Source organism: Micromonospora sp. NPDC050784 (genome assembly GCF_044456765.1).
In the GTDB taxonomy this organism is placed as follows: domain Bacteria; phylum Actinomycetota; class Actinomycetes; order Mycobacteriales; family Micromonosporaceae; genus Micromonospora; species Micromonospora foliorum.
In genome coordinates this window covers 114555-171299 of sequence record NZ_JBITGG010000015.1, presented here as the reverse complement: position 1 = coordinate 171299, position 56745 = coordinate 114555, and the positions used below count along the sequence as shown (strand labels likewise).

Genomic DNA, 56745 nt, shown 5'->3' with positions numbered 1-56745 from the left:
CCGAGACGTGCACGTCGAATGACAGGACTTGTTGGCAGCGGCATCCCGGCCTCCCCACCGAGGGAGACTACGCAGGACGATCACCCAGTGCAATACCTCGCTCGCGCACCGCAATCAGGGCATTCGGCCCCGCCGACCGGCCGGGCCGGCCCGCACGTACCGTTTCCGCAGGTCAGCAGCGGTTACTGCCGGCGAATTCCGATCTCGGCGGCCCGTTGGTCCTGGTCGGTGCGGCGGGCTCAGGGCCGGTAGGTGCCGAAGGACCAGACGTTGCCGGCCAGATCGCGGGCGGCGTAGTCACGGGAGCCGTAGTCGGTGTCGAACGGCTCGCGGGTGATCTCGGCGCCGGCCGCGCGCGCCCGGGCGCAGTGCGCGTCGACGTCCGGCACGGCCACGTAGACCGACCAGTCGTCGGCGGCCGGCCGGGACGGGGCGTCGGCCCGGCCACCCAGCATGATCATGCCGGTGTCGAGGACCAGTTCGGCGTGCGCCACCGTGCCGTCCGGCGCCTCGTGCACGGCATGCACCTGGAAACCGAAGGCGGCGCCGAGCCAGTCGATCGCGGCGCGGGGATCGGGATAACGGAAGATCGGATAGATGGTTCGCATGACCCGATTCTGCGGCCGGCGGCGCCGATCCGGATTGGACGAATGTGACCTCCGCTGCCCCGGGTAGCAGTAAACGGGGGCGGTCGCCGGCGCGGCCGCGGTCAGCCGGCCGTCGTCACCGGGCGGTGAGCAGCGCGGCCGGCGTCGCCCCCGCGAACTGGTGGAAGTCCCGAATCAGGTGGGACTGGTCGTAGTAGCCGCAGCCCGCCGCCACCGCGGCCCAGTCGACGGCCCGCCCGGTCGCGCCGACCTGGGTCGACGCCGCGTGAGCCTGCTGGAAACGCAGCAGCCGGGCGGCCATCTTGGGCGGCAGCCCGACGTCCTGCCGGAACCGGGACGCGAGGTGCCGCCGGCTCCAGCCCAACTCGTCGGCGAGCATCCCGACGCTTCCCCGCCCCGCGCTGGCGACGAGCCACCGCCACGCCCAGTCGAGCCGCGGATCCACCGGCGGGGACGCCGCCAGCCGGGCGGTGAGCACCCTGTCGAGCAGGGCGAACCGCTCCGGCCAGCCGGGGGCCTCGGCGAGCTGGCCGCGCAGCCGATCGAGCCAACGGCCCGGGAGCTGCCCGACGTCGACGGCCCGATTGGTCAGCTCGCTCAACGGCAGGCCGAGGAGACGGCGGGCGGTCAGCGGGGCGAGCAGCAACTCGACGCCCTCCCCCACACCCACCGTGCGCGTGGTGCACCAACTGTCGAAGGTGCCGGCCACGAACGAGTCGACAGCGGTGACACCGCGCTCCGCGCTGCGCGGGTCGGTCACGTCCAGCGGAGCGCCCCAACCCAGGATCAGCACCACGAAGACGCCCGCCGACTCCCGGCGGACCAGTGGCACGTCCGCCCGTTCCCGGTAGCCCACGTACCGGTCGACGAACGGACGCAGGCTGGCGTCGGGCAGCCCGAGGACCATCTCGCCGATCGGCGCCACCTCCGTCAACGGTGCCCGCCCTTCGCGTGCCCCGGCCGGCCGGGGCCGAGCGGAGCGCTGGGCGTGGCCGACCGGGTGGCCGTCACTTCACGCCGGCGGCGTCCATGCCGCGCAGTTCCTTCTTCAGGTCGGAGACCTCGTCGCGGATCCGGGCCGCAAGCTCGAACTGCAGCTCGCGTGCCGCGGCCAACATCTGGTCGTTGAGCTCCTGGATGAGCTGGGCGAGGTCGGCGCGGGCCATCCCCTCCCGCGAGGTGGTGGCGGCGGCGGACCGGCTCCGGCTGCGGGTCTCCTTGACCGGCGCCTTGCCCCGGGAAAGCTGACGCACCGCGCCCCCGACCCGGGAGTTCTCGGTGTCCTCCGCCTCGCGGTAGATGTCGTCCAGGATGTCGTGGATCTTCTTGCGCAGCGGCTCCGGGCTGATGCCGTGCGCCTCGTTGTGCGCGATCTGCTTCGCCCGACGCCGATCGGTCTCGTCGATCGCCGCCGCCATCGATGGGGTGATCTTGTCGGCGTACATGTGCACCTGACCGGAGACGTTACGGGCGGCCCGCCCGATGGTCTGGATCAGCGACCGGCCGCTACGAAGGAAGCCCTCCTTGTCGGCGTCGAGAATCGCCACCAGCGACACCTCGGGCAGGTCCAGACCCTCGCGGAGCAGGTTGATGCCGACGAGCACGTCGTAGTCGCCCTTGCGCAGCTCGCGCAGCAACTCCACCCGGCGCAACGTGTCGACCTCCGAGTGCAGGTAGCGCACCCGGATGCCGTTCTCCAGGAGGTAGTCGGACAGGTCCTCGGCCATCTTCTTGGTCAGCGTGGTGACCAGCACCCGCTCGTCCCGGTCGGTGCGCAGCTTGATCTCGTGCATCAGGTCGTCGATCTGGCCCTTGGTCGGCTTGATCACGACCTCCGGGTCGACCAGACCGGTGGGTCGGATCACCTGCTCGACGAACTCGCCCTGGGCCTGCTCCATCTCCCAGGTGCCGGGGGTCGCGGAGAGGAAGACCATCTGGCCGACCCGCTCCAGGAACTCGTCGAAGCGCAGCGGCCGGTTGTCGGCCGCGCTGGGCAGCCGGAAGCCGTGGTCGATGAGCATCCGCTTGCGCGACGCGTCGCCCTCGTACATGCCGCCGATCTGCGGGATGGTCACGTGCGACTCGTCGACCACCGTGAGGAAGTCGTCGGGGAAGTAGTCGAGCAGAGCGTGCGGCGGGCTGCCGGGCAGCCGCCCGTCCATGTGCATCGAGTAGTTCTCGATGCCGGAGCAGAAGCCCACCTGCCGCATCATCTCGATGTCGTAGGTGGTGCGCATCCGCAGCCGCTGCGCCTCCAGCAGCTTGCCCTGCCGCTCCAGCTCGGCGAGCCGCTCGGCCAGCTCCACCTCGATGTCGCGGATCGCCCGCTCCATCCGCTCCGGACCCGCGGCGTAGTGGGTGGCCGGGAAGATCACCAGCTGGTCGACCTCGCGGACCACGTCGCCGGTCAACGGGTTGAGGTAGTAGAGCTTCTCCACCTCGTCACCGAACAGCTCGATGCGGACCGCCAGCTCCTCGTACGCCGGGATGATCTCCAGGGTGTCACCGCGGACCCGGAAGGTGCCCCGCTGGAACGCCATGTCGTTGCGGGTGTACTGGATGTCGACCAGCCTGCGCAGCAACTGGTCGCGGTCGATCTCGTGCCCGACCTGCACCTTCACCGCCCGGTTGAGGTACTCCTCCGGGGTGCCCAGACCGTAGATCGCCGAGACGGTCGCCACCACGACCACGTCGCGGCGGGTGAGCAGCGACATCGTCGCCGAGTGCCGCAGCCGCTCCACCTCCTCGTTGATCGAGGAATCCTTCTCGATGTAGGTGTCGGTCTGCGGGATGTAGGCCTCGGGCTGGTAGTAGTCGTAGTACGACACGAAGTATTCGACCGCGTTGTGCGGCAGCAGCTCGCTGAACTCCTTGGCCAACTGCGCACAGAGCGTCTTGTTCGGGGCGAGCACCAGGGTGGGGCGTTGCAGCCGCTCGATCAGCCACGCCGTGGTGGCGCTCTTGCCGGTGCCGGTCGCGCCGAGCAGCACGGTATTGCGGTCGCCACGCCGAACCCGGCGCTCAAGATCGTCAATGGCCGCCGGTTGGTCGCCGGCCGGCTGGAAGTCACTGACGACCTGGAAGCGGCTGTCCAGCCGGGGAATGTCGAGCGCCATGCCATCAACGGTACGCCGGAGGTCCGACAGGAACGGCCGTCACGCCAGGTACGTGATCAGCTTCAATATTCCCATTGTGTGGCCCATGTCACCGGGACTACCCTCTTCATGTAGGCCGCTCGCGGCGGCCGACCGGGCCGGTGGCCAGGCCAACATCAGGCCGGTCACCCCCGGCACTGCGGTCGCAGCACCCGGCTCGTCCGGCGTGCGCACCCGTGTGGTCGCGCTCGAGGCGCAGACCGGCCGCCGCGAGCGCCCCTGCTCGTCACCCCGGTGCCTCCCCGCCCGTTTCACCTCCGTGGACACCTCTCCGACCCCGGCGCCCGACACCGCCCGCACCGACTCACCCCGGCCGGACGACCCGAGCACCGGCAGCGGGCCCACCAGCGGTGGCAGCGGGCCCACCAGCGGTGGCAGCGGCCCGACCAGCGGCAGCGGGCGGCACCGCACCGGCTCGGCCGGCGGTGCATCGGCGGCCGGCCGCACCAACGACACCAATAACACGTCCAAGGCCCGCCGGACCAACGACTCCGGAGGCAGGTCCACGACCAGCCGAACCAACGACACCGGGAACAGGTCCACAGCCGGCCGGTCCGCCGGCGGCGCGCGCCGGGCCACCGCCGGCCGCAAGACCACCGACCCGCAGCGAGCCGCCGCGCGAAGCCTCGCGGAGAACCGCGACACCACCCGCCACGACGACACCCCGGACACCGCCGACACCACCGGAGCCGAGGACACCAGCGGAGCCGCCGACACCGCCGGCCCGACCTCGGCGGGCCGTCGTCGGCGTACGGTGCTGCTGTTGCTCGGTCTGACGGCGGTGACGTCCGCGACGGCCCTGGTGCTCGGGCTGTTGAGCTGGGCACCCGACCCGCCCGAGCCGGCCCGGCCGCTGACCGTGTCGGAGGGCGAGCGGCTGGCCGCCGTGCGGGTCACCAACCTGCGGGACCTGCGCGCCGGCGTACGGGTCACGGCCGGCACCGGCGCCACCCGCATCGAACTGGTGGGCTGGGTGGACTGGTCCCGGTCGCTGCTCTACCTCGACGTGGGCGGGCCGGGCGCGGGTGCCGAACGCGGGCTGTTGCAGAGGAGCGGACCGGTGCTGGTGATCCGGCCCGACCCGGCTGCGGTACCCACTCCCGCCGCACCACCACTGATGCCCCCGGCGGACCGGTGGCGGCTGCACCGACTGGCACCCGGGGCGCACCTGGCACCGGTGCTCGACCTGCTCCTCGACCTCGCCGCCGACCGCCCGGACCCCACCACCCGGACGGCACCGCCTATTGAGGCGCGTTGGATCGCCCGGGAGACCGTGCCGGCCGGCCCACTGGACGTCATCCAGGCACCACTGCCCACCGGCGCACCGGCCGCCGCCGGCACGGCGACCGGCGCCCCCGGCGCCGCGACGCCCGCCCCGGACGGACCGACCCGGTACTGGCTCGACCAGGACGCCCGGCTGCACAAGCTGGTGACCCGGCTGCCCGGCGCCGACCCGGTCACGATGATCTTCAACCGGGCGGACCGGCCGACCCTACGGCCGGTGGACGCGCTCGGCGGCCGGCCCGGTCTGCCCCGCGCGCTGACCGACGCCGAGCAACGTCGGCTCGACCGGCTGCCGGCCCGGCTCCGCGCCCAGGGTGGTGCCACGGCAACGCTGACCGCACCGACGGGCACGGACACGAACCTGCGGGGCGCCGGCTGGTTGAGCTGGACCGCGCGTACCGCGTACCTCGCGGTCGCCGACCTGGGCGTACCCGATCGTCGGACCCTGCTGCGACGCGACGCCGCCGGTCTGGCCCGGGCGGACCTGCCGGCGGTGGAGGCCGGCGGCGGCACGGCGGAGGTGCCGGCCCGGCCGCCGCTGCCGCCTCCGGCCGGGGCCTGGCGGGTCTCCCGACCCGGCCGGGACGACCTGAGCGTGCTGGTCGACGCCGCGGTGACCGCCGGGTCGGTCGGGCACCGCGGCGCGGCCGTGCGGGTACGCGAGGACGTCACCGCCGGACGGACCGTGGACGTCATCGAGTCGGGTCCGGCCGGCGCGCGGCTGCGCTACTGGATCGACCGGGACGGGTCGCTGCGCCGGATCGAGTTGCAGACCGACGCCGGCACGTGGGCGCAACTGGATCTCCACCCCGCTGTGGTGCCCCGACTGGCTGCGAACCCTCGGCCCGCCGCCCCTCGACCTTCAGCCCCTCGGTCCTCGGCCCCTCGGCCCGGCGCCCATTGAGCGGTTCCCTCAGGGCCGCCAGCCGGTCTGCGCGGCCCACTGCTCGGCCCGCAGGTACTCCTCGTCGAACCACGGGTTCCGGGCCGTGCCGGAATCGCCGGCCTCCGGTGCCGCGTCGACCAGGTCCCGCTTGAGCAGCAGGTACGCGGCCCGCTGATCCGGGTCGGCACGCAGGTGGTCGCGCATCAGCAGCGCGTACCGCCAACCCGGCGAATCCGCCATCCGCACGTGCAGACGAACCGGGCGGGCCGGATCCGCACTGCCGTGCAGCCGCTTCTCCCACCGGCCTCTCCCGGCCGGGCGCGGGTCGTCCCACCACTGCCCCGGCACCCGCGGGAACCCGGCGCCCGCCAGCCGATCGGCCAACGGCCCGTCGGCGTCGGCGAGGCTGGAGACCGCCACCTGCACGTCGATGACGTTCTGGGCGGCCAGGCCAGGCACCGCCGTCGAACCGATGTGATCGATCCGTAGGGCGTCCGAGCCGAGCGCGTGCTGGATCCGGGCGGCCAGCCGCGCGTACTGCTCGGGCCAACTCGTGTCGGCCTCGGCTAGCTCGGCCGCGTCCGGTGGGACCACCCGCCGCTGGCGCAGATTGTCCTCGTAGGGCACCAGCCGCCGCTTCCAGAGCACGTCGACGGCGTCGTGCAGCGCCGTCAGACTCCCGTCGTTGGTCAGCACCACGTCGGCCGCCGCCCGGCGGCGGGCATCGTCGGCCTGGGCGGCGATCCGCCGCTCGGCCTCCGCGCGACCCATCCCCCGGTCGCGCGCCAGCCGCTCCAGTCGGGTCGACACGGCCGTCTGCACCACGACCACCAGGTGGTACGTCGGCGCGAGACCCACCTCGACCAGCAGCGGTACGTCGTTGACGACGATCGCGTCGGGTGCCGCCGCGGCGGCCAGCTCCGCGGTGCGGGCCCGGACCCGGGGGTGGGTGATCGCCTCCAGCCGACGCCGGGCGGTCTCGTCGGCGAACACCACCGCTCCCAGCGCGGCACGGTCCAGTGCACCGTCGGCGTCCAGCACCGCGTCGGAGAAGGTGGCGACGATCTCGGCCAGCCCGTCCGTACCCGGCGCCACCACCTCCCGGGCCACCCGATCGGCGTCGATGAGCACCGCGCCCCGCTCAACGAGCCGCGCGGCCACCGCGCTCTTGCCCGACCCGATCCCGCCGGTCAACCCCACCCTCAGCACCCGAACAGTCAACCGGATCAACAAGCCCGCCGCCAAACCCACCCACGGCCCGGCGACCTCCCAACCCACCCCAGCCCGGGCCCGGACCGGGCGAGTTGCGGCGGGGTGGGCGTGCCCCAGGCGGATTGCCCCAGGCGGACCACTCCGGGCGGATTATCCCGGGCGGATTACCCCGGGCGCGGTCCGCCCGCCGGCTGGTGCGGACCGCCAAGATCGCGCTCGATCCATGATGTAGGGGCCTCGCGGACGCCGCATACCACTACATCCTGGATCGAGCACGATCTTGCGGGTGCGGGTGCGGGTGCGGGTGCGGGTGCGGGTGGGCGCGGGCGGGCGGGTGCCGGTGGGTACGGCGAGGGCCCCGCCCCCAGCGATCCGGAGATCGCGGGGACGGGGCCCGTCGTCGTTCAGCGGGTCACTTACCGCCGGCGAGCTTCTCCCGCAGTGCGGCGAGCGCCTCGTCGGTGGCCAGGGTGCCGGCCGGCTCCTCGGCCTGCCGGCTCGGGGCCGGGCTGGACGAAGAGGTGGTGCCACCGCCACCGCCACCGGCAGCGGCCGGGACGGCCGGAGTCGGGTTGGCGGCAGCCTCGGCGTCGGCGGCCCGAGAGGTCTGCACCTGCTTGGTGTGGGCCTCCCAGCGCAGACGAGCCTCGGCGTACTGGTTCTCCCAGGTCTCGCGCTGCTTGTCGTACCCCTCGAGCCACTCGCCCGTCTCCGGGTCGAAGCCCTCGGGGTAGATGTAGTTGCCCTCGGTGTCGTACGTCGCGGCCATGCCGTAGAGGGTCGGGTCGAAGTGCTCCTCGCCCTCGACGAAGCCCTCGTTGGCCTGCTTGAGCGACAGCGAGATCCGGCGACGCTCGAGGTCGATGTCGATGACCTTGACCATGACCTCGGAGCCGACCTGGACGACCTGCTCCGGGATCTCCACGTGGCGCTCGGCCAGCTCGGAGATGTGGACCAGGCCCTCGATGCCATCGTCCACGCGGACGAACGCACCGAACGGCACCAGCTTGGTGACCTTACCCGGCACGATCTGCTGGATCGCGTGGGTGCGGGCGAACTGCCGCCACGGGTCTTCCTGGGTCGCCTTCAGCGACAGCGAGACCCGCTCGCGGTCCAGGTCGACGTCCAGGACCTCGACCTCGACCTCCTGGCCCACCTCGACGACCTCGGACGGGTGGTCGATGTGCTTCCAGGAGAGCTCGGAGACGTGCACCAGACCGTCGACGCCGCCCAGGTCCACGAAGGCGCCGAAGTTGACGATCGAGGACACGACGCCCTTGCGGACCTGGCCCTTCTGCAGCTTGTTGAGGAACTCGGTGCGCACCTCGGACTGCGTCTGCTCCAGCCAGGCCCGGCGGGACAGAACCACGTTGTTGCGGTTCTTGTCCAGCTCGATGATCTTGGCCTCGAGCTCCCGCCCGACGTACGGCTGCAGGTCGCGCACACGACGCATCTCGACCAGGGACGCGGGCAGGAAGCCCCGCAGCCCGATGTCGAGGATGAGGCCGCCCTTGACCACCTCGATGACCGAACCGCGGACGACGCCGTCCTCGTCCTTGATCTTCTCGATCGTGCCCCAGGCCCGCTCGTACTGTGCCCGCTTCTTGGAGAGGATCAGACGACCCTCCTTGTCCTCCTTCTGGAGGACCAGGGCCTCGATGTGGTCGCCAACCGTCACAACCTCGGCGGGGTCCACGTCGTGCTTGATCGACAACTCCCGAGAGGGGATGACACCCTCGGTCTTGTAGCCGATGTCGAGCAGGACCTCGTCCCGATCGACCTTGACGACGGTGCCTTCGACAATGTCGCCGTCGTTGAAGTACTTGATGGTCTCGTCGATCGCGGCGAGGAAAGCCTCCTCGGAACCGAGATCGTCGTGGGTGACCCGGGTGGCGCTCGAGGGGGCCTCGATGCTGCTCGTCATGTGGGCGGTTGCTCCGGTCGGTGGGTTGTCACAGCAGGCTGGTGTGTCGCAGTGACCTGTTCGCGCCAGCGGATCCGTCGCCGGGCACACCGAACGATCGCCTAGTGAGATCATGATGTGGCTCCGTCGACCGCGCACCTGCTCCCTGCCGAGGCAACGCGATCCGCGAGCGCATCGTCTAGCCTACCGTGCGCATTACCACAGCGTGCAAGCCCTCCCGGGTTCTCTTCGTGCGATGACCTGCGAAAGCCGAACAATCGCCCGGAAAACACCCCTGCTGTCTCCTGCGTCACAGCAGACCCTCGCGTCCCGCCGGCCGCGGCCACCGCCGCCGCGCTTGATCCACTCGGATCCTGGATATTCGGTGCCTCCCACGACCCCAACACCGCGACTTCCACCGAAGACGAGTCAATCAGGGCCATCGCGGGAGGAGTCCCGCAGATCGTGGCCGCGCCGTCGTACCCAATGGGGTGGGTGGGGCCTAGCGTGAGCGCGTGGATGACGACAGCCGGGTTACCCGGCGCCGGGTGGGTGACGCCGAGGCCCGGCGGGCCAACCGCGGCTGGTGGGACACCGACGCCGACGAATACCAGGCCGAACACGGCGCGTTCCTCGGCGACGTGGACTTCGTGTGGTGCCCCGAGGGCCTGCGCGAGGCCGACGCCCGGCTGCTCGGCGACGTGTCGGGGCGGCGGGTGCTGGAGGTGGGCGCCGGCGCCGCGGCCGCCGCCCGCTGGCTCGCCACCCAGGGCGCCCGGCCGGTCGCCTTCGACCTGTCCGCCGGCATGTTGCGGCACGCCGCCGAGGCCGCCGACCGCACCGGGGTACGCGTACCGCTGGTGCAGGCCGACGCGCTCGCCCTGCCGTTCGCCGACCGGTCGTTCGACATCGCCTGCACCGCGTTCGGCGCGATCCCGTTCGTGGACGACTCGGCGGCGCTGCTCGCCGAGGTGCACCGGGTGCTGCGCCCGGGCGGCCGGTGGGTGTTCTCGGTGACCCACCCGATGCGATGGATCTTCCTCGACGACCCCGGCGAGGGCGGCCTGACGGCCGTGCACTCGTACTTCGACCGCTCCCCCTACGTGGAACAGGACGAGACCGGCGTGGCCACCTACGTCGAGCAGCACCGCACCCTCGGCGACCGGATCCGCGAGTTGGTCGGCGCCGGGTTCCGACTGCTGGACCTGGTGGAGCCGGAGTGGCCGGAGGGGCACGAGGGGGTCTGGGGGCAGTGGAGCCCGCTGCGCGGACGACTCTTCCCCGGCACCGCCATCTTCGTCACCGAGAAGCCCACCGGGTGAGCGCCGCACGCGGAGTGCGACGGACCCGCACGCCACGGACGCTACGGTCCGCCGGTGAGCGCATGGCCGAACCCGACACCGCCGGACCGCTGGCGTCCGGACCCGGCACGACAACAGCGCGCCGACTATCAGGTCGTCGACCTGCAGAACCTGCCGGACGACGACTCGCCGCGCGTCGAACTCGTCGACGGAGCACTCCAGGTGATGCCCTTCCCCACCTTGGGCCACCAGGACATCGCCGGCCTGCTCTGGACGTGGCTGCGCTGCCACGCACCGGCGGACATCCGAGCCACCCAGGCCGTCGCGGTCGAGCTCAGCTACGACACCAGCCGACGCCCGGATGTCCTGTTGTGCCGCGCCGACGTGCCGTCCGACCGGTCCTGGCTACGACCGGAGGACGTCGTACTCGCCGTGGAGATCGTTTCGCCCGGTACACGACGCATCGACCGGTTCGCGAAGCCGGGTGAGTACGCCGCAGCCGGCATCCCCTTCTACTGGCGGATCGAGCAGGACCCGGTGCACGTGTACGCGTACCGGATCGGCGACCGGGTGGGGCCGGGCGGTGAGCGACAGTACGAGCTGGTCGCCGACGGCGCCGACGTGATCGAGCTGACCGAGCCGTTCGGCATCAAGCTGCCGGTCGCCGATATCACCCCGTAGTCGTTTCGTCCCGGCCGCCTCGGGTAGCCGACGACCATGGCCGAACAGAGATTCCACGAGGGCGACCATGTCTCCTGGTCGGCCCACGGCAGCCGCGCGTACGGCGTGGTGCGGGGGACGATCACCGAGCGGACGCGGATCCGCGGGCGGGCCGTGAACGCGGCCCCTGACGACCCGCAGTACCGGGTCCGCAGTGACGGCACGGGCCGCGACGTGGCCCACCGCCCCGAGGCGCTGCGTCATGAGCAGAAGTGACGACGGCCGGGACACCTACCGGGAGTTCACCGAAGCGGTGAACATGAAGCCCGGTGAGCTGTCCACGTGGCTGGAGACCGACGAGTCCAAGCGGGTCGGCTGGCACAAGGGCGGCCGCGCTGGTGGTGGCGAGTCCGTCGGGCACGAGTCCGGCCGGAAGATCATCAACTTGCTCCGTCGCAAACGTGGTGACCTGTCCGAGGGCGACTACAAGCACATGCGCAAGGTGGTCGGCTACGTACGCCGGCACATGGCGCAGCGCCCCTCCGGCGACGTCCGCGACACCAAGTGGCGCTGGTCCCTCATGAACTGGGGCCACGACCCCATGAAGTAGTTGGTCGTCCGCCGCAAGATCTGCGCAACTTCGGTGGAGTTGGTGCCTCCCGACGCCACGACCCAGCACTTTCCCCGAAGTTGCGCCAATCTCGGAACGGTGCGCGCCCGGCGGGGCCCTGATCGACAACACCAACGCCCGCGACCAGGACGACCCGGTCAGGGGTTCCGGGCGGCCCGACCCACGCAGGGATCAAGCCCGCCCGGAGTGGGTCGGGCTGCCCGGAACCCCCGCACCGCAACCACTGGAAGCCGGGCCCCGGAACCCCCACACCGCAACCAAGATCTGATCAGTGATCAGCGCTGTTCCAGTCGCGGCCCAGACCGACCGACACCTCCAGCGGCACCGACAGCGGGTAAGCCCCGCCCATCTCGTGCCGGACCAGGGCCTCCAACGCCTCCCGCTCACCCGGCGCGACCTCGAAGACCAGCTCGTCGTGCACCTGCAACAGCATCCGTGAGCGCAGCCCGGCGTCGCGGAGCGCGGTGTCGACGTGCAGCATCGCCACCTTGATGATGTCGGCGGCGGAGCCCTGGATGGGAGCGTTGAGCGCCATCCGCTCGGCGATGTCGCGGCGCTGCCGGTTGTCGCTGACCAGGTCGGGCAGGTAGCGGCGCCGGCCCAGGATGGTCGAGGTGTAGCCGTCCTGCCGGGCCCGGGCGACCACCTGTTGGAGGTAGTCGCGCACCCCGCCGAAGCCGGCGAAGTAGTTTTCCATCAGCCCGCGCGCCTCTTCGGTGCTGATGTTGAGCTGCTGGGACAGACCGAAGGCGCTGAGCCCGTACGCCAGGCCGTAGTTCATGGCCTTGATCTTGCGGCGCTGGTCGGGGGTGACCTCGTCGAGCGGCACCCCGAAGACCGACGAGGCGGTGGCGGCGTGGAAGTCGGCGCCGGAGTTGAACGCGTCGATCAGCGCGTCGTCCGAGCTGAGGTGCGCCATGATGCGCATCTCGATCTGGCTGTAGTCGGCGGTGAGCAGACTCTCGTAGCCCTCCCCCACCACGAAGGCCCGCCGGATCCGACGACCCTCCTCGGTGCGGATCGGGATGTTCTGCAGGTTGGGCTCGGTGGAGGAGAGCCGACCGGTGGCCGCCACGGTCTGGTTGAAGGTGGTGTGGATCCGACCGTCGTCGGAGACCGACTTGAGCAGCCCGTCGACTGTCGACTTGAGCTTGGCCACGTCCCGGTGGCGCAGCAGGTGGGCCAGCACCGGGTGCGGCTGCTGCACGTAGAGCCACTGCAGGGCGTCGGCGTCGGTGGTGTAACCCGTCTTGATCTTCTTGGTCTTCGGCAGACCCAGCTCGGTGAAGAGGATCTCCTGCAGCTGCTTGGGCGAGCCGAGGTTGAACTCCCGGCCGACCGCCTCGTACGCGCCCTGCGCGGCGGCCTTCACCTCGGCGGCGAAGTGGGCCTCCAGCTCGGACAGGTAGTGGGTGTCGGCGGCGATGCCGGTGCTCTCCATGGTGGCCAGCACCCGCATCAGCGGCAGTTCCACGCCGGCCATCAGCCGGGCGGACTGCTCGCCGTCGCGGGACAGCTCGGCGTCGATCGCGTCGGCCAGGTCGAGGGTGGCCCGGGCCTGGAGCATCAGGTTCTGCTCGACCACCCCTTCGTCGCCGAGGCCGTCGAGAGTGAGCTGGCCGGACTCCGGGACGTCCACCCGCAGCTCCCGATGCAGGTAGCGCAGCGCCAGGTCGGTCAGGTCGTAGGACCGCTGGTCGGGGCGGGCCAGGTACGCGGCGATCTGGGTGTCGCGGACGATGCCGGCGAGCTGCCAGCCGTGCGCGGCGCAGGCCAGCACGGCCGGCTTGCTGTCGTGCAGCACCTTGGGGCGCTGCTCGTCGGCCAACCAACTGCCCAGGGCGCCCTCGTCGGTCGGGTCGAGCTGGGCCGGGTCGACCCAGGCCGCCGCACCGCCGGCGGTGGCCAGCGCGAGACCGGTGATCGAGGCGGTGTGCCGGCGGTTGGGGCCGGTGTCGAGTTTGACCGCCAAGCCGACCTGGGTGCCGGTGGGGACGTGCGTGGTCAGCCAGCCGGCCAGCGCGCCGGGCTCGGTGAGCACCTCGCCGGTGAGGTCGAAGCCGGACTCGGCCTCCGGCTCGACCGACTCCAGGTACTGGTAGAGGCGGTCGCGCAGGATGCGGAACTCCAGGGTGTCGAAGACCTGGTGCACCGCCTCCCGGTCCCACCCCGTCCAGCGGGAGTCCTCCGGGCGCAGCGGCAGCTCCAGGTCGGAGACGAGGCAGTTGATCTCGTAGTTGCGGATCACGTCGGCGAGCCGCTCCCGCAGGCTGTCGCCGGCCTTGCCCTTGATCTCGTCGGCCCGGGCGATCACGCCCTCCACCCCGCCGTACGTGGTGATCCATTTGGCGGCGGTCTTCGGGCCGACGCCCGGGATGCCGGGCAGGTTGTCACTGGTCTCGCCGACCAGGGCGGCGAGGTCCCGGTACTGCTGGGGCGGAACGCCGTACTTCGCCTCGATCGCCGCCGGGTCCATCCGGGCCAGGTCGGAGACGCCCTTGCGCGGATAGAGGACGGTGATCTGGTCGTCGACCAGCTGGAACGCGTCGCGGTCACCGCTGCTGATCAGCACCGACATGCCCTGGTCGCGGGCCTGGCAGGCGAGCGTGGCGATCACGTCGTCGGCCTCGAAGCCCTCTTTCTCCACCACCGGGATCTGCAGCGCGGCCAGGACCTCCTTGACCAGGCTGACCTGGCCCTTGAAGTCGGTCGGGGTCTCGCTGCGGCCGGCCTTGTACTCCGCGTACTTGTCCGTGCGGAAGGAACGGCGGGAGACGTCGAAGGCCACGACGATGTGGGTGGGCTGCTCGTCGCGCAGCACGTTGATCAGCATCGAGGTGAAGCCGTACACCGCGTTGGTCGGCTGACCCGTCGTGGTGGAGAAGTTTTCCACGGGCAGGGCGAAGAAAGCCCGGTATGCCATGGAGTGTCCGTCGACGAGAAGCAGGCGCGGTGTCGTAGCTGTCACGGCAGCGACTCTAGCCCGTCGTACCGACATCCCTGGCCCTCGGCACGGGGTGCCGCGACGTCGAGCCAAACGGCGGCGGCCGGCCACCCGCGAGGGGATGACCGGCCGCCGACTCGGGTGGCTCAGGCCACGCCGAGGTACGCCTCCTTGACCGACGGATCGTGCAGCAGGTCCTGACCGGACCCCTCCTTCACGATCTGACCGGTCTCCAGCACGTAGCCGCGGTGTGCCCGCGACAGCGCCTGCTGGGCGTTCTGCTCCACCAGCAGGATCGTGGTGCCCTGCTGGTTGATCTCGGTGATGATGTCGAAGATCTGCCGGATCACCAACGGGGCCAGCCCCATCGACGGCTCGTCGAGCAGCAGCAGCTTCGGTCGGCTCATCAGCGCCCGACCGACCGCGAGCATCTGCTGCTCGCCGCCGGAGAGGGTGCCACCGGCCTGCTTGCGCCGCTCGGCCAACCGCGGGAAGAGGGTCAGCACCCGCTCCAGGTCGGAGGCGATGCCGGCGGAGTCCCGCCGGGTGTACGCCCCCATGTCCAGGTTCTCCATGACCGTCATACCCGGGAAGATCTGCCGTCCCTCCGGCGACTGACACAGCCCCCGGACCACCCGCAGGTCGGCCCGGAGCTTGCTGATGTCCTCGCCGTTGAACGTGATCTTCCCGTCGGCCAGGGAGCGGGTGCCGGAGATGGCCCGCATGGTGGTGGTCTTACCGGCGCCGTTCGCGCCGATCAGGGCCACCACCTCACCCTCGTTGACGGTGAGGCTGATCCCGTGCAGCGCCTCGATCCGGCCGTACGCGACGGCGACGTTCTCCAGCTCAAGCAGCGTCATCGGCGGGCTCCCCCAGGTACGCGGCGATCACCTTCGGATCGCGGCTGACCTCCGCGGGCGCACCCTCGGCGATCTTACGGCCGAACTCCAGCACCACGATCCGGTCGGTGACCCCCATGACCAGCCGCATGTCGTGCTCGATGAGCAGGACGGTCAGGCCCATGTCACGGATCTTGCGGATCAGGCTGAGGAGTTCCTCCTTCTCCGCCGGGTTGAAGCCGGCGGCCGGCTCGTCCAGGCAGATCAGCTTCGGCTCGGTGGCCAACGCGCGGGCGATCTCCAACCGACGCTGGTAGCCGTACGGCAGGTTGCGCGCCTCGTCGTTGGCCCGGTCGGCGATCCCGACGAAGCGGAGCAGCTCGAGCGCCTTGTTCTCAGCCGCCCGCTCCTCCAGGATGTGCCGGGACAGGCCGAAGATCTTGGCGGCCGACAGGCGCACCTGCTGCCAGGTCCGGACGATCCCGGACGCGGCGGTGACCTGCGGCAGCTCCTCCGGCTTGGGCCGCACCCGGTAGAGCCGGAACAGCGCCCCGGGCACGCTCGTCTTGTGCCGGGAGTCGGTCCCGACCATGACGTTCTCCAGCGCCGTCATCTCCGGGAAGAGCCGGATGTTCTGGAACGTCCGGGAGATGCCCAACTGGCTGATCTGGTGCGGCTTGCGACCGGTCACCTTCTGGCCGCGGAACCGGACCGCGCCGGAGGTCGGCTTGTAGACCCCGGTCATCACGTTGAAGCTGGTGGTCTTGCCGGCGCCGTTCGGCCCGATGAGGCCGAGGATCTCGCCCTCGTAGATCTGAAAATTGATCTTGTCGAGGGCGACCACCCCGCCGAAGCGGAGCGTGACGTCATCGACTTCGAGCAGGACCGTCCGGGGCCCCGCCTGCGTCGGGATCTTCGGCGTGGTGGTGCTGGTGGACTGGTCAGACATGAGCGGGCGCCTCCTCTGCCTCTGCCGCGCGGTCCTTCAACTCGCGGGCACGCCGCCGGCTCGGGACCAGGCCCTGCGGACGCAGGATCATCACCAACACCATGGCCAGACCGAAGACCAACCACCGGTAGTCGGCGAAGTCGCGGAACCGCTCCGGCAGGTACGCCAGCAGCACCGCGCCGAGCGAGACGCCGATCATGTTGCCGGAACCACCGACCACCACCATGGCCACGAACAGGATGGACAGGTTCGCGTTGAACTGGGTCGGGTCGATGAACGCGTTCCGGCTGCCGAAGAGGAAGCCGGACAGGCCACCGAGCGCCGCACCGATGGCGAACGCCCAGAGCTTGAACTTGAACGGGTACACGCCCATCACCGCGGCGGCGTCCTCGTCCTCCCGCACGGCCAACCACGCCCGGCCGACCCGGCTGTGCTCCAGCCGACGGACCAGGAACACCATGATCAGTACGAACGTGATCGCCAACCAGTACCAGGGCTTCGCGTCGATCAGACCGAAGACCTTGTTGTCCGGCGACGGCGCGCCCTCGGGACCGGGGATGGCCGAGATACCGACCGGGCCGTTGGTCAGCCCGGTGGCGTTACGGGCCACGATGCGGATGATCTCGCCGAAGCCCAGCGTCACGATGGCCAGGTAGTCACCGCGCAGCCGCAGCGTCGGCCAGCCCAGCAGCACCCCGGAGATCATCGTCAGCACGATCGCGATGAACAGGCAGATCGCCCAGGTCACCGCCCAGGTCGGCGGCAGGTTGAACTCCTGCTGGATCCACTTCACCACCGGCGAGTTCACCGAGCCGAACAGCGCCACGCTGTACGCCCCGATGGCGAAGAAGCCGATGTAGCCCAGGTCGAGCAGGCCGGCGAGACCGACCACCACATTAAGGCCGATGGCGACCAGCACGTAGATGGCACAGACGAAGAGCACACCCGCCCAGTTGTTACCGCCCTCGATCGAGTCGGTACGCAACCAGGTCAGGCCCGGGATGCCAAGCAGGGGCAGGTAGTAGAGGAACGCCACGAAGGCGGCGAGCCCGAGGGCCTGCTGCCACTTCGTCAGCGCCCGCCAGCGGTCGCCGACCGAGGTCAGCATGCCGACCCGACGGCGGTCTGCGGTGCGAATCTTGTCGATCATGCGCGGGCCCTCCCGAGCGACTCACCCAACAGGCCGGTGGGCCGGAACATCAGCACCACGATCAGCACCACGAAGGCGATGACGTCCTCCCAGTTGGACGCGAAGAGCGTGGCGCCGTAGACCTCGACGATGCCGAGGAAGAGACCACCCAGCAGCGCGCCGCGCAGGTTGCCGATGCCACCGAGCACGGCGGCGGTGAACGCCTTCAGGCCGAGCACGAAGCCGATGCTGTTCTGGGTGAAGCCGAACCGCATGCTCCACAACAGCGCGGCGGCGCCGGCCATGATGCCACCGAGCACGAAGATCAGCATGATCACGCGCTCCTGGTTGACGCCCATCAGCGCGGCGGTCTCCGGGTTCTGGGCCACCGCCCGCACGCCCCGGCCGTACCGGGTGCGGTTGATGAACCAGTCCAGCACCGCCATCATCGCCACCGCCGCCACGAAGACGATCAGCTGGATGTTCGTGATCGCGGTGTTGCCGATGGTGAACAGGGTTTCCTGCTGGATGATCGTCGGCATACCGACGATCTGACGGGGCCGGCCGAACGCCTCCGGCAACACGCCGCCGAGCAGCTTCGGCAGCACCTGGCCGAAGAGTTCCACGAAGACCAGCGACAGGCCGATCGCGGTGATCAGGAAGATCAGCGGCGGCGCGTTCTTCCGCCGCAACGGCCGGTACGCGATCCGCTCGAGGGCCAGAGCCGTACCGCCCGAGGCGACCGCCGCGACGATCAGACCGAGCACCAGGAACAGGATCGCCTGGCCGACAGGCGGGTTATTTTTCACCCCGAGTTGGGTCCACAGGATCAGCACCGAGAAGGTACCGACCATGAACACCTCGGAGTGCGCAAAGTTGATCAGACGAAGGACGCCGTAGACGAGGGTGTAGCCAAGGGCGATCAGGGCGTAGATGGCGCCCTTGGACAGGCCATCGACCGTGTGCTGGCCGAGATGGCCGATCAGTTCATCGAAATGCACCGGGGGTCTCCTTGAATCGAGAGCGGCCGGGGTGAAACACCCCGGCCGCACTCCATTTCGTGGGCGTCAGCTGAGCTTGAGCTCCTGCAGCGCCTCGATAGCGTTGCCCTTGATCTGGTAGGCCCAGATGACAACCTTCGTCGGGTCGACGTCACCCTTGGAGTCGAACTTGATGTACTTCGACACACCCTGCTTGTCGTACGACTTCACGAACGCCAGGATGTCCGCCCGGCTCTTCTTGCCAGCCTTGAAGGCGTCCAGGTAGACGGTCGCGCCGTCGAAGCCCTCAGCGCCGTAGGAGCCCGGCGGGATGCCGTACTCCTTCTGGTAGTCGGCGGAGAAGGTGCCGCCGGCCTTGTCGGCCGGGAGGCACGGGCAGGTGATGATCGCGCCCTCGGCGCCACCGGAGGCACCCGACGGGAACGCGGTGTCGTAGAGACCGTCCGGGCCGACGAACTTGGCCTGGACACCAGCGGCACGCATCTGCTTCACCAGCGGAGCGGCCTCACGGGTGTAGCCGCCGTAGAAGACGAAGTCGGCCTGCGCGGACTTGATCTTGGAGATGGTGGCGTCGAACTGCGCCTGCCGCTCCTGGATCTTGTCCTTGTTCACGACCAGCGGGCCGAGCTGCTTGCCCAGCTCATCGGTGATGCCCGCGCCGTACGCGCTGGCGTCATCGATCATGAAGACCTTCTTCGCGTTCTGGGTCTTCAGGTAGCTGGCCACGGCACCGGCCTGCGTGCCGTCGTTACCGACCACCCGGTAGAAGGACGTGTTGCCCTTCTGGGTCAGGTCCGTGCGGGTCGCCGACGGGCTGACCATCGCCAGGCCAGCAGCCTGGTAGATCGGCATCGTCGCGTCCGACTCACCGGAGAAGTGACCACCGATGACACCGAGGAACGAGTTGTCCCCCGCGATCTGGTTCGCGAACGGGGTCGCCACCGCGGGGTCACCCTGGGTGTCGAACTCCTGCATCGTGACCTTGCAGTTCGGGTTCGCCGCGTTGAACTGCTTCACGGCCAGCTTCGCGCCGTTCAGCGACGGGATCACCAGACCCGCGTTGTCACCCGTGAACGCACCGAAGATCGCAATCTTGCCACCGCAGTCACCCGACGCGGTCCCACCGTCGCCGCCACCGGAATCCTGGCAACCAGCCGCAACCACCAGGGTCGCGGCGAGCGCCACGGTACCCAGCGCCCGTACATAGCTTCGCCTCACGGCTTCCTGACCTCCTCGAGATGCGGACGCGGCTGACCCGAAGCGACGGCGACAGCAGCTGACCCGCAATTCCACCCACCCCGCAGGGACTCCCCCTGCGTTACGGCTCGTGATGGCGGAGCGTACCGACACGACATACCGTCCCGGAAGGCCTGAAGGCTGGGTCTGCGAAACCGTTACGAAGACGTGGGCAATCATGTCGATGTCCGTAACAGGTGAATCCGCCAGACGGTCCTTAAATCCACGTCCGGTCGAAGTCCACCCGCACCAACCCGGACCGCTCGCACCTGACAAGAAGCCGACTGACCTGCGGAAACGTCCGCGTGGGTCGCGCACCGGGGTGAAGCGTCACCGCACCATCGCCGTTCAGGCGCCCGGGCCGGCCGCCCACCACAACCCGGCGCGGGTGCCGTCGTCCGCCGCCAACCACCACCGGTCACCCACCGCCACCAGCGTCACGTCCCGATCAACGCCCGCCGGCACATCGAGTGGCGTCGCCGCCTCCCGCCACGACCCACCCCGATCGGTCGACACCCACACCGAATGCCGCGCCCCGTCCGTCACCGCGGCGAACAGACTGCCGCCGGACGACACCAGCGACCCCACCCCCGGCACCCCGGCCCCAGCCCGCCGCCCGAACGTCCCGGCGGCCACCCAACCCGCCGCCTCCTGCCGCCACGCGCCGAACGTCCCCCCACGCAGCCCGACCGCCACCGGCACGCCGTCGGCCAGCACCACCCGCTGCATCTCCTCGTACTCCGACCCACCCGGCAACACCGTGCGCCGCCACGACCGCCCGTCCGGAGACGACCACACCGCCGGGTCACGGTCGATCCGGCCAGCCGGCAACAAACCCCCCACCGCCAACCACCCCGACGACGTCGCCACCGCGTCGAACGCCCAGGTCACCCCCACCGCGTCACTGGCCAACTCCGGTGCACCCTCGACCAGCGCGAACTCCGCGGCGTCCGGCGACCCCACCCAGGACGCGGCACCCGCCGACCGGTTACCGACGATCAACCAACCCCGCGGACCGGCCGCCAACCGGGACACGTTCACCGCCGTCGGCCCGCCGTACGTCTCGAACGACGCCTGCACCTCGACCAACGCCCCGTCGGCCACCTGCCGCCACGTGCTCACCCGCGGATATCCGTGCGCACCACCGACCTTCGCGCCGATCAACGCCACCTGCCCGTCCCGGCAGGCCGCCGACAGGAACACGTTCTGCCGCCCGTAGAACGAATCCGGACGCACCGTCAGCACCGTCCACGTCGTACCGTCCACGCTGGTCCAGGCCGCCGGGCGCGTGCCACCGGCGGCGTCCACGACGCCACCGACCACGAACCACCGACCCGCGCACGACGCCGCGTCCCGCACAAGCGGACGGCCCGGGCCATCCGGCGGCGCCGGCAACGTCAGCGGCTGCCAACCCGGCCGCAGCGCCGGCGCGGCGGCCGTCGTCGACCCCCCGCCGCTCGGCGCGGCCGGCCCGTCGCACCCGGAAAGCAGCAGCGCGAAGAGGCCGAACACCGCGATCACCCGTCGGACGGACACCCGTCGATGCTAGCCACCAGACCCCGCGCACGGTGGCCCAGCGCAGCCCGTTGTCACCAGGAGCGCTCAGACGGTCGGCTGCTGCGACACCTCGCCGCCGGCGGTCTCCGCGAGGATCCGCTCGGCGACCTCTTTCATGGTCATCCGGTGGTCCATCGCCGTGCGCTGGATCCACTTGAACGCCTGCGGCTCGGTCATCCCGTACGTGGTCATCAGCGCGCCCTTGGCGCGCTCCACCGACTTACGGATCTCCAGGCGGTCGGTCAGGCTGGCGACCTCCGCCTCCAGGGCCGCGACCTCCGAGTAACGCGACAGCGCGATCTCCACCGCCGGGACCAGGTCGCTCTTCTGGAAAGGCTTCACGAGGTACGCCATCGCGCCCGCCGCCCGCGCCCGCTCCACCAGGTCACGCTGGCTGAACGCGGTCAGAATGATCACCGGGGCGATCCGGGCGCCGGCGATGCGCTCGGCGGCGGCCAGCCCGTCCATGATCGGCATCTTGATGTCGAGGATGACGAGATCGGGCTTCAACTCCTCGGCGAGGCGCACGGCTGTCTCGCCGTCACCGGCCTCCCCCACCACCTCGTAGCCCTCTTCGACAAGCATCTCGGCGAGGTCCAGCCGGATCAGCGCCTCGTCCTCGGCGATCAGTACGCGCCTGCGCTCGGCATCCGTCGGCATCTCAGCCACCAGCCCTACCCCCACCAGTTCGAACGCGGCACCCGCCCAGCCGGGTGTCACCGCCCTCAGCGTAGTAGGTAACCTATGGGAGGCCACCAGAGCATTCGGCCAAGCGTCCCCGTATTCCAACCGGCAGAGAAGCGGAGCTCAAACCTCCGACAGTGTGGGTTCGAATCCCACCGGGGGCACCAAACTTGTCGTACGGCTGTTCCAAAATCGTGCTGTGCACCTACCTGAACTGCGCCTACGAGCACGGCAGCAGCACCTCGCCGGCAGCACGGTCGCTGAGGTCGCCCGACGACTGAGACTTCCCTATCCGACCGTCCGCGGCTGGTGCAGGGGGCAGGCTGAGCCACAACAGCAGGGCACCGAGTCCCGTTGCTTCCGCTGCCGGCCCAACGTCAACATTCAGACAGATCCGTCTTCATACCTATACCTGCTCGGCCTCTACCTGGGCGACGGTCATCTCGTCACGTCCGCCCGGGTCCCGGTGCTTCGCATCGCCTGCAGCGACAGCTGGCCAGGCCTGATCGAGGCCTGTGACGCCGCTATGCGAGCGGTGCTAGCCGCGAGGGTGCAGCGCGTCCGGCAGGTCGGCTGCGTCAGCGTGCAAAGTTCCGGCAAGCACTGGCCGTGTCTGCTCCCCCAGCACGGCCCTGGCAAGAAACACGAACGCCCAATCATCTTGGCCGACTGGCAGCGCGATCTCGTGACGGCACACCCGGGCGACTTCCTGCGCGGGCTGTTCCACTCCGACGGCTGTCGGTTCGCCAACCGGGTGACCGTGCGCGGCAAGGCGTACGTCTACCCGCGCTACATGTTCGTCAACGAGTCGGCCGACATCATGGCGCTCTGCCAGTGGAGCCTCGACCTGCTCGGCGTCGCCTGGCGGATGAACCGACGCAACTCGCTGTCGGTGGCGCGACGCCACGCGGTCGCCACGCTGGACCGGCACGTCGGCCCGAAGTCCTGACCGCTACCCGCGCGAACCACGCCGACCGTGGGAGCCTGGCTGACGCGCGGGCGGATGGCCGGTGGCAGCGGCGACGACAGGGGTGAGGTCTGATGCGGGTGGTTGTCTTCGGTGCGACCGGGATGGTCGGTCAGGGCGTGTTGCGCGAGTGCCTGCTCGCCGACGACGTGCGGGAGGTGCTGACTGTCGGTCGGCGGCCGACCGGTCGGCAGGATCCGAAGCTGCGGGAGTTCACGGTTGCCGACGTGGGCGAGTTGGACGCGATGCGGGCGGAGTTGACCGGGGTCGACGCGTGTTTCTACTGCCTGGGGGTGTCCTCGTTGGGTCTGGACGAGGCCGCGTACACGCGGGTCAGCTACGACTACCCGTTGGCGGCGGCGCGGTTGTTCGCGGAGGTGAGCCCGCAGGTCACGTTCGTCTACGTCTCGGGTCAGGGGACCGACTCGTCGGGTCAGGGTCGGGTGATGTGGGCGCGGGTCAAGGGTCGCGCCGAGAACGCGATCATGGATCTGCTGCCCAACGGTTACGCGGCGCGGCCGGGGTTCATCCAGCCGACGTACGGGGCGGTGTCGAGGACGCGGTGGTACCGGTTCGGGTACGCGGTCACGCGTCCGCTCTTCCCGGTGCTGCGTCGGTTGCTGCCGAACCAGGTCACCACGACCGACGGGATCGGTCGGGCGATGTTGCGGGTGGCTCGGCAGGGTTCGCCCGTGCGGGTGTTGGGCAACCGCGAGTTGCGCTGACCGGTCAGGTGATCGTGTCGAGGGCCTGGGCGAGATCGGTGCGCAGGTCCTCGGGGTCTTCGAGGCCGACCGAGAGGCGCAGCAGGGCTGCGGCGGGCTTGGCGTCGCCCTCGACCGGCCGGTGGGTGAGGGAGGCGGGGTGCTGGATAAGGGTGTCCACCCCGCCGAGGGACACCGCGTGGGTGATGAGGCGGCAGGCGCCGGCGACGGCGGCCGCGGCGGGCGCGCCGCCGCGTACCTCGAAGGCGAGCAGGCTGCCGGGTCCGGCCATCTGACGCCCGACCAGCGCCGCCGGGTCGTGCACCGAGGGGTGGTGCACCCGGTGTACGGCGGGGTGGCTGGCGAGCCAACCGGCGAGTTTCTCGGCGGTGGCCTGTTGGGCGCGGACCCGCAGCGGCAGGGTTTGCAGGCCGCGGTGCAGCAGGTAGCCGCCGAGGGGGTGCAGGATCGCGCCGGTGACCGCGCGGACCTGGCGTAGCCGCACGGCCCAGGTGTCGTCGCAGGCGACGACGCCGGCGAGGACGTCGCCGTGCCCGCCGATGCTCTTGGTGGCGCTGTGCAGGACGAGGGTGGCGCCGTGCCGGGCGGGTTGTTGCAGGACGGGGGTGGCGACGGTGTTGTCGACCAGCAGCGGGATGTCGCCGGCCTCGGCGGCGAGGGCGGCGATGTCGACCAGGTCAAGGGTGGGGTTGGCGGGTGTCTCGACGATGACGAGTGCGGTGTCGGGGCGGATGGCGGCGGCGACCTCGTCGGGGCGTGTCCAGGTGACGGTGGTGCCGAGCAGGCCGGTGGCGAGGACGTGGTCGGTGCCGCCGTAGAGGGGTCGGACGGCGACGACGTGCCGGTGGTCGTCGCGGGCGGCGGCGAGCAGGGTGGCGGTGAGGGCGGCCATTCCGCTGGCGAAGGCGACGGCCTGGGCGGTGCCTTCCAGTTCGGCGAGGGCGGTTTCGAAGCGGGCGACGGTGGGGTTCCAGAGCCGTTGGTAGACGGCGCTGCCGTCGGCGGGGAGGGTGCCGCCGGTGGCGAGTTGTTCGTACGCGGCGCCGCCGTCGTCGACGGACGGCAGTGGGTTGGTGGTGGACAGGTCGATGGGTGGTACGTGCACGCCGAGGGTGCGGAGGTCGTCGCGGCCGGCGTGCACGGCCCGGGTGTCCATCGTTGTCATGGCGGTAGCGTCGAACATCTGGCTGCCAACGGGCAACAGTTCGGCAGATCATTCTGCGAATAGCATTTGTTTCGGTGCTGAGTTCGGGCGAGGATGTCGGAATGCTCCCTGAGCCGAATGATGTGCGGCCGTACCCGGCCCTGGACGAGGTGGACCGCGCGATCCTGACCGAGTTGGCCGCGGATGGCCGGCTGCCGAACAACGCCCTCGCCGAGCGGGTGGGTGTGGCGCCGTCGACGTGCCTGACGCGTACGCGGGCGCTGCGTGAGCGCGGTGCGATCCGTGGTTTCCACGCCGAGGTGGATCCGGCGGCGCTCGGTCTGCCGCTTCAGGCGTTGGTGTCGGTGCGGTTGACCGCGCACGAACGGGCGGCGGTGGACGCGTTCCGGGCCCGGTCCGTGCGGCTGCCGGGGGTGGTGTCGGTGTTCCACGTGGCCGGTGCGGAGGACTACGTGCTGCACGTGCGGGCGGCGTCCGGCGACGCGTTGCGGGACTTCGTGTTGGACCACCTGGCGGTCGACCCGGTGGTGCAGCACACCCAGACGAGTCTGATCTTCGAACAGGCGCGCGGGATGGGTTGAGCGGCGGGTGAGGTGGCCGACGAAAACCCGTATGCCGGAACAAAGCCGGCCGGCGACGGGTTGGCTGACCGTGTGATCACCGTACCGTTGTCTGTTCTTGATCTTGCCCCGGTCGCCAAGGGCACCACCGCTGGCGCGGCGTTGCAGGCCACCACCGAGTTGGCCCGGCGCACCGAGGAGTTGGGCTACCACCGGTTCTGGGTGGCCGAGCACCACAACATGCCGGCGATCGCCAGTTCGGCCCCCGCGGTGCTGCTGGCGCACCTGGCGGCGAACACGTCGACGATCCGGCTGGGCTCGGGCGGGGTGATGCTGCCCAACCACGCGCCGCTGGTGGTGGCCGAGCAGTTCGGCACCCTGGAGGCGCTGCACCCCGGTCGGATCGACCTGGGCATCGGGCGGGCGCCGGGCACCGACCAGGTGACCGCGCTGGCGTTGCGGCGCACCATGGAGGGCCTGTCGGCGGAGGGTTTCCCGCGCGAGCTGACGGACCTGATGAACTACTTCAGCGGGGAGAAACCGGGGCAGATCATCGCCACTCCGGGCCGCGGTGAGCAGCCGGCCGTGTGGCTTTTGGGCTCCAGCGGTTTCAGCGCCCAGCTCGCCGGCCTGCTCGGTCTGCCGTTCTCCTTCGCGCACCACTTCAGCTCGCAGAACACCCTGCCGGCGTTGGCCCTGTACCGGCAGAACTTCCGGCCGTCGCAGTGGCTGGACAAGCCGTACGCGATGGTGGCGGTCAACGCGGTGTGCGCGGAGACCGACGAGCGGGCCGAATGGCTGGCCGGGCCGAGCGCCCTGTCGTTCCTGAAGTTGCGCTCCGGGCGGCCGGAGCCGTTGTCGACGCCCGACGAGGCGGCGGCGTACCCGTACTCGGAGATCGAGCGGGAGTTCGTCCTGCAACGCCGTGACGGTCAGGCGATGGGCTCGCCGGAGACGGTGCGTCGACAGCTGACCGAGCTGGTGGAGCGCACCGGCGCGGACGAGCTGATGCTGACCACGCTGGTGTACGACGTGCAGGACCGGGTGCGGTCGTACGAGTTGATCGCCGAGCAGGTGGCGGGCGGTCTACGCCAGGACGCGTGAAACACGATCTTCACGTCAGCGTCACCCTGCCGACCCGGACGGTGCCTAATGTTGGTGCCGGTGGTGGTACGGCATTCCCGGTCGGGACGGGTTGGGAATGCCGCGGTGTGGCGCACCGGGCCGGAGCTGAGCGGATTCCGCGGCTGCGGCCCGGTGCCTGCCACCCTAGGCGACCCCGCTCGGGACCGCCAGGGTTTGCATCAACGTAGGTGGATGTCCGGCGTTGGTGGGGTGCCCATTCCGTTGCCGATGAAGAACCCCGGATGCGGCGGTTGGTTGTAGGCCGTGTTCTGCCACGCGATCGCCACCCGATACTGCGGGTCGTGCATCAGCGTGTAGATCCGGGTAGTGGTCGGGGTGGGTGTGCTGTACATGCGCAACGCCCGGCTGTCGGTGGTCCGCCAGACCACCTCCTCGCGCCAGTCACCCAGGATGTCGCCGGAGAGCGCCGGCGTGGACTTGGTGCCGTTGTTGGACGCCACCCCGCTGCCGTCGAGCAGCCGGGTCTCACCGCCGGTGCCGTACTTGTCGATCTTCGTGCCGTCGAGCAGTTCCCGCACCGGGTCGCCGTCCCACCAGGCGAGGAAGTTGGCCGAGGAGGGCTTGCGGCCCACGTTCTGCCCCCTGGTGTTGGACAGTCCGGCGACCGCTGACGACCACGACTCCGCGCCGGGGCTGCCCGCCCAGATGTCCGCGGAGACACCCCGGCCGTTGTCGCCGGACGCCGGCGTCGACCAGAGGACCTGACCGGTACGGGCGTCGGCGAAGTAGGAGCTGGGCTTGCTGGCGTCCTCGTCGACCTTGAACACCTCCAGGCCGGCGCGGCCCGGGTCCAGGTCCCCGACGTGCAGGGCGTCGCCGTGGCCGTTGCCCGTCGAGTGGAGCAGTCGGCCGTTGTCGTCGATGGTGGCGGCCCCGTACACGATCTCCTGGCGACCGTCGGCGTCGACGTCTGCGACGGAGAGCTGGTGGTTGCCCTGACCGGCGGCGGCGCCGTTGCCGGAGGAGTTCGAGTCGAACGTCCAGCGCTTGCGCAGCGTGCCGTCGCGGAAGTCCCAGGCCGCGATCACCGCGCGGGTGTAGTAGCCCCGGGCCATGATCAGCGAGGGGCGCTGCCCGTCCAGGTACGCGGTGCCGGCGAGGAAGCGGTCCACCCGGTTGCCGTACGAGTCACCCCAGGACGACACGGTGCCGCGCGGCGGGTCGTAGTTGACTGTGGAGGCGACCGCGCCGGTCTGCCCGTTGAACATGGTCAGGTACTCCGGGCCGGACAGCACGTAGCCGCTGGAGTTGCGGTAGTCCGCCGAGGACGAGCCGATGAGCTGGCCGGTGCCGGAACGGGTGCCGTCGGCGGTCTTCATGGCCACCTCGGCGCGGCCGTCACCGTCGTAGTCGTACACCTGGAACTGGGTGTAGTGGGCGCCGGCCCGGATGTTGCGGCCCAGGTCGATCCGCCACAACCGGGAGCCGGTCAGGGTGTACGCGTCAACGTAGACGTTGCCGGTGTAGCCGGACTGGGAGTTGTCCTTGGCGTTCGACGGCTCCCACTTGAGCACGATCTCGTAGCTGCCGTCGCCGTTGAGATCACCGACGGAGGCGTCGCTGGCGCTGTAGGAGTAGCTCTCGCCACTGGGGGTGCTGCCCCCGGCCGGGACCTGCAACGGCACGTCCAGGTAGCCCGCGCCGAACTGCAACGCCGGTGCCGACGCCGCCTGCTCGGCGCCGCCCACCACGGCCCGCACGGTGTACGCGGAGCCGGCCGCCGCGCCGCTGTCGAGGTAGTTGGTGGCGCCGGTGATCGGGCTGGCGTTGACCCTGGTGGATCCCCGGTAGAGGTTGAACGCCACCCCGGAGGTCTCGGTGCCGAGCAGCCGCCAGGAGACCAGGTTGCCGCTGCCGGAGCGAACGCTGATCAGCCCTCGGTCCAGGTCCTCCATCTGCACCAGCCCGGCGGCAGGCGGAGGCGTGGTCGGGGGTGGCGTGGTGGGTGGCGGGGTGGTCGGTGGCGGGGTGGTCGGCTCGTCGGTGGGTGGGGCGCCGGTGCAGGTGGTGCCGTTGAGCGCGAAGCTGCTCGGCACCGGGTTGCTGCCGGTCCACGAACCGTTGAAACCGAACGCGGCACTGCCGTTCGTGGCGATGGCGACGTTGTGGTCGACGTTGCGCGCGGTGACCTGGGCGCCGGACTGGGTGACGGTGGCGTTCCACGCCCGGGTGACCTGTTGGCCCGCCGCGTACGACCAGGTGAGCGCCCACCCGTTGACCGGGTCGCCGAGGTTGGTGACGGTGACGTTGGCGCCGAAGCCGCCCTGCCACTGGTTGGTGATCTGATAATCGACCCGGCAGCCGACCGCGGCGGCCGAGGCGACGACCGTGCCGAGGGTGCCGGCCACGACGGTGGCCGCCGTCGTGGCGGCGAGCAGGATCAGCCGATGTCTGGACGGGTGCATGCACTGCCTCCGGGGATCCGGTGACGATCGCTGCGGCCCACCAGCCCTGCCCGGGGAAGCACGGTGGACCGACCCCACCGCGACGGCGGCGGACGGCGATCTGATCGGGGTGAAGCGCCCTGGAACTCACGGATCCGACTCACGGCGATCGTAAGGCAAGCGCTTTCCGCCGCGCAACATCGATGACCGTTGCTTGGTCGGAGTCTTGCCCCCGCGATCGATGCCTGATCAACTCGTCCGGGTGAGCGTTCACCACATGGACCCCGCCGAGTTCCGTCGCGCCGGCCACGCCGTCGTCGACTGGATCGCCGACTACTGGGCGACAGTGGAGCAACGGCCTGTCGCCCCGGCCGATCCCCCGGGCACGGTGGCCGCCGCGCTGCCCAGCGAGCCGCCCACCACCGGCGGCGAACCGGTCGAGGCGATCCTCGCCGACCTGGACTCGATCGTCGTACCGGGGCTGACCCACTGGCAGCACCCGGGCTTTTTCGGCTACTTCCCGGGCAACACCTCCGGCCCGAGTGTGCTCGGCGACCTGGTCAGCTCCGGCCTCGGCGTACAGGGCATGCTCTGGGCCTCCAGCCCGGCCTGCACCGAGCTGGAGACGGTGATGATGGACTGGCTGGCCCACCTGCTGGACCTGCCACCACGGTTCCGCTCGACCGGCACCGGCGGCGGGGTCATCCAGGACTCGGCCTCCTCGGCGACGCTGGTGGCCACCCTGGCCGCCCTGCACCGGGCCAGCGGCGGCCGCTGGCGGCACACCGGCATCGACCGGCGCTACCGCGCCTACACCTCCATCCACGGGCACTCGTCCATCGAAAAGGCGGTACGGATCGCCGGGCTGGGCAGCGACGGAGTCCGGCCGATCGACGTGGACCCGGACACCCAGGCGATGCTGCCGGGCGCGCTGCGGGCCGCGATCGAAGCCGACCTGGCCACCGGTGACGTACCGGCCATCGTGGTGGCGACCATCGGCACCACCTCCACCACCGCCGTCGACCCGCTGCCCGAGATCGGGGCCATCTGCGCCGAGTACGGAATCTGGCTACACGTGGACGCCGCGTACGCGGGCGCCGCCGCCGTCTGCCCCGAACTGCGGTGGTCGCACGCCGGCCTGGAGTACGCCGATTCGTACTGCTTCGACCCGCACAAGTGGCTGCTCACCGGCTTCGACTGCGACGCGTTCTGGGTGGCCGACCGCGCTGAACTGATCGAGGCGCTGACCGTCCTGCCGGAGTTCCTCCGCAACGCGGCCTCCGAATCCGGCGCGGTGATCGACTACCGGGACTGGCAGGTGCCACTCGGACGGCGGTTCCGGTCCCTCAAGCTGTGGTTCGTGCTGCGCTGGTACGGCGCCGAAGGGCTGCGGGCGCACATCCGCTCCGGGGTGGCGCTGGCCGAACGTTTCGCCGAGCGGATCCGCGCCGACGACCGGTTCGAGGTGGCCGCCGCGCACCCGTTCTCCCTGGTCTGCTTCCGACTGCGCGCCGACGACGACACCAACGCGGCGTTGCTGGCCTCGGCGAACGCCACCGGACGCGTACACCTGACACACACCCGCGTCGCCGGCCGCTACACGCTGCGGCTGGCGGTCGGCTCACCGCAGACCACCGAAGCGCACATCGACGAAGCCTGGGTCCTGCTCTCCAAGGCAGCCACCACCCTGCATACCCCCTAGTCCCGCCGCCGCCCCGCCCGCTCCCCGCACCTCCCGCGCTCCCGCGCCCCGCGGCCCCGCGCCCCGCGCCCCGCGCCCCCGCGCCCCCGCGCTCCGCGCCCCGCGCCCCGCGCCCCGCGCCAAGATCTGCGCAAGTTCCCGGATGTTGCTGCCTCCGACCCGCGAGAGACAGCAACATCCCTGATATTGCGCGGATCTTCACAAACACCGTGCCCGACCGACCGGGAGCGGCCTTCGGGCGCCCACCGCCGTCAAGGTCACGCTCGATCCAGGATGTAGTGGCCACGAAACGCCGGGAGGCCACTACATCCCGGATGTAGCGCGATCTTGGTGATTCACCATCGGCGATGACGACGTTGACGGGGCGTCAGCGGGCGGGCCGGGCGGGGTTCAGCGTGGGGTGGACGTACCCGTTGCGGCGAGATCGACCCGGACTTCATCGGCAGCAGGGGTGGTAGCGGCGGACGGGCCGGCAGCGGCGGCGGGAGCGTTCGCGGCTTCGGCGCGGGCGCGGCGGGTACGGCGTAGGGCGCGCACGGCCAGCACCAGGGCGGCCAGCCAGCCGGCGGCCAGCAGGGCGTACACGGCGGGGCGGGCCGGGCCGTCCAGTTCGGCGGAGCGGATCAGGGTGCGGGCGTTGGTCAGCACGATCACGCCGCCGATTGCCGCGCCGAGCAGTTGGGCGGGCACGATTCGCACCAGCCAGGCGGCCAGCGGGGCGGCGATGAGCCCGCCGATGAGCAGGGCGGCGACGGTGGGGAGCAGGAATCCCTCCGCGCCCAGCCCGATCAGGAAGCCGACGCTGGCCGCGCCGGCCACGACGAACTCGGCGGTGTCCACCGAGCCGATCACCTTGCGGGGTTCCATGCGGCCGGAGACCAGCAGCGCCGGGGTGGCCACCGGGCCCCACCCACCGCCGCCGGTCGCGTCGACGAAGCCGGCGACCAGGCCCAGGGGGCCGAGGAAACGACCGCGTAGCCGCCCGCCGGCCCGGTCGGTGCGCAGCGGTCGGGCGAAGCGGACCAGGAGGTACGCGCCGAGCGTGAAGAGAATGCCGGCCATCCACGGTGCGGCGGCCTCGGTGGAGATCGAGCTGAGCAGGGTGGCGCCGGCGAAGGCGCCGATCGCTCCGGGTAGGGCGATGCGGGTCACCACCCGCCAGTCGACGTTGCCGAACCGCCAGTGCGCGACCCCGGCGGCGAACGTGGTGCCGATCTCAGCCAGGTGCACCGAGGCCGAGGCGGCGGCCGGGGCGACCCCGGCGACCAGCAGCAGCGTGGACGAGGTCAAGCCGTACGCCATGCCGAGCGAACCATCGATCAGTTGCGCGACGAGCCCGACCAGAGCGAGGACCAACAGCTTGCGCACGAGCGCCCCCAGACTTTTCGGCATCTCCTATCGACTTGGTCGACAATGCGGGATGGGGCAGCCAGGGTCAAGCCCCCGATCGATAAATGGGACGCTCCGCGGGGTGCGCCGGGCCGGGAACCGAGCGGCGCACAGACCGACGCGCACGGGTCGGCGGCCAGGTGACGCGGAGCGGCGCACAGACCCAAGCGTGGGTCAGCGGCCAGGTAAGGCGGAGCCGGCGGTCAGATCCAGGCGCGCGGGTCAGCGGCCAGTTCGGTGACGCGCGCGGGCAGGGTGCCCGCGGCCACGTCGGCGACGCTGACCAACTCCAGGATCTCCCGCTCGCTGGCCCGTAGCGCGATCCAGACCTCCTGGAGGGCATGCGCCGGACCGTGGTAGCCGAGCTGCTCGGGGCGTTGCCCGCGTACGTGGGCGAGGGGCCCGTCGATCACCCGGATGACCTCGGCGAGGGAGATCTCCTCGGCGGGGCGGGCCAACCAGTAGCCGCCCTCCGGGCCGCGCTGGGCGTGCACGATGCCGCCCCGGCGTAGCTGGAGAAGGATGCTCTCCAGGAACTTCGGGGGGATCTCCTGGGCGCGGGCGATCTGGTCGGCCGTGACCGGCCGGCCGCGCCCGGGGCCGCTGGCCGTCGCGGCAAGCTCGGCGGCCGCGCGGAGGGCATAGTCGACCCGGGCGGAGAGGCGCATGTCGGCAAGGTTAGTCGCTGGTCAACCGGCCGGGCGGGCGACCCTCGGCCGATCGGCCACGCATCGATGGAAAGTAGCGCCGTCGGAACCCGTGCGGGCCGTCGTCCGGGACCGGTGAAACGGCCGCCGTCCGGGACCGGTGAAGTACGTCATGATCCACGACACGGTGGCGGCGGAAATGCCGGTCCGGAGCGTCCCTATGCTGGGCGGGAGTACGAATGTTCGGCCGTTTACCCGGCCGCCAGCTACATATTGATAAACACCCGGGTGTGCTCGGGGGGAAGGCAACACGATGACCGATGTCGCCACACGCACCTGGGATGGCATGACCATCCCGGTCGCCGGCACCTATCTTCTCGATCAGGCGCACAAGCGGATCGGTTTCCTGTCCCGGCACATGATGGTGAGCCCGGTGCGCGGCGAGTTCGCCGAGGCCACGGCGCAGATCTTCGTGGCGGAGGACCCACTGCTCTCCTCGGTGACGGCCACCATCATGTCGGCCAGTATCACCACCGGGAGCGTCGACCGGGACACGCATCTGAAGAGTCCCGACTTCCTCGACGTGGAACGTTTTCCCACCCTCGAATATCGAAGCACCGGCATCAAATGGCAGGGCAACGAGGACCCCATATTCCAGTGGGCGCGTCTGCGCAACCACCGGTTGGCCGGACGAGGCCGGAGTCACATTGTTCCGCCGCAGTCCGACGGCATTCCCGGACGATTCGTCCTCACCGGTGAGTTGACCGTGAAGGGGATCACCCGGGCCGTCGACCTGGAGGTGAATTTTGGTGGCGCTCGTCAGGATCCGTACGGGCAGAACATCTTCGGATTCAGCGCGACGGCCGAGATGAACCGTGAGGACTACGGCCTGCTCTGGAATGTCGTCCTGGAGAGCGGCGGTGTGCTGGTCGGCAAGACGGTGCAGATCGAGATCGCCGGGGAAGCCATCCACCAGGCCTGAACCACATCATCCCCGCCAGAGGCCTGGGGGGATGAGCGACAACTACCTGGCGGGGAGGAGCCAGAGCGTCAGGCGCCGACGCGGCGCAGCAGACCCTCCTGGACGGCGCTGGCGATCTGCTGGCCGTCCGTGGTGAACATCCGGCCGGTGGCCAGCCCTCGCGCCCCCGACGCCGACGGGCTCAGGCAGTCGTAGAGGAACCACTCGTCGGCCCGGAACGGCCGGTGGAACCACAGCGCGTGGTCCAGGCTCGCGCCGACCAACCCGCCCGGCCCCCACACCTCGCCGTGCGCGGAGAGCACCGAGTCCAGCAGGGTGAGGTCCGAGGCGTGGGTGAGCGCGCAGGCGTGTAGCAGAGGGTCGTCGGGCAGTTTGCCGTCGATGCGCATCCAGACGCGCTGGTGCGGGTCGGCGGGCCGGTCGCCGGGGCGGACCCAGCCGGGCTCGCCCACGTAGCGCACGTCGATCGGTCGCGGGATCTGGCCCCAGATGCCCAGCCGCTCCGGGTAACGGGAGAGCCGGTCGGTCATCGTCGGCACGTCCTGCGGCGGGGGTACGTCCAGCGGGGCCGGGGCCTGGTGGTCCAGCCCCTCCTCGGCCCGCTGGAACGACGCCGACATGAAGAAGATCGGCTTGCCGTGCTGGAGGGCGACCGCGCGGCGGACCGAGAAGGACCTGCCGTCGCGGATGTTCTCCACCTCGTACGCGATCGGCTCGACCGGGTCGCCGGGGCGGACGAAGTAGCCGTGCAACGAGTGCACGAACCGCTCCGGGTCGACGGTGCGGCCGGCGGCGACCAGGGCCTGACCGGCAACCTGGCCGCCGTACACCCGTTGTGGGCCGACCGGGGGGCTCATCCCCCGGAAGGTCATCTCCCCGGTCGGGTCGAGGTCCAGCACTTCCAGCAGCTGGTCCACCGCCGCCTGGCCGACCGCGACCCGACCGTCGCTCACTGCAGGGCCCGCGCCGACGCGGCGTCGACCAGCGAGCCGAGCTGGTGTACGCGCAGCGTGTTGGTCGAGCCGGGGGTGCCGGGCGGGCTGCCGGCCACGATCACCACGTAGTCACCGGGGTTGGCCCGGTCGAGGCCGAGCAGCGCCTGGTCGACCTGGCGGAACATGTCGTCGGTGTGCTGCACGAACGGCATCAGGAAGGTCTCCACGCCCCAGGTGAGGGCGAGCTGGTCGCGCACCTCCGGGACCGGCGTGAAGGCCAGCAGCGGCAGGTCGCAGTGCAGGCGGGACAGCCGTCGCACGGTGTCGCCGGTCTGCGAGAAGGCGACGAGCGCCTTGGCGTTGATGGCCCGGGCGATCGACGAGGCGGCGACGGTGAGCGCGCCACCGTGGGTACGCGGGTCGTGCTGCAACCGCGGCACCCCGATCGAACCGGCCTCGGTGGTCGTCACGATCTTGGCCATGGTGCTGACGGTGAGCACCGGGTACTTGCCGACGCTGGTCTCGCCGGAGAGCATCACCGCGTCCGCGCCGTCGAGCACCGCGTTGGCGACGTCGGAGGCCTCCGCCCGGGTGGGGCGGGAATTCTCGATCATGGAGTCGAGCATCTGGGTGGCCACGATGACGGGCTTGGCGTTCTCCCGGCACAGCTGCACGGCGCGCTTCTGCACCAGCGGGACCTCGTCCAGCGGCATCTCGACACCGAGGTCACCGCGGGCGACCATGACACCGTCGAAGGCCAGCACGATGGCCTCCAGGTGCTCCACCGCCTCCGGCTTCTCGACCTTGGCGAGCACCGGCCGGAACACGCCCTCCTCGGCCATGATGTTGTGCACGAGCTTGATGTCCTCGGCCGAGCGGACGAAGGACAGCGCCACCAGGTCGACGCCGAGACCCAGGGAGAAGCGCAGGTCCTCGGCGTCCTTGTCCGACATGGCGGGCACGCTGACCGCCACGTTGGGCAGGGACACGCCCTTGTTGTTGGAGACCGGGCCGCCCTCGGTGACGAGGCAGCGGATGTCGTTGCCGGTGACATCGGTGACCTCGACGGCGACCCGGCCGTCGTCGATCAGCAGCCGGTCGCCGGGCTTCACCTCCTGGGGCAGCTTGGTATAGGTGCAGGAGACCCGCTCCTTGGTGCCGATGACGTCGTCGCCGGTGATGACGACCGAGTCACCGGTACGCCACTCGTGCGGGCCGTCGGCGAACCGACCGAGCCGGATCTTGGGGCCTTGCAGGTCGGCGAGGACGGCGACCGGCTTACCTGCTGCCTCCGACGCCTCCCGGACCAGTCGGTAGACCGCCTCGTGGTCGGCGTGGCTGCCGTGGCTGAAGTTGAGCCTCGCCACGTTCATGCCGGCCTCGACGAGACCCCGGATGCGCTCCGGGGACGAGGTGGCGGGACCAAGAGTGCAGACGATCTTCGCGCGGCGTGTCACGCCCATCAGGCTAGTCTCTCCTTCAGGTCGGACTCGGGGCCGACCCCTTGCAGGCAGCGGAACAGTTGTCCAACGACGCGCGGTGCGCGTCGGGCCGGCGGGCGGAACCGCACCGGGAACGTTGTGGCGACGGGCATCAGCGACCGCGCGCCGGGAATCGTACGCCTCCGGTGGCGTGCGGTGTCGGGGTGCTCCCGGCGGCGGCTCACTGCGGGTGCCCCGACGGCGGCGGGCGGGGGCTCATTCCGGGTGTCCCGGGGGCGGCAGGGTGGGCACCGCGTGGAGCAGGTCGCGGGGGTCGTAGCGGCGCTTGGCGTGGCGTAGCCGCGCCCAGTTCGCGCCGTAGGCGAGCCGGACCCGGTCGGTCTCCTCCGGGGCGAGCAGGTTGGGGTACCCACCGGGCAGGGCGTGCGGGGCGAGGGCCGCCGAGGTCCGCTCGGCCCACTCGCGGTGCGGGCCGGCCTGGTCGCCGGGCGCCCAGACCGCGATGACCTCGGTCATCAGGTGGTCGGCGCGGAGCCCGAACGCCGTGTCGGCGGGTCGGACCCGGGTGGCCGCGCCGTGGAAGTGGTGCACGGCCAGCGCGGAGAACGGCGAGGTGACCTGCCGGGCCGCGTCGACGAGCGTGTCCACCACGCCGTCGGTGAGCGCGGGCAACCACCGGGTCCGCAGCAGGTAGTGGTTGCCGTCGACCATCCCGCCGTCGAACATGCGCAGGGCGTCCGCGTACGGCATCAGGCCGATCTGGTCGACCAGTGGCGTGCCCAGCGCGCGCAGCCGGTCCATCCACGGTGCCCCGGCGGCCAGGTCCGGGCCGCTGTAGAACGGGCAGACGAAGATCACCGGCTCGCCGGCCGGGCCGGGCAGGAAACCGGCCATCACGGTCAGCTCGTCCGGGGCCTCGGCGACCAGCGCGCCGTAGCCGCGCAGCACGGCCGGCGCCTCGGACAGCGCGAACATGATCATGCCGGCCAGTACGCCGGGCAGTCGGTGCGCGCGGAAGCGCAGCTCGGTGACGACGCCGAGGTTGCCACCGCCGCCGCGCAGCGCCCAGTACAGCTCGGCGTCGTGGCGGGGATCGGCGGTGACCCGGCGGCCGTCGGCGAGGACCACCTCGGTGCCGAGCAGGCTGTCCAGGGAGAGACCGAACCGGCCGCACAGTGGGCCGTACCCGCCGGCGAGGGTGAGCCCGGCCATCCCCACGGCGTCGACCACGCCGGTGGGGACCACCAGGTCGTACGGGCGGGCCGCGGCGAGCAACTCGGCCGCCGTGGTGCCGCCGCCGATGGTCACCGTGGCCGCGCCCGGGTCGACCTGGACCGCGCGCAGCCCGGTCAGGTCGAGCACCAGACCGCCGTCGCGCAGCGCGCGGCCAGCCCAGTCGTGCCCTCCGGAGCGAACCGAGAAGGGCAGGTGACACCGGGCGGCGACGCGGACCACCTCGGCCACCTCGTCGGCGTCCCGGCACTGGGCGACCAGCACGGGCGTGCCCGCCACCGCGCCGTTCCAGAGCCGGGTGGTGGTGGCGTAACCGGGATCGCCCGGCTCGTGCAGCCGGTCGCCGAGCAGGGCACGCAGTCGGGCGGCGGCCGACGCGGCATCGGGGGTGGCGGCGGAGATCATGGCGACTCCTCGACCGGGGCCGACCCACGACACCGGGTACGCCCCGGCGGCGGCGGCCCGCGCTGGGCGCGACCGTAGCACCGGCAGGCGGGCGAGCGCCGTCGCCATCACGACAGCCACCGATGGAGCGGCGGCTCAGCTTTCCGTCTTGACCAGCGGGAACTCCAGGGAACCGGCCGGGCAGAGGAAGGTCAGCACCTCCACCCGGTAGAGCCCGGCCTGCACCGCCGGGTCGGCCTCCAGCACGCTGCGGACGTCGTCGACGCTGCCGGTGCGGGCCAGCCCGAAGCCGATCGGCGGCTCCGGGTTACTTGTCGTTCCGTCGATCGAGCCGGCGACCAGGATGATGCCGCGGCGCTGCAACGCCTGCATGTGCTCGGCGTGCTCGGCCTGCAACCGCTGCACGGTCTCGCCGGGCAGGGCCCGCCCGGCCGCGCCGGGATAGATCACGATGCACTCGTACGTGTCGAGCGCGAAGTTGACCTGCGGCACTCCCATGGGTGCTCCCTCCGCCGTCGCTCCGGAACGCACCGGCTCCGGCCAGCGTCGCACGGACACCACGGTCGTACCGGGCGCTTCCCGGCAACTCGGCTCGGCGCGCCCGTGGCGTGTTCGGGCCCACACTCGGCCGACCGACGGCATGGCGGCGGGGTTCCGGGGGATGATCCGTCGGTGGCGGGTGGGCACTTCACGCCCGCGCTGTCCACGCCCGCCACGACGAGACGATTGGGGATCGGGCAATGGCGACAAATATCAGTGAGCAGCCCGCGAAGGCGTCCGGCACGTACCGGATCGGTGGCGACGTCACCGTCAACCGGCTCGGCTACGGGGCCATGCAGATCACCGGCCCGGGGGTCTGGGGTGACCCGAAGGACCCGGCCGAGGCGGTGCGGGTGCTGCGCCGTGCGGTCGAGCTGGGCGTGACGTTCATCGACACCGCCGACTCCTACGGGCCGTTCGTCTCGGAGTTGTTGATCCGGGAGGCCCTGCACCCGTACGCCGATGACCTGGTCATCGCGACCAAGGCCGGGCTGAGCCGCTCCGGCCCCGGCGACTGGCGGGCGCTGGGCCGCCCGGAGTACCTGCGCCAGCAGTGCGAGCTGAGCCTGCGTCACCTCGGCGTGGACAGCATCCCGCTGTACCAGCTGCACCGGATCGACCCGAAGGTGCCGCTCGCCGACCAGCTCGGTGAGCTGGCGTTGCTGCGGGAGGAGGGCAAGATCCAGCACATCGGGCTGTCCGAGGTGAGCGTCGCGCAGATCGAGGAGTCCCGGGCGATCACCACGATCGCCTCGGTGCAGAACCTGTACAACCTCGCCAACCGCAGCGCCGAGGACGTGCTGGAGTACTGCGAGCGCAACGACCTCGCGTTCATCCCGTGGTTCCCGATCGCGACCGGTGAGCTGGCCCGCCCGGGCGGCCCACTGGACGCCATCTCCACCGCGCACGGCGCGTCGCCCGCGCAGCTCGCGCTGGCCTGGCTGCTGCGCCGCTCGCCGGTGATGCTGCCGATCCCCGGCACGTCCTCGGTGGCGCACCTGGAGGAGAACGTGGGCGCTGCCGACGTGCGGCTCACCGACGACGAGTTCGAGGCGCTCGCCAAGGCGAGCTGACCCGCCGGTCCGACGCCGTCGGATCAGCAGCGTTTTAACCGGGCTACCGGGCGCCGTCGGATCGGCCGGCGGCGTCCGGACCGGGCTCCGGACCGGGCTCTCGGGCGGCGCGCAGCGCCTCGGTGGCCTGGGCCAGCAGGCGAGCGGAGTCGGTCCGTCCGCTCACCTGCAGCTCCACTTCGGTGTCCCCGCTCTGGATCCGGATGCTGGCCTCGGTGCGCTGCTGGTCGACCCAGGACTGCAACAGGTTGAACAGCCCTGGAAGCAGCCCCTGGGCCAGCACCGCGATGATCACCGCGTCGCTGAAGCCCGGTCGGCCCCCGCCGCCACCGGCCGCGCGGACCACCGGCCGGTACTCCGGGCGGCGGTGGATCCAGGTCAGCAGGTCGACGGACGACGGCTGGCGCTGCCGGGGGTTGATGGTCAGCCGGAGGGGCAGCCGCGCTGCGGAATCGCTGTCGGTCACTGTTCAGTCTCCCGCTGAGTCGGCGGCGGGTCGGAAGGTCACGCTGTCCCCGTCGGCGGTGGCGACGCCGGCAACGGTCAACCCGTCCTCGTCCTTGAACGGCGAGCTGGTGCCGAAGTAGGTGGTGGTGCCGCTGACCTGCACCCTGCCCTGGGTCTCGTACGGGGTGGAGACCTGGGCGCTGGCCGGGCCGGTGAGTTCGACGGCGAGCTTCGGGTACTCCAGGATCTTCCAGGTGACCTTCTGGGTGGAGCCGCCGTAGTAGCGGAACGGGCAGCCCGGCGGGGCGGCGACCGTCTGCTTGGCGCACTCGTCCAACCAGGCGCGTACCCGGGCCTCGACCGCTTCGATCGCCGTCGGCTTGAGCACCGGCGCCAGTTGCAGGGTGGCGGCGGTCTCCCCCGGGCCGACCAGCACGGTCGCGCTCGGCGTCTCGCTGAGCGCGCTGGAGGGGCCGGTCGCGGTGTAGCCGCCGGGCAACAGCACCAGCGGCGGGCCCTCGGTGGCGACCGGCAGTTCGACCCCGTTGAGCCGTACCCCGGGGTCGGCGATCGCGGCGTTGAGTGGGGTCGGCCCGCCGCTCAACCGCCAGCCGTGGAACAGCCCGGCGGTGGTCTCGTCCTGGCGGCGCAGGGCGAGGGTGGCGGTCTGCCGCGCGTCACCCAACCGGTACGCCACGGTGGCGGTGGCGGTCTCGCCGTCGCGCTCCAGCGAGCTGATCTCGACGTCGGTGGGTGGTTGGTAGCCCTTGCCGCGCAGCAGTTTGCCGAGAAGGTCACGGTCGGTGCCGTTGCCCTGGTCGGTCAGGTAGCCGAGCGCGGCCTCGCTGTCCCGGTCGGCGAGCGCGGAGAAGTAGCCGTCGATCGCCGCCTGGGGGCGGAAGAACGCCCACTGCACCACGCCGAGCCCGCTGGTGCCGAAACAGGCGACCAGGGCGAGGGCGCCGACCAGCAGCCAGGTGCGGCGGGTGCCGACCGGGCCGGAGTGGTTGAACAGCCGGTCGACGGTGACGGGCTGGCCCGCCCCGGCGGGCGCACCGGCCAGCGACGCCCGCTCCAGCGCGTCGAGCCGGAGCTCGTGTGGTGGGTGGGTGGCGCAGACCGCCTCGTCCCAGCCGCTGCGGCCGGTCTCGAAGGACAGCCGCCGTTCCAGGATGCGCCGCAGCCCATCGACCTGCCCGGTGAGCACGGCGCCGAGGTCGGCCCGGTACTCGGCCGCCCGCACGTCGCGGGCGTGCAGCGGCAGCACCACGTACCGCATGGTGAGCAGCACCGGCCAGAAGAACACGAAGACCACGAAGTTGGTGGCCGGGTGCGGGAACGTCCGCATCAGCCAGGTCGGCAGGGCGTGCGCGAGGGTCAGCGGCAGGCCGACGCCGCGGACGAAGGCGCTGGTGATCTCGTCCCCGGTGCGCCAGTGCACCAGTTCGTGGCTGAGCAGCGCGGCCACCTCGTCGTCCGGTTCGGTCAGCACGGCGGTGGTGACCACCACGTGCCGGGCGTACGTCCGGGCGTTGCTCAGGACCGGGTCGTCCTCCATCAGCAGCCGCGGCACGCTGGGCAGGCCGAGCCGTCGGGCGCACTCGTCGAGCACGGGGCGCAGCCGCGCGTACTCGCGGCGGCTGGGCTGGCGGGCACCCGAGACGACCAGCAGGCGTGGTTCGAGCAGCACCCGGTAGAGCGTGTAGAGGACTCCGATCAGCGCCGCCGCGATGACCGTGCCGATCAGGCCGGTGAGCAGCGCGAAGGGCTCGTCGGCGACGCCCAGCCAGGGCAGCGCCAGCACGACGAGGAAGCCGACCAGGAAGCCGATGACGAAGCCGGCCACACCGCCGAGCACCCCGCCGGAGCGGGTCAGGAACGCCTCGATCAGGGAGCCGATCAGCGGGGCGTCGCGCAGCGCCTGGGGCACCTGGTCGTCGGCGCCCGACCCGAGGGCGAAGAGCCCGGCGATGGCGAACGTGAGACCGCCCCAGAACGCCATGAGCAGCGCGACCGGCAGGTAGAACCAGGTGGCGAGGAACGCGCCGAGCACGCCGCGCCAGTCCCGCAGGATCCCGGCGCGCAGCCAGACCAGCGCGCTGGGGTAGCCGGGTGGGCGGTCGGCGAACCCACCGGTGGGCGGCGGGGTGTCGGCCGACGGCGGTTGGGCGGCCCGGACGTCGAGCTGCGGCACGGTCGGCGGGGTGTTCTCCGGCGGCACGGTGGGCGGCTCGGTCATGAGCGCTGCTCCCTCTGGAAGGATGGCGTCCACTGTCGGGAATGGACAGCCGGAGCAGGCTATCGAGCACATCTGATGTCTGCCACACCGTTTCGCGGGATCGTCGCGCACCCGACACTCGGCGTCGCGACTCCGGTGCGGCGGGCCCCTGGGGACCGCCGCACCGGAGCGGGTCAGAGCGCGAGGCAGTTGGGTCGCACCGGGCCGTCGACCAGGGCGCCGCGCACGATGGTGTACGCCGTGCCGTCGAGCACCAGACCGAGGTGCCCCACCACCCGCAGCGGGCAGTACGCCTGGATCAGCACGTTCGTCGCGCCGTCGTTGACGGCGGCGTTCCCGGTCGGCCGGACCAACTCGTCCTGCAACGTGCGGATGGTGGTGTAGCGCACCGCACCCGGGGTGTCGTCGCCGGCGTTGAGGTCGGCGAGGAACGCCGAGCCGATGGTCATCTGTTGGCAGGCCACGACGCCGGCGCAGCTGCCCAGACCCAGGAACGCCACGATGTTGGCGACGTACGTGCCGTACTGCGGGGTGCCCAGGCTGACGTACCGGCCGACGGTGGCGGTGCCGCCGAGCCGCTTGAGGTAGTACCGGCTGACCAGGCCGCCTTCGGAGTGGGCGACGACGTCCACCGTCGCCGCGCCGGTGCTGGCGCGGACCTGGTCGACGTAGCCGGCGAACGCGCGGGCCGAGGTGGGGATGTCACCGAGGCCCAGCCCGGGCAGCTGGTAGATGAAGGCGCGGTAGCCGTCGGCGCGTAGGCGGGCGGCGATCGGCTCGTACGCGACCGCGACGCCGCTCAGCCCGCCGACCACGATGACGGGGTTGGCCGCCGCGGCGGCGAAGGGTGTGGTGGGGGCGGCGGTGGCCGGGGCGGGATCGGCGGGGGCGGCGGTCGCCGTGGCGGTGGACGCGAGCACCGCGGCGGTGGCGAGGGCCAGGACGAGGGCGGTCTTTCGGAGCAGCATGGCTGCACCTCCGGGGGGAGGCACCCGGCGAACCGGGCAGGTGGGTGGGGTGTCCGGTCGACCGTGCGACGATCATCCCCGCAACAATTTAGAAACGTCAATGACTTGTTACGCGCCGGTAACCCGTTGTTCCGGCGGGGGCGTAAACGGTCATACCGCCACGCTCCATCTCGGACACCGACGACGACTGGCATGCTGTGGCCGTGGCTGTCGACGAACCCACCGAGCGCGAGCTGCGGGTCATGCCGTGGTGGCTGGTCCTGGTCGGCCTACTGGTCGCCGTCGCCCTGGGTTGGCTGGTGCTGGACCTGCTGCTCACCGAGGCCGACCGCGCCAGCCAACCGGACACCCGCGCCACGCTGCGCATCGACGCGATCCGCACCGGCCTGACCGTGGTCGCCGGCACCGGCGGAGGGCTCGCGCTGCTGCTCGCCGCCCGTCGCCAGTGGATCGCCGAACGCGCGCAGCGGCACCAGGAGAGCGTCGCCGCCCGGGACCAGGTGCACCGGGACCGGGTGCAGGCGCACGCCGAGGCGGTGGCCGAGGCCGCGCAGCGCCACCAGGACCGACAGTCCGGGGCCGCCGAGCACGACGCGGCGGAGCGTCGACTGACCGAGCTCTACACCCGGGCGGTCGAGCTGCTCGGCAACGACAGCGCGGCGGTACGCCTCGGCGGCCTGCACGCGCTGGAGCGCCTCGGTCAGGACAACCCGGGGCAGCGCCCGACGATCGCGGCGGTGCTCTGCGCGTACCTGCGGATGCCGGCGCCCGACGGCGAGCCGCGCGAGACGGAGGTCCGGCGCAGCGCGCAGCGCGTGCTCACCCGGCACCTGCGTGCGGACGACGCGGCCCCCTGGCCGGAGCTGAGGCTCGACCTGGCCGGTGCCACGCTCGTCGACTTCGACGCCGCCGGCTGCACGCTCGTGGACGCCAACTTCACCAATGCGGTGTTCACCGGTGCGACCACCTTCGCGGGCGCGGCGGCGCGGGGGCGTCTCCTGCTCGGCGCGGCGGCCTTCGACGACGTGGTCTTCGAGGGGCTCGCGGCCGACGGCGAGGTCGTCCTCGACGGCCTTCGCGTCGGCGGTGGGGCCAGCTTCGACGGCTCCGCCTTTCCCGGCGGCCTGTCCTGCCGGCGAGCCAGCTTCACCGGCCCGACCTCGTTTCGCCGGGTGACCTTCGGTCAGCCGACCAGCTTCGACGCCGCCCGCTTCGAGGACGCCACCTCGTTCCGGGAGGCCGTCTTCGACGGCGCTCTGTCGATGGAGCACACCGAGTTCGGCGGGCCGACCAACTTCCACTCGGTCCGTTTCACGAACATGGCGCTGTTCCGCTGGACGGTGTTCGGCGCGGAGGCGCTGTTCGACAGGGCCCGCTTCGTCGACGCCGCGAACTTCGGCCGGGCCCGGTTCCACGGCATGGCCAGCTTCCGCGACACACAGTTCAGCCGGCCACCGCAGGTCGAGCAGGCCCGGGCGGTCGCCGATCCAGGTCACCGCTGGCCGGCGGGCACGACCGTCGAACGCCTCGACGACGAGTGGCTGCTACTGGTCGACCGCTGATCGGTCAGGCGGGCGTCACCGGCGCGGCGCTTCGGCCGGGGCGTCAACGCCGCGGCGCGTCGGCCGGGGCGTCAACGCCGCGACGCGGCCGGCCGGGGGCGTCAGCGCGGGGCGGCCGGTGGGCGCAGGCCGTCCAGGGCCACGCCGAGCACCCGGTCACGCTGCTCGGGCGACGGGAACTGGGCCATGGTGAGGCCACTGATCAGCCGCACCACGTCGTCGAAGCCGATGTCGTCACGGACCACACCGGCGGACTGGGCGCGACGCATCAGCGGCTCACCGGCGGAGAAGATCTCCGTCCGGCAGCTGGCGAAGATCTCGGAGTCGTGCAGCAGCTGCTCGGCGAGCGCCCGCTTGGTGGCGACGTACGCGACGAAGCGGTGCAGCCAGGCGACGAGCGCGTCCCAGGGTGGCAGCTCGGCAAGACCCTCGGCGGAGTGGCACAGCGCCCGGACCTCCTCGACGTAGACGGCCTCGAACAGGTGACGGCGGCTCGGGAAGTTGCGGTAGAGCGTGCCGATGCCCACCCCGGCTCGCCGGGCCACGTCCTCCAGCGAGGCGGCGGCCCCGTGCTCGGCGAACGCGTCGCGCGCCGCCGCGATCAGGGCGTCGTAGTTACGCCGCGCGTCGGCCCGCTTGGGCCGCTGGGCGAAGACCTCGGGCGCCTGCCCTGCGCTGGCCATGACGTGCGTCACCTCACCCTGGTTGCATCCGGAGGGAACCCTCCGCTAGCTTAGTGGAGGCACCCCTCCGGAATCCCGGAGGCCTGCCTCCGGTTACTCTACCTCGGGACCCGCCCGATCGCCGCCTGGCCACCCCGATCGCCCGGACCCCGACAGACCTCCCGTCACAGACGACGGGTGACAAGCCTCATTCCCGTACGTAATCAGGGAGTTTTCTCTCGTGGCAGTGACCTCCCGACGCAGCTCGCGTCGGCTCACCTTCACCGTGCTCGCGGCCGGCGCCGGGTTCTTCGCGATGCTCCAGTCGCTGATCACCCCGGTACTGCCGACCATCCAGCAGGACCTGCACACCTCCCAGAACACCGTGACCTGGGTCCTGACCGCCTACCTGCTCAGCGCGTCGATCTTCACGCCGATCCTCGGACGCGTCGGCGACATGGTCGGCAAGGAGCGGATGCTTGTCGTCTCGCTCGCCGCCCTCGCCCTCGGCTGCCTGCTCGCCGCCATCGCGCCGAACATCGGCGTCCTCATCCTCGCCCGGGTCGTCCAGGGCATCGGCGGAGCGGTCTTCCCGCTGTCGTTCGGCATCATCCGCGACGAGTTCCCGGCCGCGCGGGTCTCCACCGCCGTGGCCGCCATCTCGGCGATCGTCGCCGTCGGCGGTGGCCTGGGCATCGTGCTGGCCGGTCCGATCGTCAGCACGCTGGACTACCGCTGGCTGTTCTGGATCCCGATGGTCGTGGTCGGGCTGACCGCTGTGGCCGCGCACCTGTTCGTGCCCGAGTCGCCGGTCCGTACCCCCGGTCGCATCGACTGGCGCGCCACACTGCTGCTCTCCGGTTGGCTGGTCGCGCTGCTGCTGCCAATCAGCCAGGGCGCCACGTGGGGCTGGACCTCCACCCGGGTCCTCGGCCTGCTGGCACTCGCCGTGGTGCTGCTGGCCGGCTGGCTGGTCACCGAGGTGCGCTCGCCCAACCCGCTGATCGACATGCGGATGATGCGCCTGCCCGGCGTCTGGACCACCAACCTGGTCGCCCTGCTCTACGGCGCGTCGATGTTCTCCGTGTACGCGTTCCTTCCCCAGTTCGTGCAGACCCCGACCGTCGCCGGCTACGGCTTCGGCGCCAGCATCAGCCAGGCCGGCCTGCTCATGCTGCCGATGCTCGTCGCGATGTTCGTCGCCGGCATCGTCGCCGGGCGACTCCAGGCCGTCTTCAGCGCCAAGGCGCAGCTCACCACCGGTGCCACCCTCAACGTGGCCGCCGCCGCGATGCTCGCCACCGCGCACGACACCCGCTGGGAGGTCGCCATCGCCGGCGGCCTGGTCGGCCTCGGCATCGGCTTGGCCTTCGCGTCGATGGCCAACCTGATCGTCGGCAGCGTGCCGGCCAGCCAGACCGGCGTGGCGACCGGCATGAACGCCAACATCCGCACCATCGGCGGCGCGATCGGCGCCGCCGTGGTCAGCGGCGTGATCACCGCGCACCCGCAGGCCAACGGGCTGCCCCGGGAGGCCGGCTTCACGATGGGGTTTCTCGTCCTCACGGCGATCGCCCTGGCCGCCGCGGTCGCGGCCCTCGCCGTCCCGTCCGCCCGGCGGGCGTCGGCCGGTCGCCGGCCGTCCGCCGCGACGATCGTCGAGTCGGAGCTAGCTGGCGAGTTCGCCACCATGCCGGCGACCCGCTGACGGAACGTGTCGCAGCCCGGGCGGTTCGCCGCCCGGGCTGCTCCCTGTCCAGGAGTACGCTGGCCGCTCTCCCCACCCACCGTCCGTCGTCTTTCAGGATGCGCACATGTCCGAGTTGCTGACCGCCGACCGCATCGAAGAGATCGGCGCCCTGGGCCCCGGGAGCCCGGACCCGGCCGCGCTCGTCGCCGAACTGGTGGGCGCCGTCGACGAGGGACGGGTCGCCGACCCCGACGACACCGGGTACGCCCTGCTGGTCGCTGCGGACATCCTGGAGCAGGCCGGCGACCTGGCCGACGCGCTCGCCCTGGCCACCCGCGCCATCGCCGAGCAGCCGGACGACAACGCGTACGCCCGGGCGGTGCGCGGCGGTCTGCTGCTGCGCCTCGACCGCTCGGACGAGGGCATGGCCGAGTTGACCGCCCTGCGTCCGCTGCTGGAGACCGACCCGGCGGCCACGTACCTGGTCGACGAGCTGGCCGAGTCCGGCCACAGCGACACGGCGTTGGAATGGCTCACCGGGGCACTGGACGCCATCCTGGAACGGACCCGCACCCAGCAGCACGACTCTGAAGACGCCCAGGACGAGGCCGCCGCGATGATCTACGGCCTGGCTCAGCGGCGGCACGACCTGCGCGAAGAGCAAGGCCTACCCCACGACGAGTACGACAACCTCGCCGACCGGCTGCGCGCCGCGAGCACCCACGCGCTCGACGCCCTCGACGACGGCCCGGCGACGCTGCTCTTCTGGCCGCAGGCGGAGTTCACCGCGCTGCTGCTGCGCTGGCCCACCCTCGCCGACAGCTACCCCGCCACCTGGGACGATCACCGCGCCCAGCTCGAACGCGCCCTCGTCGACGCCTCCGGGATGGGCGGCGCCGACCTGGGCGTGGTCGTCGGCACCGTCGACGGCCTGGCGGCCTTCGCCGAACGCACCGGAAGCGACCCCACCAGCGAGGAAACCCTCGACGAGTACGCCGACAGCCTCGACGAGACCGGCGTGACGGCCTGGCCGCCCGGCCGCAACGACACCTGCTGGTGCGGGTCCGGCGCCAAGTACAAGAAGTGCTGCCTGCCCCGCTCACGCGCCTGACCGTTTCCTCGCTTTACCCCACCTGCCACCATCGACCTGTCTGCCGCTGTCCCTATCGGTCGGAGTTCAGGCATGGGTGGCTTGATCGACCTCGTCGATGCGTGGTTCGCGGGTAGGCCGACGGAGAACCTGGAGCTTTTCGGTGTGGCCATGGTCCTTTGGGGTCGTCTCGGCAAGTCGATGCTCTACCTGGCCGGGCTCACCGTCGTTCTGGACCTGCCCGATCCGGAGCAGCTGAAGGAGTGGGGACAGCGGACCATTGAGCGCGCCGACGGGCCGTTGGGCCGGACGCGGCGCAAACGCGAGGTTCGTCGGCTACTGAAGCTCCAGGCAAACGTTCTCAAAGACGTCGTACGGACAACCACGATCGTCTCGCCCGGCCAGGCGCTCGCCTACGTGCGCCTTGTCAACAAACCTCCGGATGCCGTTCCCGTGGGGCTCAACGTGGCACTTGCCACCTACCGCGACTTCCACAGTCAGGTCATGGCCACGATCCCCGATGCGCACACCTGCGGGGGACGGCACGAGGTCGACGTGTGTCCGCAACAGCAGGCCTACGCCCGGAGCCGAATCAACGCACTGATCGGCAGCCAGTTACCGGCGGACGAACGGAACCTGGTCCTGGACATGGAGCGCTCCGACAGTGGCTGCCTCGTCGTCCTCGGCGCGTCCGGCGTGCTCGTCGGCCTCGTCGCCTTTACTGCCGGCTTCACGAACAAGGGGGCGTCCTGGACCTATCCCGGCCTCGTACTCGCCGTGATAGCGACGATCATCTCCTTCCCGACACTGCGTCTTCTCGTGTCAGCGGCGCCCTACCGCGTGTGGGGCGCCCTACTATCCGGCTACGGCGGACTGCTCAACCAGACTCGGCCGTTTCGCCTTCTCCGGTGGGCTGCGGCCGTCCTCTTCGCCATCGGCGGCCTGTTCGACCTGCTGGCCTCGTGACGACTGCTTGCGCCGCCAGAATGTGGGCCGGGCCGCGCGGAGGCGTTCAGCGTCGTTAGGCTCCAGCGAGGAGGTGGGCCCGTGACCGCAGCAGAGCAGCACGAGACGATCGAGGACAGCCCGGTCGGCTGGGTCGCCAGCCACATCCGGCGCTACGTGCAGTCCGACGGCGCGGACGGGGGCACCTTCCACGGCGTACCCTCGCTGCTGCTCACCACCCGCGGACGCCGATCGGGCAAGCTGCGTCGCACGGCCCTGATGTACGGGCGCGACGGCGACAACTACCTGCTGGTGGCGTCCAACGGCGGCGCGGCCAAGCACCCCGCCTGGTACCTGAACCTGAGCGCCGACCCTGTTGTGGAGATCCAGGTCGGTGCGGAGCGGATCACGGGTCGGGCCCGGACCGCGACCGGCGAGGAGCGCGTCCGGCTGTGGCCGGTGATGACGAAGGTCTTCCCGACGTACGCCCGCTACGAGAAGGAAACCGACCGTGAGATCCCGGTCGTCGTCATCGAGCGCGATTGATATACCTCATTGCCGGTGAGGGCTAGGGTGACCGCAGGTAAGCACCCACTCCGACAAGGAGAACCGCCGTGCGCCGCATCATCACCACCATCGCACTGCTCGGGCTGTCGCTCTCCGTCATGCTGGCGCCGACGCCAGCGAGCGCGGCAAGCACCGTCGAAGTCACGTCCGCGACCCTGGTAGCGCGCGGTGTCGCAGTGGACATCACCCTCACCGTGACCTGCCCAGCCGGCCTGTCCGGCGCGACCGAGCTGATCGTCCGGCAGCGGTCGGGCGACCGGGTCGCCTACGCGTCCGGCTGGGCGCCACTCAACAGCTGCACTGGCGAGCCGCAAGCCGTGCCCGGGCGAGCGTGGGTGGAGGGCGGCGGGCTGGTCCTCCACAAGGGTGTCGCGCTGATCAGCGGCGGATTCGAACTATGCAACCAGGACGTCTGCGACTACCCGAACTTCGAGCAGACCTTCCGCATCACCCGCTAAGACAGTGGCCGAGCCGTCGTCGCACGCCACCAACGGCGCGTCCGATGATCAAGTGATGAGAAGTAGGTCAGAACCGCCCCCGACACCTACTTTTCATCACCTGATCACTGGCGCCGTCCCGAGTGACCGGATCCGGCGCATACGTCACCCGGCCGCCTCAATCGCGGCCTCCACCTTGTCCAGATAGTTGAACCACCACTCCCCCTCGTCGGGCTGGGAGGCTGTGGCGAGCAGATTGGCTGCGACCACGAACACTGCACTCACGCCGCCCGCTGTGTTCGCGACTCGTGGCGGATTGCCGGTCGTCACGGCGGCCAGGATGGCTCGCACGTCCTCCGCGGAGACCTCGGCCCATCGTTCCTGATGAGCGATGTTGTGCGAGAGTTCGTTGATCTCATTGGTGGGAGGCAGGCCATCGTGGACTTCGAACAGAACCGCGGCGTTCACGGCCAGCGTCAGCTCTACTGCCTTGGTCAACGCCTCCTGACTGGTACTCAAGGCGTCCAGTGCGCTGTCGAACCTGCCGGAATCACGGTGGACAGCAGCATCCAGGACAGCTCTGACCAGAGCCTCTACCTGATCATTGATCTTCACGGCCCGGCCCTCCGTCTCGGTGCTTCGCTCTCCACGCCTTGAAAGATCCGGCTGCGGCAGCAGCAGCCAGCAGAGTACCTGCAACCGCCTTGACGGTCGTGGGCAAGAATTCCTGGAAGCTCGCGTAGGCCGCAGCCGTGGCCGAGGTCCACCACCCGATCGACTCACTGCTGAGATGCTGGCGGCGCGGCGCCGGTGGCGCTGCCTGGTTCCGGTTCGCGCCATCGAGTCGTCGAGGGACTGCAGACCTGATGACTGGTTTCACGACCGCGGGTGGTTGGTGGATTGAGCTGCCACCACCCGTGGTCAGTTTCCCAGCGCTCGGACCTTGGCGATCGTCTCCTGCACATGCTGCTTGGCGGGGTCGCCACCCTGGGACGCCTGCGCGAGCGCCTGACGGTACGAGTCGATCATGCCGACCAGCGGACCGGCGGCCACACCCTCCAGCGCGCCGGCGACAAGTGCTCGCGCCTCGGCCGCGTCCTGTGCTGCCGCTGCGGTCTTGGCCTTCGCCTCGTCCAACTTCTGCGACGCCGCCGCCAACCTCGCGATGATCTGCGCTGCGCTCACGCGCACCTCCCCGTGATCGACCATCGCCTCCACCACCGCACCGGCAGAGACCACATGGGAGCGTACGAGATCCGCGCACCCAGCGCGACCGGCTGCTAGCTCCCACGTCACCTCGTGGGTGGTGGATGCGGCAAGCGAGCTGGTCTGACGGAGTTTGCCAACGGCACCTCGGCCGAGCCCCGATTGCGACCAGATCTTGGACAGTTTCCGTTACGAGCTAACGGAAACTGTCCAAGATCTAGAGCGACGCCACGAGATTGGGGCCGTTCAGCGCTCAGCGCTCGGCGACGAACACTCCGACGCCACCGACGCCTTCCACCAAGCCCTCGATCTTGAGCGCGTTGATGGCCTGACGAACGACGATGGCCGAGACGTCATGCTGACGGCACAGCTCGGAGGTCGAGGGCAGCTTGTCGCCCGGCGCAAGTTCGCCGGACTTGATCTGAGCGCGGATGCCGTCGGCGATCAGCGCCCACTTCGCTTTGGCGGGCATTGGTGTCTCCCAGGTCTGCCCTGCCATTCGATCACGAGGAACTTTGTATAGCAAGCAATGTGTAGTCGATGCTTGCGCTTACATGACCTGTTATATACGCTCTCCCTTGGCTGGCTCCCAGGTCTGCAACCCGGAGCTGGTTCGTTCCCACCGCGCAGGAAGCGCCCGGTCGGTCGGTCCCCCCGTTCGGCCGGGCGTGCCGGGGCGTGCCCGCACGCCGCCTCGAACGCAAGAGCCGTGAGCAGCTAGGAGACGACCCGACGGGAGCCCTCGATGCCCGATCGACCCGATGAATCCCCCACCGACCCACCAGCACCAGCACCAGCACCAGAGGAGCAAGACCGTCACCTCGTGTCCGATCAGGACGTTGAGGACGCCGATGACGTTCTCTTCGCCCATCCGCCCCGCGTGGTCCGTCGCTGGGTGTGCGAGTGCGGCGTCGACTACCCCTGTACCGATGTGCGCTTCGCCCTGCTGGTCAAGTCCAGCGCCGAGGCGGGCGAGTGAGCGCCGACGCCGTGGACGACCTCCGTGCCGCCTGGCTGGCCACGATCTCCGCTGTCGACCGGGCCGGTGCGCAGTTGCACGGGGCGGGGCCGCCCGGCCGGCGGCTGCCCTGGCAGGACGCGGTCACGGAGTGCTGGCGGGCGTTGAGCCTGGTCTACGCCGGGTTGGCCGCCGATCGGAAGTCACCGGGAGGCTCGGTCGGGGACCTGCTCGCCGGTCTGCACGCTGCTCGATTCGACGCGGACCGGGCCGCCATTCTGGCCGCACGGGTCCGCTGGCGGTTGAGCGCGACCGAGGACCGACTTCGGCGTACCCGGGAAGTGGCGGACGTGGTCGCGGCCCGGCACCTCGCGGCGGCGATCACCCGGTTGGACCTGGTCGTTGCCCGGCTCGCGATCGGCCGCTGCCGGATCGAGCATTCGGTGGCGGCACTGACCGACGAGCCGGCGGCACTGACCGACCGTTCGCTGATGGGATCGTCCCGAGAGCCGCCAGCACCGCCCGCGCCGCCGCGGCCCACCAGCCACGACAACCACGCCGAGCACGACAGCGACGCCGAACACGACGGCGAGGCCAAGCACGACAGCGACGCCGAGCACGACAGCGACGCCGAGCACGAGAACGGCAGGGCCAGCGACGCCGACAGCACCGAAGTGATCGCCCGCGGCTGCCAGGCGGCGAGCGCTCTGGTGACCAGGCGGCATCGGTTGACCAGGCCAAGCCCACACAGGAGAGCACTCACGATGATCAGGGAGCGACGACGATGGTGACCGACCCGCAGGCGGCGCTTCGCGGCCTGCTGACCGGGCGGCTGCGCGGCCACGAACGGCGGCTGGGCCGGTTCGCCGAGTCGGACTGGCGGCGGTACGGGGACCTGCTCGCCGGTGCGCTGTTGGTGGCGGTACGGCGCCGGTTCGTCGCGGGGCAGGATCGCGCGCCGGTGATCCGGTTCGTGGCGTCCGCTCGGGAACGCTATGACGCGACCGGGCGCGACGTCGACCCGGTGCTGGCCGAGGCGCTGGTGTGGGCGGCGCTCGGTGAGCGTCCGCCCGTGCCCCACGACGCGGCGGCGATCGTCGCGCGGACGGTGCTCCTGCTCGGCTTGCTCGAAGACGAAGGTCTCACCGACCGCGAACTCGACGAAGTCCTCGTCGCCGCCGCACACGCCGCCGACGACTCGGCGCACGTCACGGATCCCCAGCAGACAGGCGCACCGGCCGAATCCCACCGGCGGTGAGCGCAACAGTGGCTGAAGATCGACACGAGATAGCTGAAGTCGGGGTATCCCGCTGACATGGATACCCCGACTTCACGGAAACCGAGTGGATCATGCCCGGCGGCGGGCCGGGAAAGACCCGGCAGGCCGCCGGGCAGGGCGCTACGGCGACGGCGGGCCGTTTTGCGCCCGGGTGATCAGGTCGTGCAACGGCTTGGTGCCGCTGCCGACCATCACACCGGTCACGACGGCGTCGACCCAGACCGCGATTCCGTTCCAGTCGGCGCCGGCGACCGCGTGCAGGACGTAGAACCCGCCGGCGCTGGACGCCACGGTGGCCAACCCGCTGGCGAGACCCCACGCGACGATGGTGCGGTTCGCCTTCGCCCGTGCGACTTTGGCGGTGGCCACGGCGACCGCCTCGCGGTCGGCCTCGGTGGGGCCGTCGACCCGGCTGTTCACGTCGGTCACCGTTCGGGACAGCGCGGCCTCGGCGGCGCGTCCCGGCAGCCACCGTGAGAACGGTTCCAGGATCCGCTCGACCGCTGCGGCGAAGACCAACAGGGTGAGGAAGACGCCAGTGGTGTCCTCGGGCTGGATCTTCGCCGCGGAGGCGCCGCTGCGCCAGATCGCCCAGCCGGCGACCGCGCCGACGGCGATCAGCCCGAAGCCGGCGACCACCGCGCCCGCGCCGGCCTGCTGTGATGCGGCGACGACCGACAGCCCCGGCTCCTGCTCGGAGCGAGGCGTCGCCGTACCGGCGTTGACCGGTGGCGGAACAGCAATCCCGCCCCCTGTCGACATCGGCTCAACCTGGGTGGACGTCTGTCCCTGCAATTCCCTGACCAACCTTTCGACAGCCGCTCGCGAGACGTCGAGGCATGATGATCCAGACCCTCCGCAAGCGGGTTGCGCACCGACTGCGCTCGGGGCGCGAGACTACGGCACCGGAGTGAGCACGGTGGACGGCCGGGACGTGTGGCGTTCCGAGGTGCGTGGGGCCACGCCGAACACAGTCACGCCGAACACGGTCACGACGAACACAGTGGAGTGGCCGACCGGCAGACCGCGATGCCGGGCTCGGGGACCACGCCCGAGCGCGAAGCCTCCTAGACTCGGTCGCAGCTGGCTGAGGGAGTGACGTGGCTTGACGGTTCAGAAGACAGACACGACATCGGCTGGTCGTGGTCGCCGGGCTCGCGTCATTGGGCTGTCCGGCGGTCTCATCGGGCTTCTCGCCCTCCTGCTCGTCGTCTCCGTCGCGACCGGTGACGGGCAGAGCATCCTCAGCAGCCTCCAGTCGTCGTCGCCAACACCCGCGCCCGGTCCGACCCCAGAGTCTCGCGCATCGTCCGACCGGGCCTGCATCGCCAAGACCAAGGGCCAGGATGCGGTGGCGTATTTCCAACGGGACATCCCCGAGGGCCGGTGGGGAGAACCGCTGCGAGGCACCGCCTCGGCGACCAGTGAGCCGTACGTGCTGTGGCTCTTCGACGCTCAGTGTGAACCGCACCGGGCGATCGAGGTGCCAGCGCGGACCAGTCGCACGTTCCGGGCCCAACTGGGTCAGGTCTGGTACTACGCCGAAGCGTCAGCGGGGCGGCCCGTCGACGGCTGCGCCTGCCGCGTCTTCAGCCCTTCGAACAGCGGCGCGGAGCAGAGGTTCAGCGACGCCGGCAGCGTCACCTATCACCTGGGCTAGCCGGACACCGACCGCGAACCGCAACGGAATATCGCCACGAGTTTCAGGATGTCGGGGTGTCCCACCGGCCCGGACACCCCGATTTCCGCAAGACCGGGTGGATCACGCCGGGATGAGCCTCCGAAGCCGAGCCGGTGTCACCGCAGGCCGCGGACCATCAGCAGGTAGGCGCAGTAGGCCATCGGCACCAGCAGGAAGCAGATCAGGAACCCGAGCGGCAGGTACCGCGGCGGGGTGCCGGCGACCATGGCCGGTCGCCCCCACCGGCCCAGCACCAGGTACCCCCCGAAGAACGCTACCGCCGGCAACCCCGCGCAGATCCACGCGCCGAGGGTGAACCCGTCGACCAGGCCGGCCCCGGAGGCGAGCACCAGCATCAGCACGAGCACCCCGGCCGCCGCGCCGCACCCGGCGTAGACGGCGACCGCCCGGGCCAGCGGCGACCACGTCGGCAGCAGCGCCGGCCGCTGGGCCAGCAGCTCCGCCTGCTGCCCGTGCCGGTCGGCCTCGTCGGCCATCCGCCGGGCCAGCTCCAACTCCACCGCCGGGTCGGCCGCCGCCGCGCGCTGCGCGGGCACCCCGCCGCCCGCCGGGCTCACCGCCGTCGGCAGCGCCAGCCGCGCCTCCCCCGCCGGCAACTGGGGGTACGCCCCGACCCCCGCCCGCCCCGGCACGCCGGCTGCGCCGGCGGGTTCCCCGTCCGCGGTCCCGGGTGCGGTGGGCGCGCCGGCAGCGAAGGACAGGCCGGAGCCGGCAGCGGGAGACGAGCCGGAGCCAGGAGCGGAGGGCGACCCGGCGCCGGACGGCGGGCCAGGCCAGGCGGCGGTCTCACCCGGCGTCCCCGGGGCAGGTGCAGGGGCCGGGGCGGCGGGTGGCTGGTCGATGCCGATGGCTCGGCCGAGCTGGTCAAGGCGCTGCCCCTGGGCGGTCAGCCGCTGCTGGAGGTAGTCGACGGCGGCGTGCAGGTCGCGGCGGCGCGCGGATTCGGCGGCGGCGTGCTGTTGCCCGGCGCGGTGCTGCTCCGAGAGTTGTCGGGCCAGTGCCGCGTACTCCTCGAAGGACACTGTCACCGCTCCCCGTCTGGCTCGTGCCCGTCGCCGACGAACGGGACGATCAGCCGGGTGCGCTGGTCGTGCCGGTCGATCAGCAGCGCCCGGTCGGGGCGGGGCGTGTAGGTCAGGTCGTGCGCTCCGAGGTGCATGGCCAGCTCGGCGCCGGGCACGTTGAGCGCGACCAGGCAGGCGACGTCGTCACGGTTCTGAGTGCCGCCGAGGTCGTCGGCGAGCCGGCGGAGCCCCCGCCACCAGCCGAGCAGGTGCACCCCCTGCCCGGGGCCCTGGCGCAGGACGGTACGCAGGTCGTCCAGGCCGGAGCGGAACGTGCCGGGGTCGGTCGCACCGAGGACGGGCGCGGCGGCGTCCATGCCGAACACCACCAGGTATTCGCGGCCGGTGGGCTCGGCGGCCAGCGCGGCGATCCGGTCCCGCAACCCGGCCGCGTCGAGGCGCTGCACCGGGTGGCCGGCGGCCCGCAGCAGCGTCTCGGTGTCGTCGGCGACCGGGCCGGCGACGGTGACCAGGCAGGCCAGGTGGAAGCGGGCGTCGCCGGGGGTGTGCTGGCGGGCCAGGCTGAGTGTCGCGGCGCGCAGCACGTCCGCGCCGGTCGGTGCGGTGCCGACCACGGCGAGGTGTCGGCCGGGGGTGGTGTCCATCAGGAACAGTGCGGTGGTGCCGTGCACGTCGACGGTTCGGCCGACCAGCG

At 71.1% G+C, this 56745-nt stretch carries 53 protein-coding genes, 1 tRNA gene and 1 pseudogene (2 of these 55 running past the window's edge); 23 read left to right on the top strand and 32 right to left on the bottom strand.

Annotated features, from left to right (window positions below; all coding sequences use genetic code 11):
* The 4 genes from ACIBD9_RS21355 to uvrB all read right to left on the bottom strand — a co-directional run.
* Positions 1-44, bottom strand: the 5' portion of a protein-coding gene (locus ACIBD9_RS21355) for a helix-turn-helix domain-containing protein (protein ID WP_396720057.1). 814 nt of this gene lie to the left of the window's left edge; only the first 44 of its 858 coding nucleotides appear in the window; its start codon is at positions 42-44; the stop codon falls past the left edge of the window.
* Between the two features lie 195 nt (positions 45-239).
* Positions 240-608 (bottom strand): VOC family protein, encoded by a 369-nt coding sequence (locus tag ACIBD9_RS21350; RefSeq protein WP_396720055.1) that lies wholly within the window; start codon positions 606-608, stop codon positions 240-242.
* 115 nt (positions 609-723) lie between these two features.
* The gene (locus ACIBD9_RS21345; RefSeq protein ID WP_396720115.1) at positions 724-1533 is read right to left on the bottom strand and encodes a helix-turn-helix domain-containing protein; all 810 of its coding nucleotides are present in this window, start codon (positions 1531-1533) and stop codon (positions 724-726) included.
* An 82-nt stretch (positions 1534-1615) separates the two neighbouring features.
* Positions 1616-3724 (bottom strand): excinuclease ABC subunit UvrB, encoded by a 2109-nt coding sequence (uvrB, locus tag ACIBD9_RS21340; RefSeq protein ID WP_396720053.1) that lies wholly within the window; start codon positions 3722-3724, stop codon positions 1616-1618.
* 205 nt (positions 3725-3929) lie between these two features.
* On the opposite strand from uvrB, the gene ACIBD9_RS21335 reads away from it, so the two are divergent.
* Positions 3930-5951, top strand: a complete 2022-nt coding sequence (locus ACIBD9_RS21335; protein WP_396720051.1) for a hypothetical protein — start codon at positions 3930-3932, stop codon at positions 5949-5951.
* Between the two features lie 9 nt (positions 5952-5960).
* Here ACIBD9_RS21335 and coaE read toward each other — a convergent pair whose 3' ends face one another.
* Together coaE and rpsA are read right to left on the bottom strand one after the other, a co-directional pair.
* Positions 5961-7142, bottom strand: coding sequence for a dephospho-CoA kinase (gene coaE, locus ACIBD9_RS21330; protein WP_396720049.1), 1182 nt, complete (start codon positions 7140-7142; stop codon positions 5961-5963).
* A gap of 415 nt (positions 7143-7557) precedes the next feature.
* Entirely contained in the window at positions 7558-9069 is a 1512-nt protein-coding gene (rpsA, locus tag ACIBD9_RS21325; protein WP_091407939.1) for a 30S ribosomal protein S1, read from the bottom strand.
* Between the two features lie 494 nt (positions 9070-9563).
* On the opposite strand from rpsA, the gene ACIBD9_RS21320 reads away from it, so the two are divergent.
* From ACIBD9_RS21320 to ACIBD9_RS21305, 4 genes and pseudogenes are all read left to right on the top strand, one after another.
* Positions 9564-10370: a class I SAM-dependent methyltransferase gene (locus ACIBD9_RS21320; RefSeq protein WP_396720047.1), complete on the top strand. Its 807-nt coding sequence runs from the start codon at positions 9564-9566 to the stop codon at positions 10368-10370.
* A gap of 54 nt (positions 10371-10424) precedes the next feature.
* The gene (locus ACIBD9_RS21315) at positions 10425-11030 is read left to right on the top strand and encodes a Uma2 family endonuclease (protein WP_396720045.1); all 606 of its coding nucleotides are present in this window, start codon (positions 10425-10427) and stop codon (positions 11028-11030) included.
* 36 nt (positions 11031-11066) lie between these two features.
* On the top strand, positions 11067-11285 hold the full coding sequence (locus ACIBD9_RS21310; RefSeq protein ID WP_387171257.1) for a DUF2945 domain-containing protein: 219 nt from the start codon (positions 11067-11069) through the stop codon (positions 11283-11285).
* Positions 11272-11616, top strand: a pseudogene (locus tag ACIBD9_RS21305) (DUF3140 domain-containing protein); the annotation flags it as partial. The gene ACIBD9_RS21310 and the pseudogene ACIBD9_RS21305, both read left to right, overlap by 14 nt.
* Positions 11617-11908: 292 nt before the next feature.
* On the opposite strand, the gene polA reads toward ACIBD9_RS21305, so the two are convergent.
* The 8 genes from polA to ACIBD9_RS21265 form a co-directional block, all read right to left on the bottom strand.
* Positions 11909-14608, bottom strand: coding sequence for a DNA polymerase I (gene polA / locus ACIBD9_RS21300; RefSeq protein WP_396720042.1), 2700 nt, complete (start codon positions 14606-14608; stop codon positions 11909-11911).
* Positions 14609-14730: 122 nt separating this feature from the next.
* Positions 14731-15444: an ABC transporter ATP-binding protein gene (locus ACIBD9_RS21295; protein ID WP_396720040.1), complete on the bottom strand. Its 714-nt coding sequence runs from the start codon at positions 15442-15444 to the stop codon at positions 14731-14733.
* Complete coding sequence (locus ACIBD9_RS21290; protein ID WP_396720038.1) at positions 15431-16372, bottom strand: ABC transporter ATP-binding protein; 942 nt, start codon at positions 16370-16372, stop codon at positions 15431-15433. The genes ACIBD9_RS21295 and ACIBD9_RS21290 overlap by 14 nt, the downstream gene beginning before the upstream one ends.
* Positions 16365-17522, bottom strand: coding sequence for a branched-chain amino acid ABC transporter permease (locus ACIBD9_RS21285; protein ID WP_396720036.1), 1158 nt, complete (start codon positions 17520-17522; stop codon positions 16365-16367). Before ACIBD9_RS21285 ends, ACIBD9_RS21290 begins: the two co-directional genes overlap by 8 nt.
* Entirely contained in the window at positions 17519-18502 is a 984-nt protein-coding gene (locus ACIBD9_RS21280; protein ID WP_238660938.1) for a branched-chain amino acid ABC transporter permease, read from the bottom strand. The genes ACIBD9_RS21285 and ACIBD9_RS21280 overlap by 4 nt, the downstream gene beginning before the upstream one ends.
* A gap of 66 nt (positions 18503-18568) precedes the next feature.
* Entirely contained in the window at positions 18569-19720 is a 1152-nt protein-coding gene (locus ACIBD9_RS21275) for a branched-chain amino acid ABC transporter substrate-binding protein (protein ID WP_396720034.1), read from the bottom strand.
* Between the two features lie 366 nt (positions 19721-20086).
* The gene (locus ACIBD9_RS21270) at positions 20087-21274 is read right to left on the bottom strand and encodes a hypothetical protein (RefSeq protein ID WP_396720032.1); all 1188 of its coding nucleotides are present in this window, start codon (positions 21272-21274) and stop codon (positions 20087-20089) included.
* Between the two features lie 66 nt (positions 21275-21340).
* A complete protein-coding gene (locus tag ACIBD9_RS21265; RefSeq protein WP_130402813.1) occupies positions 21341-21964 on the bottom strand; it encodes an ANTAR domain-containing response regulator in 624 nt (207 codons plus the stop codon).
* 105 nt (positions 21965-22069) lie between these two features.
* On the opposite strand from ACIBD9_RS21265, the gene ACIBD9_RS21260 reads away from it, so the two are divergent.
* From ACIBD9_RS21260 to ACIBD9_RS21250, 3 genes are all read left to right on the top strand, one after another.
* Positions 22070-22146, top strand: a tRNA-Leu gene (locus ACIBD9_RS21260).
* 518 nt (positions 22147-22664) lie between these two features.
* Positions 22665-22928, top strand: coding sequence for a hypothetical protein (locus ACIBD9_RS21255; RefSeq protein ID WP_396720030.1), 264 nt, complete (start codon positions 22665-22667; stop codon positions 22926-22928).
* A gap of 92 nt (positions 22929-23020) precedes the next feature.
* Complete coding sequence (locus ACIBD9_RS21250; protein ID WP_396720028.1) at positions 23021-23671, top strand: NAD-dependent epimerase/dehydratase family protein; 651 nt, start codon at positions 23021-23023, stop codon at positions 23669-23671.
* A gap of 4 nt (positions 23672-23675) precedes the next feature.
* Here ACIBD9_RS21250 and ACIBD9_RS21245 read toward each other — a convergent pair whose 3' ends face one another.
* A complete protein-coding gene (locus ACIBD9_RS21245; protein ID WP_396720026.1) occupies positions 23676-24854 on the bottom strand; it encodes a trans-sulfuration enzyme family protein in 1179 nt (392 codons plus the stop codon).
* 83 nt (positions 24855-24937) lie between these two features.
* Between ACIBD9_RS21245 and ACIBD9_RS21240 the strand changes: the two genes are divergently transcribed.
* Positions 24938-25417: an Lrp/AsnC family transcriptional regulator gene (locus ACIBD9_RS21240; RefSeq protein WP_396720024.1), complete on the top strand. Its 480-nt coding sequence runs from the start codon at positions 24938-24940 to the stop codon at positions 25415-25417.
* 72 nt (positions 25418-25489) lie between these two features.
* Entirely contained in the window at positions 25490-26500 is a 1011-nt protein-coding gene (locus ACIBD9_RS21235) for an LLM class flavin-dependent oxidoreductase (RefSeq protein WP_396720022.1), read from the top strand.
* Positions 26501-26700: 200 nt separating this feature from the next.
* Here ACIBD9_RS21235 and ACIBD9_RS21230 read toward each other — a convergent pair whose 3' ends face one another.
* Positions 26701-28947: a cellulose binding domain-containing protein gene (locus ACIBD9_RS21230; protein ID WP_396720020.1), complete on the bottom strand. Its 2247-nt coding sequence runs from the start codon at positions 28945-28947 to the stop codon at positions 26701-26703.
* A gap of 256 nt (positions 28948-29203) precedes the next feature.
* Here ACIBD9_RS21230 and ACIBD9_RS21225 point away from each other — a divergent pair, with 256 nt between their 5' ends.
* Complete coding sequence (locus ACIBD9_RS21225; protein WP_396720018.1) at positions 29204-30628, top strand: pyridoxal-dependent decarboxylase; 1425 nt, start codon at positions 29204-29206, stop codon at positions 30626-30628.
* Positions 30629-31018: 390 nt separating this feature from the next.
* Here ACIBD9_RS21225 and ACIBD9_RS21220 read toward each other — a convergent pair whose 3' ends face one another.
* Entirely contained in the window at positions 31019-31996 is a 978-nt protein-coding gene (locus tag ACIBD9_RS21220; protein WP_396720113.1) for a sulfite exporter TauE/SafE family protein, read from the bottom strand.
* A 224-nt stretch (positions 31997-32220) separates the two neighbouring features.
* Positions 32221-32685 (bottom strand): Rrf2 family transcriptional regulator, encoded by a 465-nt coding sequence (locus ACIBD9_RS21215; protein ID WP_091407884.1) that lies wholly within the window; start codon positions 32683-32685, stop codon positions 32221-32223.
* A gap of 292 nt (positions 32686-32977) precedes the next feature.
* Between ACIBD9_RS21215 and ACIBD9_RS21210 the strand changes: the two genes are divergently transcribed.
* Complete coding sequence (locus tag ACIBD9_RS21210) at positions 32978-33646, top strand: YceI family protein (RefSeq protein WP_396720015.1); 669 nt, start codon at positions 32978-32980, stop codon at positions 33644-33646.
* A 68-nt stretch (positions 33647-33714) separates the two neighbouring features.
* On the opposite strand, the gene ACIBD9_RS21205 is transcribed toward ACIBD9_RS21210, so the two are convergent.
* The 4 genes from ACIBD9_RS21205 to ACIBD9_RS21190 form a co-directional block, all read right to left on the bottom strand.
* Positions 33715-34599, bottom strand: coding sequence for an acyl-CoA thioesterase (locus ACIBD9_RS21205; protein WP_396720013.1), 885 nt, complete (start codon positions 34597-34599; stop codon positions 33715-33717).
* Positions 34596-36044 (bottom strand): pyruvate kinase, encoded by a 1449-nt coding sequence (gene pyk, locus ACIBD9_RS21200; protein ID WP_396720011.1) that lies wholly within the window; start codon positions 36042-36044, stop codon positions 34596-34598. Before pyk ends, ACIBD9_RS21205 begins: the two co-directional genes overlap by 4 nt.
* 234 nt (positions 36045-36278) lie before the next feature.
* Positions 36279-37781, bottom strand: coding sequence for an FAD-binding oxidoreductase (locus tag ACIBD9_RS21195; protein ID WP_396720009.1), 1503 nt, complete (start codon positions 37779-37781; stop codon positions 36279-36281).
* A 15-nt stretch (positions 37782-37796) separates the two neighbouring features.
* Positions 37797-38159 carry a YciI family protein gene (locus ACIBD9_RS21190; RefSeq protein WP_396720007.1) on the bottom strand — a complete coding sequence of 121 codons (363 nt, stop codon included), beginning with the start codon at positions 38157-38159 and terminating at the stop codon, positions 37797-37799.
* Positions 38160-38401: 242 nt separating this feature from the next.
* Here ACIBD9_RS21190 and ACIBD9_RS21185 point away from each other — a divergent pair, with 242 nt between their 5' ends.
* Positions 38402-39274: an aldo/keto reductase gene (locus tag ACIBD9_RS21185; protein ID WP_396720005.1), complete on the top strand. Its 873-nt coding sequence runs from the start codon at positions 38402-38404 to the stop codon at positions 39272-39274.
* Positions 39275-39317: 43 nt separating this feature from the next.
* Here the strand turns inward: ACIBD9_RS21185 and ACIBD9_RS21180 are convergent, their stop codons facing one another.
* The 3 genes from ACIBD9_RS21180 to ACIBD9_RS21170 form a co-directional block, all read right to left on the bottom strand.
* Positions 39318-39740 carry a hypothetical protein gene (locus tag ACIBD9_RS21180; protein ID WP_396720003.1) on the bottom strand — a complete coding sequence of 141 codons (423 nt, stop codon included), beginning with the start codon at positions 39738-39740 and terminating at the stop codon, positions 39318-39320.
* 3 nt (positions 39741-39743) lie between these two features.
* Positions 39744-41960: a M48 family metalloprotease gene (locus tag ACIBD9_RS21175; protein WP_396720001.1), complete on the bottom strand. Its 2217-nt coding sequence runs from the start codon at positions 41958-41960 to the stop codon at positions 39744-39746.
* A 173-nt stretch (positions 41961-42133) separates the two neighbouring features.
* The gene (locus tag ACIBD9_RS21170; RefSeq protein ID WP_387171216.1) at positions 42134-42928 is read right to left on the bottom strand and encodes an esterase/lipase family protein; all 795 of its coding nucleotides are present in this window, start codon (positions 42926-42928) and stop codon (positions 42134-42136) included.
* Between the two features lie 203 nt (positions 42929-43131).
* Here ACIBD9_RS21170 and ACIBD9_RS21165 point away from each other — a divergent pair, with 203 nt between their 5' ends.
* Positions 43132-44490: a pentapeptide repeat-containing protein gene (locus ACIBD9_RS21165; protein WP_396719998.1), complete on the top strand. Its 1359-nt coding sequence runs from the start codon at positions 43132-43134 to the stop codon at positions 44488-44490.
* A 101-nt stretch (positions 44491-44591) separates the two neighbouring features.
* Here ACIBD9_RS21165 and ACIBD9_RS21160 read toward each other — a convergent pair whose 3' ends face one another.
* Entirely contained in the window at positions 44592-45173 is a 582-nt protein-coding gene (locus ACIBD9_RS21160) for a TetR/AcrR family transcriptional regulator (RefSeq protein ID WP_396719996.1), read from the bottom strand.
* Positions 45174-45393: 220 nt separating this feature from the next.
* Between ACIBD9_RS21160 and ACIBD9_RS21155 the strand changes: the two genes are divergently transcribed.
* The 5 genes from ACIBD9_RS21155 (at position 45394) to ACIBD9_RS21135 (ending at position 49902) form a co-directional block, all read left to right on the top strand.
* A complete protein-coding gene (locus tag ACIBD9_RS21155; RefSeq protein WP_396719994.1) occupies positions 45394-46860 on the top strand; it encodes an MFS transporter in 1467 nt (488 codons plus the stop codon).
* Between the two features lie 106 nt (positions 46861-46966).
* Positions 46967-47953, top strand: coding sequence for an SEC-C metal-binding domain-containing protein (locus tag ACIBD9_RS21150; protein ID WP_396719992.1), 987 nt, complete (start codon positions 46967-46969; stop codon positions 47951-47953).
* Positions 47954-48025: 72 nt separating this feature from the next.
* On the top strand, positions 48026-48898 hold the full coding sequence (locus ACIBD9_RS21145; protein WP_396719990.1) for a hypothetical protein: 873 nt from the start codon (positions 48026-48028) through the stop codon (positions 48896-48898).
* A gap of 81 nt (positions 48899-48979) precedes the next feature.
* Positions 48980-49423 carry a nitroreductase family deazaflavin-dependent oxidoreductase gene (locus ACIBD9_RS21140; RefSeq protein ID WP_396719988.1) on the top strand — a complete coding sequence of 148 codons (444 nt, stop codon included), beginning with the start codon at positions 48980-48982 and terminating at the stop codon, positions 49421-49423.
* A gap of 68 nt (positions 49424-49491) precedes the next feature.
* Positions 49492-49902, top strand: a complete 411-nt coding sequence (locus ACIBD9_RS21135) for a hypothetical protein (RefSeq protein ID WP_396719986.1) — start codon at positions 49492-49494, stop codon at positions 49900-49902.
* Positions 49903-50046: 144 nt separating this feature from the next.
* Here the strand turns inward: ACIBD9_RS21135 and ACIBD9_RS21130 are convergent, their stop codons facing one another.
* The 3 genes from ACIBD9_RS21130 to ACIBD9_RS21120 form a co-directional block, all read right to left on the bottom strand.
* Positions 50047-50496 (bottom strand): hypothetical protein, encoded by a 450-nt coding sequence (locus ACIBD9_RS21130; protein ID WP_396719984.1) that lies wholly within the window; start codon positions 50494-50496, stop codon positions 50047-50049.
* Positions 50497-50802: 306 nt separating this feature from the next.
* Positions 50803-51066 carry a DUF6244 family protein gene (locus tag ACIBD9_RS21125; RefSeq protein WP_030489032.1) on the bottom strand — a complete coding sequence of 88 codons (264 nt, stop codon included), beginning with the start codon at positions 51064-51066 and terminating at the stop codon, positions 50803-50805.
* Between the two features lie 274 nt (positions 51067-51340).
* Entirely contained in the window at positions 51341-51586 is a 246-nt protein-coding gene (locus ACIBD9_RS21120) for a winged helix-turn-helix domain-containing protein (RefSeq protein WP_088949319.1), read from the bottom strand.
* Positions 51587-51910: 324 nt separating this feature from the next.
* On the opposite strand from ACIBD9_RS21120, the gene ACIBD9_RS21115 reads away from it, so the two are divergent.
* From ACIBD9_RS21115 to ACIBD9_RS21105, 3 genes are read left to right on the top strand one after another with little or no spacing between them, the layout of a single operon-like run.
* Positions 51911-52066, top strand: coding sequence for a hypothetical protein (locus tag ACIBD9_RS21115; protein ID WP_396719982.1), 156 nt, complete (start codon positions 51911-51913; stop codon positions 52064-52066).
* Positions 52063-52836, top strand: coding sequence for a hypothetical protein (locus tag ACIBD9_RS21110; RefSeq protein ID WP_396719980.1), 774 nt, complete (start codon positions 52063-52065; stop codon positions 52834-52836). The genes ACIBD9_RS21115 and ACIBD9_RS21110 overlap by 4 nt, the downstream gene beginning before the upstream one ends.
* Complete coding sequence (locus tag ACIBD9_RS21105; protein ID WP_396719978.1) at positions 52830-53303, top strand: hypothetical protein; 474 nt, start codon at positions 52830-52832, stop codon at positions 53301-53303. Before ACIBD9_RS21110 ends, ACIBD9_RS21105 begins: the two co-directional genes overlap by 7 nt.
* 141 nt (positions 53304-53444) lie before the next feature.
* Here ACIBD9_RS21105 and ACIBD9_RS21100 read toward each other — a convergent pair whose 3' ends face one another.
* Positions 53445-54086: a hypothetical protein gene (locus ACIBD9_RS21100; RefSeq protein WP_396719976.1), complete on the bottom strand. Its 642-nt coding sequence runs from the start codon at positions 54084-54086 to the stop codon at positions 53445-53447.
* A 589-nt stretch (positions 54087-54675) separates the two neighbouring features.
* On the opposite strand from ACIBD9_RS21100, the gene ACIBD9_RS21095 reads away from it, so the two are divergent.
* Entirely contained in the window at positions 54676-54984 is a 309-nt protein-coding gene (locus ACIBD9_RS21095) for a hypothetical protein (protein WP_396719974.1), read from the top strand.
* Between the two features lie 137 nt (positions 54985-55121).
* On the opposite strand, the gene ACIBD9_RS21090 is transcribed toward ACIBD9_RS21095, so the two are convergent.
* Complete coding sequence (locus tag ACIBD9_RS21090; RefSeq protein ID WP_396719972.1) at positions 55122-56048, bottom strand: hypothetical protein; 927 nt, start codon at positions 56046-56048, stop codon at positions 55122-55124.
* Positions 56049-56050: 2 nt separating this feature from the next.
* Positions 56051-56745, bottom strand: the 3' portion of a protein-coding gene (locus ACIBD9_RS21085; protein WP_396719970.1) for an FtsK/SpoIIIE domain-containing protein. Its footprint extends 1852 nt past the window's final position; only the last 695 of its 2547 coding nucleotides appear in the window; its start codon lies beyond the right edge, outside the window; the stop codon is at positions 56051-56053.

Excerpts from the sequence above, each read along its gene's own strand:
- ACIBD9_RS21350 (WP_396720055.1), bottom strand. The coding sequence starts at position 608 with ATGCGAACCATCTATCCGATCTTCCGTTATCCCGATCCCCGCGCCGCG.
- uvrB (WP_396720053.1), bottom strand. The coding sequence starts at position 3,724 with ATGGCGCTCGACATTCCCCGGCTGGACAGCCGCTTCCAGGTCGTCAGT.
- rpsA (WP_091407939.1), bottom strand. The coding sequence starts at position 9,069 with ATGACGAGCAGCATCGAGGCCCCCTCGAGCGCCACCCGGGTCACCCAC.
- ACIBD9_RS21310 (WP_387171257.1), top strand. The coding sequence starts at position 11,067 with ATGGCCGAACAGAGATTCCACGAGGGCGACCATGTCTCCTGGTCGGCC.
- ACIBD9_RS21295 (WP_396720040.1), bottom strand. The coding sequence starts at position 15,444 with ATGACGCTGCTTGAGCTGGAGAACGTCGCCGTCGCGTACGGCCGGATC.
- ACIBD9_RS21290 (WP_396720038.1), bottom strand. The coding sequence starts at position 16,372 with ATGTCTGACCAGTCCACCAGCACCACCACGCCGAAGATCCCGACGCAG.
- ACIBD9_RS21285 (WP_396720036.1), bottom strand. The coding sequence starts at position 17,522 with ATGATCGACAAGATTCGCACCGCAGACCGCCGTCGGGTCGGCATGCTG.
- ACIBD9_RS21250 (WP_396720028.1), top strand. The coding sequence starts at position 23,021 with ATGCGGGTGGTTGTCTTCGGTGCGACCGGGATGGTCGGTCAGGGCGTG.
- ACIBD9_RS21245 (WP_396720026.1), bottom strand. The coding sequence starts at position 24,854 with ATGTTCGACGCTACCGCCATGACAACGATGGACACCCGGGCCGTGCAC.
- ACIBD9_RS21240 (WP_396720024.1), top strand. The coding sequence starts at position 24,938 with ATGCTCCCTGAGCCGAATGATGTGCGGCCGTACCCGGCCCTGGACGAG.
- ACIBD9_RS21230 (WP_396720020.1), bottom strand. The coding sequence starts at position 28,947 with ATGCACCCGTCCAGACATCGGCTGATCCTGCTCGCCGCCACGACGGCG.
- ACIBD9_RS21225 (WP_396720018.1), top strand. The coding sequence starts at position 29,204 with ATGGACCCCGCCGAGTTCCGTCGCGCCGGCCACGCCGTCGTCGACTGG.
- ACIBD9_RS21215 (WP_091407884.1), bottom strand. The coding sequence starts at position 32,685 with ATGCGCCTCTCCGCCCGGGTCGACTATGCCCTCCGCGCGGCCGCCGAG.
- ACIBD9_RS21210 (WP_396720015.1), top strand. The coding sequence starts at position 32,978 with ATGACCGATGTCGCCACACGCACCTGGGATGGCATGACCATCCCGGTC.
- pyk (WP_396720011.1), bottom strand. The coding sequence starts at position 36,044 with ATGGGCGTGACACGCCGCGCGAAGATCGTCTGCACTCTTGGTCCCGCC.
- ACIBD9_RS21190 (WP_396720007.1), bottom strand. The coding sequence starts at position 38,159 with ATGGGAGTGCCGCAGGTCAACTTCGCGCTCGACACGTACGAGTGCATC.
- ACIBD9_RS21185 (WP_396720005.1), top strand. The coding sequence starts at position 38,402 with ATGGCGACAAATATCAGTGAGCAGCCCGCGAAGGCGTCCGGCACGTAC.
- ACIBD9_RS21175 (WP_396720001.1), bottom strand. The coding sequence starts at position 41,960 with ATGACCGAGCCGCCCACCGTGCCGCCGGAGAACACCCCGCCGACCGTG.
- ACIBD9_RS21170 (WP_387171216.1), bottom strand. The coding sequence starts at position 42,928 with ATGCTGCTCCGAAAGACCGCCCTCGTCCTGGCCCTCGCCACCGCCGCG.
- ACIBD9_RS21160 (WP_396719996.1), bottom strand. The coding sequence starts at position 45,173 with ATGGCCAGCGCAGGGCAGGCGCCCGAGGTCTTCGCCCAGCGGCCCAAG.
- ACIBD9_RS21150 (WP_396719992.1), top strand. The coding sequence starts at position 46,967 with ATGTCCGAGTTGCTGACCGCCGACCGCATCGAAGAGATCGGCGCCCTG.
- ACIBD9_RS21145 (WP_396719990.1), top strand. The coding sequence starts at position 48,026 with ATGGGTGGCTTGATCGACCTCGTCGATGCGTGGTTCGCGGGTAGGCCG.
- ACIBD9_RS21120 (WP_088949319.1), bottom strand. The coding sequence starts at position 51,586 with ATGGCAGGGCAGACCTGGGAGACACCAATGCCCGCCAAAGCGAAGTGG.
- ACIBD9_RS21105 (WP_396719978.1), top strand. The coding sequence starts at position 52,830 with ATGGTGACCGACCCGCAGGCGGCGCTTCGCGGCCTGCTGACCGGGCGG.
- ACIBD9_RS21100 (WP_396719976.1), bottom strand. The coding sequence starts at position 54,086 with ATGTCGACAGGGGGCGGGATTGCTGTTCCGCCACCGGTCAACGCCGGT.